We start from the raw sequence: 52,431 nt of genomic DNA on the forward strand, positions 1-52,431 counted from the left end.
AGTGTGATAAACGAAAACCGGAGGTCGAGGGATGATAAACGAAAACCGGAGGTCGAGGGATGACACTTCACCCGGCGGCAAAGCCACCCAACATCCCAGAGACCTGCCCGCCGGCGAGGCACCCCCACCCCCACATCAGCAACACAACGACGCGAACTACCAACACAGCGACGCAGCGTGTCAACACGCCCCCAAGGCGCCCCAGGGCGTCCCTACGGACCAGAACCGCCCCGATGCCACTCCCCATCCGGTAGCCCCGAGACGAACTCGGAACTGGGTGACCGGACAACCACGAACGCACCGTCAGCCGATGTCCGGGCCCCGATAACCCGGGGAATGCTCCCGCGGGAAAACGGCCAGGCAGAAACGGGCAGGGCAACAAACCCTGCAGCCCCGACGCCGGCCATCCACCCGGGAACGTCAACAAAGATGGCGGCAACGAACGGCGACGCGACCGCGAGCAACCCGCCGTAGAACAGCACGGCGGCGACAACCATCCACCGAGCCCGCATCCGCAAGCACCGCGAACACAGGGGCCATCCGGTGACCTCGGCGACCTTGACCTTCTTCGCGTAATCCCCGGCGTCCGAGGACATCGTCAGGACGTTGGCGGACCACCACCTGCTGCCCTCGAGCTTGACGGACGACTGGAGTTTGAAGTCGCGGTACCGCGCGGCCGGCTCGCCGTGCCGGGTGCAGTGCCTGGACACGTGTCCCGGCTGACCGACGAGTTCGGCCGGCAACGTGACAAGATCGGTCACCTGGATCACTCTCTACTCTGGCGTCCGTGAGGGGAACGGATCGGCGCCCGCAGGAGTCTACTCGGTGAGCGACCCGACAGCGGCGCCAGACGGAACGGAGGAGCATGAGCGGTTTCGATGCCGACGCCAAGGTCATCGGCGATTTCGGCGAGTCGTTGAATGCGCTGGCCGGCGACGCGGCCAAGGCGAGGGACTACGCCGAGGACCACGTGCAGGCGGGCCGGGGCGAATCCGGCATCTTCCAGACGATCGTCGGCGTCCTCGACGACGCCCGCGGGGCGCTGCGGAACAACTACGAACGGCTGCGCAAGCTGCAGGACTCGGCGGCCACCGAGGTCGACAAGGCCGCGATGCTCTACGACAGCGAGGACAAGGCCGAGGCCGAACGCATGGACAACACCTACCCCGAGGCAGGCGCGTGACATGAGCGACGCACCCTCAGCACAGCTGACCGAGCCGACCGCGTCGGACCCGATCCCGGATCTCGTCGAGAACGTCATCGGCGCGAGTCAGTACATCAGCGTGTCCTACTGGGTCGGCGAGGCGTTGGGCCTGATCACCGGGGTGAATCCGGGCGAATGGGCCGCCGAGAAGTTCGCCGGCGATTTCGAGACCGTGCAGAAGGCCGGCGTCGCCGTCGGGAACCTCGCCAAGTTCAACGAGGATTTCGCGGCCGAGATCCGCACCGGCCTCACCGCGGTGGGCGAGGGCTGGGCGGGCAACGCGCACGACGCGGCCGGGGAGTACTTCACCAAGGTCGCGGACACGATCGCCGGCCAGATCGACGTGTTGGACGGTTTGAGCAAGGACATCGAGACCGTCGCCGTCGGCATGTACGAGGCGGCCAAGGCCGTCAAGGGGTTCCTCGAACAGCTCCTGGACCTGGCGATCGCGATCGGTCTCGAGCTTGCGGCGGCCGCGGCGAGCAGCTGGACCGTCATCGGGCCGATCCTCGCCGGTGCCGCGGCGGCGGCGACCATCACGAAGGCCATCGGCGTCTGGGGCCAGGCGCTCACCGCCCACACCACGGCGTGGAACTCGTGCCAGGCCTTCGTCGGGATCGTCGCCGGGTATCTGGGAGCGTTGGACGACGCAGAATTGCAGGCCCTGCCGGAAAGCAACTACAACCATCCGGGCGTCGACTGAGATGTCCGGTCACGGCACAAGCGGAGTCAGCTGATGAGCACGCCCGAACCGGAACCCACTCTTGACGTCGCGCGCGGGGACGCAGCGATGTCGAAGCACCTCAGGAACACGCTGGGTGTGTTGCGCAGCAAGGTGGACGATCCACAGTTCAAGAGCCTCGTCGACGATGTCCTGTCCGGCCGGCGGAGCTTGCGCGACACGATGCGGCTGCCCGAGTTCTCCCGCGCCCTGGATCCGCTCGCGGCCCAGCGCGGAGACGTACCGCAACCTTTCCGACGAGGAGAAGGAGGAGCTGAGCCGGCAGGGCGAGGAAGGCCTCGAACAGCTCCGCGAGGACGCCGCCGCGTCGTCGTCGGACGACGACGACGATCCCGACGACGAGGACTTCAGCGACCGCTCCTGGCTGCAGTAGCCCGCGCTCGGCGACGCCCCACCCCGCCCACGAGGTGCCAACACGGCGACGCCAACTGCTGACACGGCGACGCGGGGTGCTGACACGGCGTGGGGTCAGTGGGTTTGCTCCAAGGGGGTCAGGGCTACGACCGGGATGACGCGGTCGGTCCTGTTCTCGTACTCGGCGAAGCCCGGGTAGAGCTCGGCCTGCTCGCGGTACTTCTCGGTGCGCTCCGGTTCGGGCAGGTCGACCGCTTCGACGTCCAGTTCGAGGTCGCCGACCTCGATCCTCGCGTGCGGTTGGGCGCGCAGGTTCCAGTACCACGCGGGGTTGGTGTCGGCGCCCGCCTTCGACGCGAACACCAGGTAGCGGTCGCCGTCGGCCAGGTACATCATCGGGTTCAGCCGCGGTTCGCCGCTGCGCGCGCCCACGGTGTGCAGCAACAACAGCGGCGCGCCCGCGAACTGCCCACCGACCTCGCCGTGGTTCGCGCGGAACTCCTCGATGATGCGCTGGTTGAACTCCGAGACGCTCGTCATGCTCACTGATCCTTCCGCTCGCGGGAGTGCGTTCCCCCACTCTCACGCAGCCCCGCCGATTCCGCGAACGCAGACCGCACAGCCCCGAGCACACCCTTATTGGTAATGGTTTTCAGTATCGTTTAGGGTGTGGGGTTGTGACCGACCCGCATCGAACTCCCGTCATCGTCGTCAGCGGCGTCAGCCCCGACGCCGACCGCGACGTCGCGCTGCGCCTGGCCGGCGGCGATCCGGCCACCGCGCTCGTCGCCCACAACCTGCGCCAGGTGTCGTCCGGCGTGGTGTTGCGCAGCGTCCTGCGCGGCACCGACGAGTCCACGGCGACCCTCGAACTCGCCCACGGCTGCGTCGCCTGCACCGTGCGGGAGGACCTCCTGCCACTGTTGCGCCGCCTCGCGGCCGACCCGGGCGCGAGCGGATCGTCCTGCAGCTCGACGAGGCCATGGACCCCGAGCACGTGTGCCTGGCCGTCCGGCACGTGGTGCTGGGCGAGACCACCGTGAGCGAGGACGTCGACATCGCGGCCGTCGTGGCGGCCGTGGACGCCCGCAGCTTTCTGCACGACGTCACCTGCGACGACACCATGTACGAGCGCGGTCTGCACGGTTCGCCGGACGACGAACGCACGATCGCCCACGTCGCGCTGGCACAGGCGGAGTTCGCCGACGTCGTGGTGTGCGCGGGCCGCCCGGACGACGCGTGGTCGGCGGCCAGGACGACGGCCGTCCTCGAGCGCACCGCCCCGTCCGCCCCGATCCTCGAACTGCCGGTGACCGACCTCGACGCACTGCTGGCCGCCGTGCCGGCCGACGCACGCCGCGGCGCCGGTGACGATCCGCACGGCGCGCTGCTGCGCGGCCAGCCGCCGCTGCACGCCGACTGCGGCATGACGATCACCGTGTTCACCGAACGCAGGCCGTTCCACCCGGAGCGCCTCCATGACGCCATCGACGTCCTCCTCGACGGAGTGTTGCGCGCCCGCGGGCGCGTGTGGATCGCGAGCCAGCCCGACGTCGCGTTGTGGCTCGAATCCGCGGGCGGCGGGCTGGGAGTCGGGCACCTCGGCCCGTGGCTCGACTCCCCCGACGCGCCCGACTGGAACGACGTGACACCCGAGCGCCGCACGCTCGCGTCGCTGCGCTGGGACCCGCTGTTCGGGGACCGCGATCAGGAGATCGTCGTGCTCTCGCACGACGCGGATCCGGACACCATCGAGGCCGCGCTGCGCGCCGCCCTACTCACCGACGCCGAGCTCGCGGCAGGGCGTGACGAGTGGGCGCGCTACCCGGATCCGTTCGGGGCGTGGCACGAGGAACCCTGCGACGACACCGAGCTCGAACTGTCCGACGTCGATTCCGTCCACAACGGACCCGGCGGACGCCCCCGATCCGACGACGGCTGACCCGCCGCCCCTACCCGTACGACAGTCGACCCGCGAATCCCGAAAGGACACCCGCCGCCATGGCCGTACCCAAGCGCAAGAAGTCGCGCGCCAACACGCGCGCCCGCCGCTCCCAGTGGAAGGCGAAGGCGCCGGACCTGGTGCCGATCGTCGTGCGCGGTGAGCGCAAGCTCGTTCCGCGCCGGCTCGTCGCCTACTACCACCGCCGCTACGGCGACGACTGAACGACCCACAAACGACATCCGACACAACGCGGGGGTGCGGTCACGGCGACCGCACCCCCGTCGTCGTCCCGGCGGTCAGCCCTGCCGCGCCTTGTAGCGCGGGTTCTTCTTGTTGATCACGAGTGTCTTGCCGTGCCTGCGCACGACCTGCGCGCCCGGCTTCTGCTTCAACGCACGCAGCGACCTGCGGACCTTCATCACCTGCTCCTTCGACGTCGGGTCCACTCAGTCTAATCGATAATGGTTTTCATTTGCAGCGGACCCGGGCCGTCGGCCCCATCGGCTAGGGTCGGCCCGTGCAGGACCCCGACGCGCGGACAGGACGCGGCAGCGCACGCTGCCATCACGGTGAGCTGCTGCAAGGCGTCTTCCGTGACGCCGAGGGCCGCCCGCGCCGCGCACTGGTGACGCTGCCCCTGCACCGCCACGTGCACGCGGAGTTCCGCGCCGACCCGGCCGGCCGCTGGACGGTCACGCCCGCCGACCGCAGCAAGGCCCTGCGCGCCGCCCGACTCACGGCCGGCGACGACCTACCCGGCGGACATCTGGTCCTGCGCGGCGACATTCCGGTCGGTGCCGGCATGGGCTCGTCCACGAGCGACACCGTCGCGGCCATCCGCGCCGTCGCCGCCTACCGCGGCACGACGCTCACCCCCGAGGTCGTCGCCGAACTGGCCGTTCGCGCCGAGGACGCGTGCGACCCGGTGATGTTCGGCCCGCGGCCACGGCTGTTCGCCCACCGCGACGCCGTGACACTCGAGGCGTTCGCGCCCCTGCCGCCGATGCGCGTCCTGGGCTGCGTCACCGGCGGCGGCGCGCCGGTCGACACGCTCGCGCTGCCCGAACCGGCGGCCGCCGACATCCCGGCGTTCGAGGAGTTGCGCGGCCGGCTGCGCCGCGCCCTGGTCGCAGCCGACGTCGCCGACGTGGGGCGGGTGTGCACGACCGGCGCCCGCCTCAACCAGTCGATCCTGCCGAAACCCGAACTGCCGACGCTGGAAGGAATCGCCGACGACACCGGCGCCGCGGGCGTGCAGGTCGCGCACAGCGGCAACGTCGCCGGCCTGATCTTCGGCGCCCGGCTCCCCGACGTCGCCGACCGGCTCCGCGCCGCGACCCGTCTCCTCGAGCGGCACGGCATTCCCGTCACGGCCGAGTTCCGGCCCGCACACGACGATCCCCGGCCGGGAGCGGAAACGCCCGACCGGGGATCGTGTCTGCTCGGCGCCCGGCGCCGATAACCGTGTTGCTTACTCGGTGACCTCGAAGGTCAGCGTGTCGGTGAACTCGCGGCCGTACGAGTCGGTCGCGGTCACCTCGGCGGTGTGCTCACCGACCTCGAGGTCGGCCGGCAGCTCGAAACGCCACAGGTGCATCGCCGAGTCGGCCGTGCTGCCACCGTGCACGAGCTGCTGCGAGACGGCGTACGGGTCGGAGTACTCCAGCCCGATCTTGCGCTCCTCGCCCTTCATCTCCTGCGTGCGCGTGGCCTTCTTCGCCGGCGCGCCGTCGATGCTGACGTCCACCTTGGACCCCGTGGCACCCATCCAGAAGTTGGTGGTCAACCACGTCGTGCCGGCCAGATCCTCGGAGCTGACGACGAGCGGCTCGTCCAACTCGGGGGCCTCACCCTGCGGGTTGTCGTTCCACTCCTCGCGCTCCTCGGCCCAGTCCCGGTAGGTGGGGCTGTTGATGCCGAGCTGCGTCTGCACCGAGTCGTCCTCACCGGTGACGGTGTAGCGCTCCTGGAAGTTGTTGCCGTTCACGTCGAGCGTGAGCAGACCCGGACGACCACCGTCGCGGCCGATCGCCGTCGGGTAGCCGTTCTCGGTGACCTCACCCGAGTACCAGTCACCCGAGATCGCACCGGCGGTGATGTGCGGGAACGGCAGCTTGTCGACACCCGCGACGTCCTGCCAGCCCTCGCTCGCGTCGCCTGCCTTCATGTTCTCGACCGTGTGGCTGTGGCCGGACACGGCGACGGCCTTGCGGCCCTTGAGCAGCTCGTACACCTGCTCGGCCTGGTCGACCTGGTGGATCGGGCTGGTCTGGTCGACCCAGTTGGTCAGGCCGATGTGGCTGGCCACGACGATGAGCTTGTTGCGGTCGACCTGCTCGAGGTCGCGCTCCAGCCACGCGAGCTGCTGGTCGTCGATGGCACCGTTGTACTGCGGGTTGCCGGCCGGGTCGTCGCAGCGCTCACCGAGGCCGGGCATGTTGTCCTCGCTCGGGCTGCACGGGTACTCGACCGTGTTCAGCGCGACGAAGTGCACGTTGCCGATGTCGTAGGAGTAGTACGTCGGCGCGAGCTCGGCACGGTAGGTGTCGAGCGAGTGGCCCGGCGTCTCGGCGTCGAAGTCGAGGTCGTGGTTGCCCGGGAGGAAACGCGCCGGACCGTTGGTCATCTGCGCGAGGTCCTTGACGTCGTCGAACAGCGACAGGTCGTCGCCGACGATGTCACCCACGAACAGCGAACCGCAGCTCGCGTAGTCGTCGCGCGCGGCCATGTCGGCGATCGCGCCCTTGCGCGCGTACTCGACCTCGGTGCGGTCGTAGGTCTGCAGGTCGCCCGCGATGATGCAGCTCTGCTCCGGGTTCGCGGTGTCGTCGCTCTCGATGAGCGGGAAGTTGACCGCGGACGGCAGCGGACCCGTCGGGGCGATGCCGCCGTACTTCAGATCGGGCGAACCCTCGGGCAGGTGGTTGTAGTGGAACTGCGGGACGTTGTACTCGTCGACCGGAACCTCGTAGCCCTCGGGCTGCGTGATGAACACGGTCATGTTGTCGAACGCGGGCAGCCGGTAGCGGCCCTCGCTGTCGGTGCGGACGATGTCGCGGCCGTTCGACACGACGACACCCTGCACGCCGGCTTCGCCGTCACTGGCCGAATCCTGGCTCTCGTCCAGGAACACCTTGCCGGTGAGGACGTTCGAGTCGGCCCGCTCGTCCGGCGTGCGGACGACCTCGACCTCGCCGCGGTAGACGTCCTCGTCAGTCTGCGCCTGCTGACCCTGCTGCTGGGCTGCCTGCTGCTGGGTCGCCTGCCGAACCTGCTGCTGCGCCTGCTCCTCGGCTCCGGCGGCAGGGGCGACGACCGCCGCGGACGTTGCGGCGAACGCCACGGCCGAACACGCCGCGACCACCGCCTTCACGGTTCTGCGCTCTCCCATGGGTTTGCTCTCCGATGACTCGGGGACCACGTGGCCGACCGGATGGCCGGCGACCTGTCACCCTTCCGGACAGACCTGAACGGACCCCGCATAAACGGCGAACAGGAAAGAAAGTGAAGACCGTTCGCTAGTAGGTTCGGGCCACGGAGCGCGCACCGAAGGCCCAACGTTCACCCAGCCGTCACCTCACGGTCGGACCGGGCAGCGCAGCGGTTTGCCCGACAGTGCGCGGTCGGCCTCCTCCGCCGCCAACCGCTGGAGTGCGGCGAGGGAACTGTCCGAGAAGAACGCCGCGTGCGGTGTCAACAGGACCTCGGAAAGCACGCGCAGCCGGGAGTCCGGCGCGAGCGGTTCCGGGTCGAACACGTCGAGCGCGGCACCGGCGACCTGTCCCGATTCGACGGCGTCGGCGAGGGCCTCCTGGTCGACGAGGCCTCCGCGGGAGGTGTTGACCAGGTAGGCACCCCTCCGCATCCGCTCGAAGGCAGCGGCGTCGAGCAGCTTGTCGGTCTCGGCCGTCAGCGGTGCATGCAACGAGACCGCATCGGCCGATCCGAGCAGTTCGTCCAACTCGGACAGTCGCACACCGTGCGCGGCGGCCGTCTCGGTGTCGGAGTAGGGGTCGTGCGCCAGCACGGTGAAGCCGAAGGGGGCCAGCCGCTTGGCGACTGCCAAGCCGATCTGCCCGAGCCCGACGAGGCCGATCGTGGTGCTCGCGAACCCGGGCAGCGACCCGAGGTCCCGGGGCGCGCACCAGCCGTCCCGGTGCACGATCCGGTCGAACCTCGACAACCTGCGTAGGAGCGTCAGCAGGCACGCCAGGGTGTGGTCGGCGACCGTGTCGACGCCGTAGTCGGGCACGTTCGCCACCGTGACCCCGAGTTCGGTCGCGGCTACGACGTCGACGTTGTCGTAGCCGATGCCGTACCGGATCACCGCCGCACCGTCGGCCATCGCGGACAGAACCGCGCGGGTCGTCGGTGCGAAGTTGACGAACGCGACGTCCGCACCGCGCACCGCGTCGACGGCTTCCTCCTCGGTCCGACACTGATGTACCGCGAACTCGGCGCCGTGTCGTTCGGCGACCGCCGCCTCATCGGCGACATCTCCGAAGGCATGATCGGTGACGACGACGCGTGTCATGCCGGAACCTCCTGTCCCCGCACACCGGACAGCAGGCCGCGTGCGGCGAGGTTGCCATACAGCGCGCGGATCCCGAAGGTCCAGTCCGGCGCGGCCTCGGCAGTGTTGACCTCGTTGACCAATGCCCCGAGCTTCGGGGACGAGATGCGCACGATGTCACCGACCTTGTGCGTGAAGCCCTGCCCCGGGACGCCACGGTCCTCGGTCGGCGCGAACATCGTTCCGGTCAACAGCACGAACCCGTCCGGGTAGCGGTGATGCGGGCCGTGCGCATGCTCGAGCAGGGCGCGGATGTCCCTGCTCATCTCCCTGACCGGGTTGACACCTCTGAGCGAGAACCCGTCGGGGCCCGTGATCTCGAGTTCGACGTCGATGCCCCGCGCGTCGTCGAGACCGAACTCGGCATCGAACAGGCGCAGGAACGGGCCGAGCGCGCACGATGCGTTGTTGTCCTTCGCCTCGGCGAGCAACAGTGCGCTGCGCCCCTCGAAGTCCCGAAGGTTGACGTCGTTGCCCAACGTGGCGGCGACCGGGGCGCCACGCGAATCGGCCACGACGGCCAGTTCGGGTTCGGGGTTGTTCCAGGTCGAGCGCTCCAGAACGCCGATCTGCGCACCGGTGCCGACGGCCGAGAGGACCGGTGCCTTGGTGAAGATCTCGGGGTCCGGACCGATTCCGACCTCGAGGTACTGCGACCACAGGCCTTCGGCGACCAACAGTTCCTTCGCCCGCGCGGCCTCCTCCGAGCCCGGGGCGACCTGCGAGATGTGGCCCGCGACCAACTCGCCGAGTTTGCCGCGGATCTCCTCGGCGCGATGCAGGTCGCCGGCCGCTCGTTCCTCGATGACCCGCTCGATCATGCTGCGGGCGAAGGTCACGCCCGCGGCCTTGAGCACCTGGAGGTCCACAGGTGCCAACAGGCGGGCACGGGTGTGGTCGCTGTCGAACGTCGCCTCCACTACGTCGGCGAGCGACCAGCTGCGCGATCCCCGCGCGGTGCGCACCACGTCGACGGCGTCCGGCCGGTCCAACAGGTCGGAGACCGTCGGTGCAACCTCGGTGAGGTCGACGAGCACATCCCCGCGCAGCGCCGCAACGCACGGCCCTCCGCTGCCGGGGTCGTGCACGCGTGCCACGAGGGTTGCCCTGTCGGCGTCGTGCGGGAGAACAGTACTGGCGTAGTCGGTGAGCTTCACGGGTGTGCCTTCCCTGCCGTGTCGATCCAGCAAATGTCAGTTTGTCATACAATTACTAGGTCGCACCAGGCGTGAATCTCCACTCCGAACCCGGCCGATGGCCCACGTATATCAGCCTTTCGTGCGGCAACCAGGGCACACACATCGTCATACAGTCGACGACGACCCATACAATCGTGCTATGAACCGTGCTATGAACCTCGATCACGGCGTCCGACGGCGGCTTCCGGAGACCCTCGCCGACACGCTTCAGGACGAGATCCTGCGGCTGCCCGTCGGCGAGCGACTGCCCACCGAGGCCGAACTCGCCGACCGGTTCGACGTGAGTCGCACGGTGGTCCGCGAGACCGCCCGCCTGCTGGTCCAGCGAGGACTCGTCACGGTGAAGCCGGGGCGCGGCATGGTCGTGTCGGAGTTCGACGGCCGCCTGATCGCGGACCAGTACTCCCTGCTGCTACGGCTCAGCGAGGGCAGCTTCGAGCAGCTGCTCGAGCTGCGGCTCGTGCTGGAGGTCGAGATGGCGGTCCTCGCGGCCGCCCGCCGGAAGGACGCCGACCTCGAAGCCATGCACGCGGAGAACGACCGACTCGCCGCGAACGCGGAGGTACGCGAGAAGTTCCTCGACGCGGACCTGGCGTTCCACGAGATCCTGGCCAGGGCCAGCGGAAACCCGTTCTTCTCGCTGATGATCAAGCCGATCAACGGTTTCCTGCGCGAGACATACTCGTCCGGACCCGCGTACCCGTCCGAGGCAACCGACACCGTGCGGGAGCACGCCGAGATCGCCGACGCGATCGCCGCAGGTGACCCGTCCCGGGCGCGGTTCGCCACGGAGAACCACCTGCGGCGGATCATGCGGCACGCCGACCGCCTGGCGCCCGACCGCAAGGTCGACGACCCCGCCTGAACCACCGGCCCTCAATGGGTTGCGGCCGATGCGCGCCCACGGCTAAAGTCCGATCATCATACAAATCGACGGATCCGGAGCGCCCCGGACGGCGTCAGCCGAAACCGCACGCACACCCGGATCCGCCGTCCATGAGAGCGGACACAGCACCATGCAGCATCACACCGACGTGATCACGTGCCGGAACTTCGTCGGCGGGGACTGGCGGGACACCGGCGGCGGCATGATCGATCGGCGGAATCCCGCCACCGGCGGTCCGGCCGCCACCGCACCCCGGTCCACGGCCCGTGACGTCGACGCGGCGGTGCGGTCCGCGGCCGAGGCGTTCGACAGCTGGCGCAAGGCCCTGCCCGCCGAACGCGCCCGTCACCTGCATCGACTGGCCGAGGTGTGTGCGACCCGCGTCGACGAGTTCGCTGCCTCGATCACCCGCGAGCAGGGCAAGCCACTGAACGAGGCCCGCGGCGAGGTCACCAAGTTCGTCGCCGCGCTGCACTACTACGCGGAGGAGGCCGAACGCGTCTTCGGCCGCACGATCCCCAACGACACGGCCGGTTTCCTCAGCATCGTGCAGAAGGAGCCGATCGGGCCGGTCGCCGGCATAGTGCCGTGGAACTACCCGATCGAGCTCGCCGGTTGGAAGCTCGCCGGTGCGACCGCCGCAGGCTGCACGATCGTGCTGAAGCCGTCCGAGTACACCCCGGGCTCGGCGCAGCTGCTGTCCGAGTGCGTCGCCGAGGCGATGCCCGCGGGCGTCGTCAACATCGTGTACGGCGACGGCGAGACCGGACAGGCACTGGCCGAACATCCGGACGTCGCGAAGATCGCGTTCACCGGCTCGATGCGCACCGGACAGGCCATCTACCGGTCCGTCAGCGGGATCACCGGACTGTCGCTCGAACTCGGCGGCAGCTGCCCGATGGTCGTCACAGACCGGGCCGACGTCGACGCCGCGATCGCGGGCGCCACCCGGCGATCCTTCCGCAACGCCGGGCAGATCTGCATCGCGATCAACCGGATCTACGTCCAGGACGGGGTGTACGACGAGTTCGTCGCGGGGCTAGCCAAGCGGCCGACGCGCTCACTGTTGCCGACGGGCTCGCCCAGCCGGACGCCGACGTCGCGCGATGACGATGCCCGAGACGTATCGGCGCACCCTCGACCACATCGCCGACGCCCGCGCGCAGGGGGCGCGAGTCGTCGCGGGTGGCGAACCGCCGCGGCCGGACTCGGCGGGATTGTTCCTCCGCCCGACCGTCGTCGCCGACGCGCCGGACGAGGCACTGGTCATGCACGAGGAGACGTTCGGCCCGCTGGTCGGGGTCGCCCGGTTCGCCGACCTCGGCGACGCCATCACGCGGGCCAACACCGCACCCGGCGGCCTGGCCGCCTACGCCTACACCACCGACACGACGGAGACGTTCACGCTCGCCGGCGACCTCGACTTCGGCAACGTCGCGGTGAACAACGTCGACGCCGGAATCATCAACGCGCCCTACGGGGGCCGCCGCGAAAGCGGCTTCGGCTCCGAACACGGTCCCGAAGGACTCGAGAACTACCTGCAGCTCAAGCACATCCGGCTTCGCCACAACGCGCAATGAGGCGCGAAAGGACGGTCGAACCATGCTGATAGGCATCGATCTGGGCACATCGTCGTGCAAGGTCATCGCCGTATCCGAATCGGGTGAGGTGGTCGCCAAGCACTCCCGGGACTACCCGGTGCACAACCTCCGTCCGGGATGGGCGGAACAGGATCCCGCCGACTGGTGGCGTGCCACCGACGAGGCGATCGCCGCGGTGACCGCCTCGCTGCCGCAACAAGGGCAGGAGGTCGCGGGCATAGGCCTTTGTGGACAAATGCACGGCCTGACCGCCCTGGACTCCGACGGCGAGCCGCTGCGGACGGCGATTCTGTGGAACGACCAGCGCGCCGCGGAGCAGTGCGATCGGATCACCGAGCGCGCCGGTGGGCTCGACGAGCTCATCCGCATGACCCGCAACCGGATGCTTCCCGGCTTCACCGCACCGAAGATCATCTGGTTCCGGGAGAACGAACCCGAACTCTTCGCGCGGATGGCGCATGTACTCAACCCGAAGGACTACCTGCGCCTGAAGATGACGGGAAACCACGTCACGGACGTCTCGGACGCTCCGGCACGGGACTGTTCGACGTGGCGCGGCGCGCCTGGTCGGACGAACTGCTCGCGCTGCTGGACATCGATCGCGCCCTGCTGCCGGACGCGGTGGAATCCATCGACGCGACCGGCGCCCTCCTCCCGGAACTGGCGCGGCGCTGGAACGTCCCCGAAGGCATCCAGGTCTACGGAGGTGGCGGTGACGCCGTCATCCAGACCACGGCGATGGGGCTCATCGACCCCGGACCGGTGGGCTTCACCATCGGGACCGCGGGCATCGTCGCGGGTGGAGCGGCCAGCTGCCCACACATCCCGAGCGGCAGGGTTCAGGTCTCCTGCGGCAACGGACCGGGCCGATGGCACGTCATGGGTGTATCGCTCAGCGCGGGTGGCGCGTTCCAGTGGCTGCGCGACGCACTGGCCCCGGTGGCGACCGCGGACCCCGTGTCGTTCGAGAAGCTCGTCGCCCTGGCCAAGGACATCCGGCCGGGTGCCGAGGGAGTGCTGTTCCTGCCGTACCTGCTCGGCGAACGATCCCCCAACCTGGCGCCCGAGGCGTCGGCGAGTTGGGTCGGCCTCACCCCGATGCATCACCTCGGGCATCTCGCCCGCAGCGTGCTGGAAGGGGTCCTGCTGAACATGCGCGAGATCCTCGAGGTCTGCCGGCAGGCGGGCCTGGAGTGCGACCGCGTCGTCGCCTCCGGCGGCGCCACGAGCGAGACACTGTGGTTGCAGATGCTCGCCGATGTCCTCGGCAGGGAGACCGTCACCGTCACCGGTGCGACCGAGGGCGGGGCATACGGTGCCGCGTTGGCAACCGGCGTCGCGTCGGCTATTGGAGCAGCCTGGACGAGGCCGTGTCAGGCGTCCGCGTGGAGCGCACGTTCGTCCCGAACGAGGAGGCCACCCGCACCTACGACACCGTCTTCGCCCGGCACCGCGCACTGTACGACGGACTCCGGCCGCTCTACGCCACCGCGGAGGCGTGATGGCGCGGTCGTACAAGGCGGCGGTCTTCGACCTCGACGGCACCCTGGTCGATAGTGCACCGGACATCGCCAGGTCGCTGAACGTCGCGTTGGCGCGGCAGTCGCTCCCGCCGGTGACGGCCGACCAGGTGCGCGGTCTGCTCGGTGGGGGCGCGCGGGAACTGGTCGCCGCCGTGCTCGCGCTCGTCGACGGCTCGGCATCGGTCCTGGACCGAGCAGGCGTCGAGGAGGCGGTCGTCGATCGGACGCTGGCCGAATACACCGCGGCCTACACCGTTGATCCGGCCGCCGAGACCACGGTGTTCCGCGACGCGCTCGACGCACTCGCGGCACTGCGCGCCGAGGGCGTCGCCATAGGCGTGTGCACCAACAAGCGGTCCGGGCTGGCGCATCGGGTATTGGAGGGCACCGGACTCGGCGCGCTCGTCGACACCGTCGTCGGTATCGACGAGGTGCCGGCCGGCAAACCCGACCCGGGACATCTGCAGGCCGCGCTCGACCGACTGTCGGTGTCGCCCGCGGATGCGCTGTACGTCGGCGACACGGCCATCGACGAAGAGGCCGCACGACGCACGGGCGTGGACTACGTACACGTCGCATGGGGCCAGCACGGTGTCGGCGACGCAGTCATCGAGCAGTTCGACGAACTGCTCCACCGAACCTGACACCCCGACGGAGACGGGAAACTCATGGAACCACGCACATCCCAGGACGTCGCCAAGGTGGTCTCGGGCACCGCCGCCATCGACGCCTACGTGGCCGACGGAATGACCCTCGGCCTCGGTTCCGGCACCACCTCGCACTGGTTCGTGCGCAAGTTGGGCGAGGCCGTCGCCGACGGTCTGAACGTCGTCGGCGTGCCGACATCCACCTCGACGAGGGATCTGGCGCTCGAGGTGGGTGTCCCACTCACGACGTTGGCCGAGGTCGAACGACTCGACCTGACCGTCGACGGAGCGGACGAGATCGACCACGACGGCGCGATGATCAAGGGCGGCGGTGCGTGCCTGTTGTGGGAGCGGATCGTCGCGGATGCCTCCGACCGGATGGTCGCCGTCGTCGACGAGTCCAAAGTGGTCGACACGCTGGGTGCGTTCCCGCTGCCCATCGAGGTCGTTCCGTTCTCATGGGAATCGACGCGAAGGTCGGTCGCCCGGCTGCTCGACAAGCTCGGCTACCAGAGTCCGGAGCTGCCGCTTCGCATGCGCGGCGACGAGCCGGTGGTGACCGACAGCGGCAACTACATCATCGACGCGCACCTGCAGAAGATCCTCGACCCCGTCGCGTTGGACGGGCAGCTCAACTGGATCCCGGGAGTGGTGGAGAACGGCCTGTTCACCGGGATCGCCGACGAGATGGTGATCGGCTTCTCGTCCGGCGAGCACGAGATTCGTGATGTCAGTACCGCACCGTCGGCGCGCCCGTCGACGACCAACAGGGAGGCGAAATGACGAACCCGTACACCCTCGAGGGCAGGACCGCGCTGGTCACCGGTGGCGCGCAAGGAATCGGCGCGGCGATCGCGAAGGGGCTCGGCGAAGCGGGCGCGCGCGTGTTCGTGTGTGACCGCAACGCCGAGGTCGGCGAGGCCACAGCGAAGGAACTGGGGGCGGAGTTCGTCGCCGCCGACGTGACCGACTCGGCGAGCATCGACGCCGCCGTCGAGCAGGTCGTGGCCACCGCCGGCTCGATCGACGTCGCGGTCAACAACGCGGGCATCGTGCACAACCATCCGAGCGAGGACCTGACCGACGAGGACTGGCGCCGGGTGATGTCGGTGAACCTCGACGGGGTGTTCTACTCGTGCCGCGCCGAGGCCAAGCGCATGTTGGCGCAGGGATCCGGCAGCATCATCAACACCGGCAGCATGAGCGGACACATCGCGAACCGCCCGCAGCCGCAGTCGGCGTACAACGCGGCGAAGGCGGCCGTCGTCCACCTGACCAAATCGCTTGCCGGGGAGTGGTCCGCACGCGGTGTCCGAGTCAATTCCGTATCGCCGGGCTATGTGGGCACCGAGTTGACCAAGCGGGGGATGAACAATGAGGAATGGCGTGCGGCGTGGATCGACGGCACGCCGATGGGCCGCGTGGCCGAACCACGTGAGATTGCCCCGGCCGTGACCTTCCTGGCCTCGGACGCCAGCAGTTTCTGCACCGGAACCGACCTCGTCGTCGACGGCGGCTACACCGTCTGGTGAACCGTCTTCCCCGAGCGTGCGCTTCGGCCGCCTGATCCCTTTTCAACGGAGCTTGTGTCACGCGCATCGGCAACCGGTGCGCGGCGGTTTCGCGCGCTCTTTTCCGACCTGAAGGAGCCTCGATGGGGAGTGTTCTCTTTTCCGAGACCATGGGCACGGCACTGCTCGTGCTGCTGGGGTGTGGTGTCGGCGCGAACGTCAGCCTTGCGACGACGAAGGGGTACGGCGGCGGCTGGCTGCTGATCAACTTCGGGTGGGGTCTGGCCGTGTTCGCCGGTGTGTACGCCGCGGCGCACTCCGGCGGCCACCTCAACCCCGCCGTGACCGCCGGCATCTGGATCGCCGGCAACGACTTCGCTCCGGGCATCGCGGCGACACCGTGGCACGCGGCGGTGTACGTCACCGGACAACTGCTGGGCGCAATGCTCGGGGCCGTGCTGGTGTATCTGGCGTACAAGAAGCACTTCGACGCCGAGACGGACCAGGCGACGACGTTGGGGGTGTTCGCCACCGGTCCCGCATTGCGCACACCGAACTGGAACGTGGTCACCGAAGCCATCGCGACGTTCGTCCTCGTGTACGTGGTGCTCGTGTTCGGCAACACCCCGACGGGCCTCGGTCCGCTGGCGGTGGCGTTGTTGGTCGTCGGGATCGGCGCGTCGCTGGGCGGCCCCACGGGTTACGCGATCAACCCGGCCCGTGATCTCGGCCCGCGCATCGTGTACGCACTGCTGCCGATGGGGCGTCGCCGGGGCGCGGACTGGTCGTACAGCTGGATTCCGATCGTCGGACCGCTGATCGGCGGAGCGATGGCCGGGCTCCTGTTCCACGTGACGCCCGCAGTGGCCTGACGTCGGAAATGCCGTCACCTCACAGTCGGAAGGTCTTGCGGTAGGCGCCGGGTGTGACGCCGACGGTTGCGCCGAACTGGGCGCGGAAGTTGCTCGTGGTGGGAAATCCCGCCTGGGCGGCGATCCGGTCGACGGTGTGGTCGGTGGTCTCCAGCAGCTCCTGTGCATGCCGGATGCGCACGCCGGCCAGCCACTGGACGGGGCTCTGGCCCACCTCGGCGGTGAACCGCCGCGTCAACGTGCGCACGCTCATGTCCGCCGCGCGCGCGATGTCGGTGAGCGTGAGGTTGCGGTGCGCGTTCTCCTCGATCCACGCGAGGACGTGCTCCAATGTGGCCGTCTGATACATCGGACGGTTGCGCAGGATGTAGCGCGCCTGCCCGCCGCTGCGGTGCAACGGGACGACGGCGAGCCGTGCCGCGTCGGCGGCCACCGCCGTCCCGTAGTCCTGCCGGACGATGTGCAGACACAGGTCCAAACCGGACGCCGCGCCGGCCGACGTGAGGATCGAACCGTTGTCGGTGAACAGGACGTCGGCGTCCACACGCACGGCCGGGTATCGGCGGGCGAGGTGGTCCGCGGCCAACCAGTGCGTCGTCGCGTCCTTGCCGTCCAGCAGGCCCGCCTCGGCGAGCGTGAACGCGCCGACACAGATCGACGCCACCCGGGTGCCACGCTGCACGGCACCGCGCAGGGCGTCCAGGACGGGCTCGGGCGTCGGCACCGACGGATCGTTCCGCCCGGGCACGACGACCACGTCCGCGCGGTCGAGCACGTCCAGACCGTCGTCGACGGCCAGTCGCAGCGGACCCGCCTCGACCTCACGGTCGTCGCCGGCGACCACGACGCGGTATCCGGGACGGTCGTCCGGGAGCCGCACGCGCGTGAACATCTCGATCGCGGTGGCCATATCGAAGGCGATCGCATCCGGCAGTGCCAGCACGGCGACGGTGTGCATCACCCGAGCATAGCCCGCCGAACAGGCCCGACCAGCCGGTGGCCGGATTCAGGCGGAAGCTGACTTGTGAGCCACTGGGACGTCGGCCGTACGGGCGGAAGCATGGGCCCCGGCAGCCATCCGGCTGCCGGAGAACACGGAAGGAACCCATGCCACAGCCACGCGCACAGTTCGTGCTCTACGACGGATTCGACCCGCTCGACGTCGTCGGCCCCTACGAGGTCCTCGCGGCCGGCCGCGCCGCCATGGGAGGTGGTCCGGACCTCGAACTGGTGACGGCGGAAGGCCCGCGCACGGTGCAGCCCGGCACGCCGGGTCTGGCGCTCACGGCCACCGGCACCCTCGACCCGAGCGCGGCCGGATACGTCGTCGTCCCCGGCGCCGCCGGCCCCGCCGAGCCCACACCGGACGGCGGCGACAGCATCCCAGAACTGTTGGCGAGATTCGCCAACGGCGACGCCGCCCCCCTGCTGAGGGAGGCCTTCGACAACCCCGACATCACCGTGGTCGGGGTGTGCGGCGGATCGCTCGCCATGGCCATGGTGGGCCTGCTGGCCGCCCGCAACGCCGCCACGCACGTGCTCGGGCGCGACGCCCTGGCCGCCACGGGCGCCAACACCGTGCGGGCACGCGTGGTCGACGACGGCGACCTGATCTCCTCCGGCGGCGTCACGTCCGGCCTGGACCTGGGGCTGTACCTGCTCGAACGCGACTTCGGACCCCGGGTGGCACTCGCCGTCGAAGAGCTCTTCGAGCACGAACGGCGCGGCGTCACCTGGCGCGCCACCGGTCGCGCGCCGCTGACCGCGGGCGGGCCCGCATGACCGGTTTCCTGCTGTCGGTGCACGTTCTCGCCGCGATCCTGACGATCGGCCCCGTGGCCATCGCGGCGAGCATGTTCCCCCGCGCCGTACGGGCCGCCGCGGATACCCGCGACAATGCCGGCGTCGCGCCCGTCCTGCACCGCATCACGCGGGTGTACGCCGTGGTTGGCGTGGCCGTTCCGGTCTTCGGTGTCGCCACCGGGGCCTCGCTCGGCGTGCTGACCGACGCATGGCTCATCGTGTCGATGACGCTCACCGCCGCGGCCGCGGCCGTCCTGCTGGCTCTGATCCTGCCGGGACAGCGCGCCGCGATCACGGCCGTCGAGCGGGCATCCCCAGTGGACCGGACCAGTCGGCGGCTGGCGATGCACACCGGGATGTTCAACCTGCTCTGGGCGGTGGTGGTCGTGCTGATGATCTACCGGCCGGGCTCGACCACGGGAGCCGGAGCGTGAACCGGCCGCTGCGCGTCGTCGCCGCCGTCGAGCTCGCGACGCTCGTGGTCCTGGTGGCGAACCTGATGACGGTGCACCACCCGGCCGTCTCCGGGATCGCCGGTCCGCTGCACGGCCTCGCCTACACGGCCACCGTCATCGCCGCACTGCTCGTGATGGACGGACGGCACCGCGTCTGGCTCCTCGCGCTCGTGCCGGGCGTCGGCGGCCTGCTCGCGGTGAAAGCGCTGGAACAGCAGGGAAAGGAGGCCGGCCTGGGGTGACGTCGTGGCCGTACGCCTCTGTTAACGTCTCCGCGATCCGCGTGTCACGTAGACCAATTTTTGCTGGCATATGGACAAACGCCGGTCAAGATCGTGACAATGAGACATTTCACACAACGACGGCGCAACAAACGGGACAAATCTGCCGCTGATCACGGTAGATTTCGCCCACCGAATCGGGAGGTGTGCGATGTCACAGGTCGGCAGTGAGCCGGCGACCGCGGTCAACGAGGCCGACGCGGGCGCGAATCGACGACGGTGGGTGGGACTGGGTCTCGGTCCCGTACTCGCGGCGCTGCTGTACGTCATGCTGCCGGACACGTTGTCGGCGGACGGCAAGGCGGCGGCCGCGATCGCGGTCGTGATGGCGACCTGGTGGGTCACCGAGGCGATTCCCCTGGCGGCGACAGCCCTGCTGCCGCTGGTGTTGTTCCCGCTGTTCGGCGTCGCGGAGATCAGTGACGTCACGGCGCCCTACGCCAGCGACATCATCTTCCTGTTCATGGGCGGGTTCATGCTGGGCCTGGCGATGCAGCGGTGGAATCTGCACAAGCGGTTCGCGCTACGCACGGTGCTGCTCGTGGGCACGAGTCCGGTCCGACTGATCGCGGGCTTCATGATCGCGACGGCGTTCCTGAGCATGTGGGTCAGCAACACGGCCACCGCGGTGATGATGCTGCCGGTCGGTGTCTCGGTGCTCGGCCTGGTGCTGCAACTGGGCAACGGCAAGGGCGATCCGAACTTCGCCACCGCGCTGATGCTCGGCATCGCCTATGCGGCGTCGATCGGTTCGCTGAGCACGATCATCGGCACGCCGCCGAACGCCGTCCTCGTCGGCTATCTGAGCGAGCAGGGCATCAACATCGGCTTCGGCCAGTGGATGCTGTTCGGTCTGCCGGTCGCGGTCGTGTTCCTGTTCATCACCTGGTTCTTGCTGTCCAAGGTGGTGTATCGCCCGAAGCTGACGGAACTTCCCGGCGGCAAGGAACTGATCCGCGAGCAGCTCGACGAGATGGGCCCGATGTCGCGCGGCGAGAAGAACGCGCTCGGCGTGTTCATCGGTGCGGCGCTGGCGTGGATCGTGCTGCCGCTGCTGGCGGACGAGCAGATCATGGGCGGCGCGGCGATCACGTGGCTCGAGTACGCCTCGGACAGCGTGGTGGCCATGACGGTCGCGGTCGTACTGTTCATCCTGCCGGTCCGGCGGGGTGTGCGGACGATGGACTGGGACACCGCCAAGCAGCTGCCGTGGGGCATCCTGCTGCTGTTCGGTGGCGGTCTGGCGTTGTCGAAGCAGTTCGAGGACACCGGGTTCGCGGCGTGGCTGGGTGACCAGGTGACGAACCTCGAGGTGCTGCCGACGTTGCTGTTCGTCGCCGCCGCGGTGGTGATCGTCCTGTTCATGACGGAGCTGACGAGCAACACGGCGATGGCCAGCATCTTCGTCCCGATCCTCGGCGCCGTGGCGCTGGGACTCGGGATGGATCCGATGCTGTTGATCGTGCCGGCGGCCATGGCCGCGACGTGCGCGTTCATGCTGCCGGTGGCCACTCCGCCGAACGCGATCGTCTTCGGCTCCGGCTACGTCACGATCGGCCAGATGATCAAGGGCGGTGTCTGGCTGAACGTCGTGGCCATCGTGCTGGTCACGCTGGCGACCTACACGCTGGGCGGCTGGATCCTCGGCATCAGCCTGTAACCCTGCGACGGGAGCCCACGGGTGCGCTCCGGTTTCCACACCGGAGCGGCACCCGTTCTTTCCGAGTTTCGCTGAGCCGCGGGCCATCCCCTTGCGACGACCGACACCGCCTCGCGGACGCGCTGCAGCTTTATCCCAACTTTTTGGTTTCCCGGACCTCTTCAATGCGCAGCGCCACCCCGAGAGCGAAGAAGCTGGGCGCCCACTCTCCAACAAAAATTCCCCACCGGTCCGCGCGAGCGGTTGACTCTTCCGCATTCAGAGACGCAGCCCAGCTGGCGACACTCAACCCGATAGAAACGACCCCGGCTGTGAACATGTGCTCCGACTTGATCCTTTTCTGGCGCAGCATGGTCAGCATTACGTCCTCCTCAGTCACATGGAACCGTTCAATTCGACACACCCGCCGGGCTTTCCGTAGCCTACGGACACACACCCGGAAATCGGGCATACAACGCGATTCTGGTCACCCACCGCGCGCATCACTTCTGCCTGCACCGGCGCGGACAGCGGCCCCAGAGCGCCACAACAGGACGCCAAGTGCGACCATCCCGACACCCAGCAGGAAATGCAGCCAGTTATCGGCAGTATTCAGCGGAACAAAGTTTGCGGCGCTTTCCATGTCGACAACGAGGCCGTAGGCCCACAGGGCCAAATAGATGACTCCCCCGCCCACGAGGAAGACCCTGGAGCTGCGATCGGACCGCGCAAGCACGAACCCGACGACCCCGAACAGCAGATGCACTATGTTGTGCAGAACTGAGACATGAAATATCCCCAGCAGCATTGCCGTGGATTCATGTCCCGCAAACGTCATCCCGCCGTACTCGGTGGTAATACCAGGGACGAATCCAAGGATTCCAACCAGCAGGAACACACCCGCGACCACCGTCGCTGCCAAGCGGACCGGATGTCCAGAAAGTCCAGACATGGCTCCTGTCCTTTCCATAATCGACCCTTCGACGAAACTCTTCTTGAACCTCGAACCCGCCGGTCATGAGCTTTCCGATTCTGATGAATCTCTGACTTCATCCGGTGGCCCCGGCCGCCGTAGAGCGCTTGGCTACCCATACGCGCCCGTCATCACACGCCTCCGCACCGCCGACTGACCATCCGCTCGAGACACCGACCTGCCGGGGCTCGCATGGCAAGATCCTCCTGCTCGGCGACCTCGGAGTTCGGCGTTGCCGGCAGTGGTCGCAACGCTGACAGACTTCCGAGCGTGAACGACCACCCATGCGCGACAGGACAACACGACCACGCAGAACACTCGCTGCGACGCGATTTGCGGACGGCGCGGTGCGGCGTGCAGGTCTCGCGGCGGAGGCGAAGGCCCTGACCGGATTTCGGGGCCGGGGTCGGGACTTTCCCGGATGTGTGCGTCCCGGCGGGGGCCGCATGGTGTGCGCATGTTGATGCCAACGTTGTCGGTGACGGCGATCGGCGTGCTGGTGGCCGTTGCCGCGTTGCTGTTCGGGCGCTCGGCGCCCGGCCGCGCATTCGTGCTGGGCGTGGCGGGCGCTGGGTCGGTTTCGGGCTCGGCGCCGTTGCGGGTGTGGTCGTGGATGTCGTTGCCGGTACCGGTTGGTGGCTGGCGCTGCTCGGTCACGCCGCGGCGGCCGCCGTCGCGGCGGGAGCAACGTTCGCCCGCCGCTGGCAGCCCCTGACGCGCACCGAAACCAACCGGGGATCGGCGCGCGGCACCTGACGCAGGCACCAGCGCGCAACCACCAACACGGCGACGTGGATTGCCAACACGGCGACGCAGAACGCTGACACGGCGACGCGGGGTGCTGACACGGCGGTGCGGGCTGGTTCGTGCCCGAGGGGATGGGCCGGCAGGGCGAGGAGCAAGCACCCTGGGGGCCTGGGGGCTGGGCCCCCAGACTCGATCGGCGAAACGCAAAAGGCCCGTGCCCTCCGCGGGCACGGGCCTCCGATGCGTGGAGGTTAGGGGACCTTACTCGAACATAAAAGACCAGGTCAGAGCACTAGAAGAGCTCCGCGAGAAGCTTCCCAGCCTCGATACACCCGAGCCAACCTTGATCAAGCGCGACCGCCCTCGCCGCGCCCGGCAACTCCGTGCCGATCAGGTCGAGCAGTTGATCGCTGACTACCGGTCCGGCGCGACGGTGTACGAGCTCGGTGACCGGTTCGGCATCGAACGGCGAACGGTCAGCAATATCCTCCACCGGCACGGCGTACCGATGCGCCGCCGCGGCCTCTCGCCCGAGCAGGTCGACGACGCCATCCACCTCTACAAGCTCGGTTGGTCGCTGGCGCGAGTCGGCGACCACTTCGGGGTCAACCACACCACGGTGCTGAACAAGCTGCGTGAACGCGGCATCCCTACGCGAGACAGTCACGGACGTCCGCGCGTCGAAGCAGGTGATCTTCGATGACCCGGCCCGCAGCTATGTCAGTTCGATCAGGTTCGGACGCGACCACCGTCGTTAAAGCTGTCACCGTGATCATGGGCGTCGTCGTCGGCCTCACCTTCCTATTCGGCTTCGGCAACGTCCTCAACCTCGCGCTCCGTCTTGACGTGTCCATCTGGGTGGCTCCACTCGTCGCACCTGCTGTCGATCTCTCGATCCTCGGGCTTCTACTCGGCAGTCGGCACTTGGCCCTGGCGGGCGCGACGCGAGCGCAACTGCGGCCAGCCCGCCGACTGCTGATCTTCGCCAGCGTGGTGACCCTGGCATTGAACGTGGCTGATCCGCTCGTAGCCGGCGAGTATGGCAAGGCTGCGTTCGACGCCGTAGGCCCGTTGCTGCTGATCGGCTGGGCGGAGGTCGGCCCGGATCTGCTGAGGGCGCTGACCACTGCAAGCCAGCCGGCCGAAGAAGCACCCGACGATGTGAAACTGGTGCAGGCGCCGGTCGCCGACGAGCCGACTGCTACCAGCCAGGCGGCTCCGGAATCGGCCAGGGACGAGACGAAGCCCGCCGATGCTTCGGCGGGCAAACAGAACAGTCGGCCAGCGTCCAGGATGGTTGATGACGATCTGCTTGAGCGGGCGAGGGAGGAGGACGCGCGCCACTGGGATGCGCATCGGCGACCGATCTCCGCGGACACGCTTCGGAAGAAGCTCCGTATCGGCGCCGCCCGCTCCAGGTTGCTCGTGGAGATCATCCGAGCCGATTCGCAAGGACGGTCAGCTCAAGATGAGGTGCTCGCCAAGGCGGAAGTGTGACGGCGGATGGCGGGCCGCCTCGCAGCACTCTGGTTGCATCTCTTCGTGATTGCTGGGGACTCGTGTCGAGCACGCAATCATTCGGCGTCGTCAGTAGTGGAGGAGTTGAGGGGCTCGACGGCCGCTGGGCCAGGGTGGGCGACAGTGCTGATCGTGGGATTTTCGTATGTGAAATCCAACTGATCGTATTCGCGGCGATAGTCGCTAGGAAGCTCGTTGTCGCCGATGATTACCTGAAGTCGATCTTGCGCTGCATCAACTTGAGTCACTATGCGGCGGTAGAGAGCTGCTGCTAGGTCGTCGCTGTTGTTGAGCGACGTGCGAGGACTGTCGATCAGGAGAAATGCCGGGTAGGCAGTGTCTCGGCGACGTAGTGCGACCGACATCAATGTCAGCCAGTACGCCAACTGCGTCGCAGTGCGGACGCCGCCAGCGGGGCTGAACTTCGTGTAGATCTCATCGTTGAGCATCGGCAGGTAGCTCGTGCGATTAATTGTTGCGCGCTCAACGCTAGGAACCCCAATGGCAGCCATCGTTTCTGCGAATTCAGCGTCCAGCTCGTCAAGTATCTCAGTCTTGCGTTCTGCCAACTGTCGCTCAGCCAGTTCCAGGGCTGTACGTAGCCGTTGCACTTCGTTCCTGAGCTGGTCGGCGGCAAGTTTCAGGTCGTCGGCACGGTCCCATTGGAAGAGCACACGATCAAGAGCCTCTTGCTGGCTACGGGCTTCGGCTAGTTTTTGGGACGCGTCACTGTAAGCCTGGAGCTGGGGCGTGATCCGGTCACGAGTTCGCTCATCTAGCTTTGCACTGAGCTGGTCCACGAGCGCATGGCGGTGCTCCGCCGCTCGCTGCGCCTCGACGAGCTGCTCCGCACTGCCCGTAAGTTGCTCTTCCAGTTCGGCGAGTTGATCGTTTAGTTGGCGCTGCTCATAGCTTTCCTCAGCAGCCGAAGTCCGGTCTGCCGGAACTGGGTCGGGTTGCAGGCAAAGCCGACAGTGGTCAGTCGGTACATCCCGATGGTGAACGTCTTGCATACAGCGAGGACAGACCATGAACTCGAAGTCGGCAAGACGTTCACCGGCGTCATGCAGTCGTCGTAGTCGGTCAAGGTCTTGCATGACCCGGCGGCGCTCTGTGCCGTAGTCGACTTGCTGCTGTGCAAGAACGATTGCGGTCTGGCGGGCTGTCGCCAGGCTGCGCTCGGCCTCGCCGAGTAGGTCGCGAAGAGTCTGGGTTTCGCGGTCGACAACTGGGTCAACGGCTTGCCGAAGAGTGTCAAGCTCAGCTGCAGCCGCGGCCTCCGCCTCGGCGGCCTGCGCGTGTGCGGCGACCGCTTCATCCCGGCTTGCCGTGTTGCTGTCATGCAAGAACTGGAGCACAACCTCATGGTCATGGACTGCTGTGTCCAGCTCACCGTTGCGCACGGCAAGATCAGAACGAGTCTGGAGAATGTCAGAGTCTGTCAGCCCGAACAGCAGCTCGAAGACAGTTTTCCTCTTCGGCTCCCGGTAAGGGGACTGACTAGATGCGATGTCCCGATTTATCTCGGCTTGGCGGACATACATGAACATGAAAATGTCCGCGAACGTGATGCGATTTCCAGCTTTGGTAGTGTTTGCAGTTCGTGCGGCAGCCCGCATTTCGGTGGGCAGGCCAAGTGCGCCGAGCAGCAACGTGTTCAGCGATGGTTCGCGATCCTTGACGAAATGATCCGGCAATCGCTCTCGGGTGATGCGGTCGACCACGCGAATAGTGTTCTTCTTCGTGGGATCGAGGCTGCGTGTGAGCGTCAAGCGCTCATCGCCCAGCGTGAGCTGGACCGTGACATCCCGAACGTTGTTGACAGCGACAGGAGCTAGCTCGCCGTTACCGCCAATCCCGTACTTGATCAGTTCGAAGAGCGTGCTCTTGCCGACGCCGACCGGTCCAGCGAGCACTGTAAGAGCCAAGGGGAACTGATAGGTCACCGTTCCCTCGGTGGTGTCCAGGGAAACGGCGTCGAGCCGGAATCGTGTTGTCATCGAATGACCTGCCGTTGGGGACGGTCCATCACTTCTGGCAGGTGACGGTAGATGAGGTCTTTCAATGCGGCGCCGGTGAGACCACCGGTTGCCTGCGCGACGGCATGGCAACGGTCATTGATCTCTTGCCATGGCTCTGTTTGAGCCATGCTTTCGGCGAGCTTGCGACCGGTGGGCGTTGGCGTGAGGGCGACGCTGCCTTGTCTGCCTGTGACATAGCGAAGTAGGCCACGTCCGACCAGAGCGCCGATAACTGGGTAGTAGCGGTCGTCCCAGGGGCCGTACTTGTACCGAGTCATCGGTGCCTCGACATCGGTTGCGTCGACGTCCTGCGGGATGTGCAACCGCTCGTCCTCGGCATTCAGGTTGTCCAGGACTCGCGGTGCGAGCGCTGGGTAGCGTACGAGGAAATCCAGCTTCGCGAGCTTGGTGAGGCCATCGAGTTTGCGGGCGTGTCCTTGGCTTCCAGCGACGGCTGTCACCAGAAGGAGGACTCGCATCTGGTGGTATGCGAGATCGTCTCGCAGTGCTTCAAGGACTCCGGCGTGGCTTGGCGATGTCATGGTTTCGCCGTCCGTTCGGCGCGTAGACGCGCGATCTCACCTTTTACGTCAAACCGAGGGCTGAACCAGACTTCACATCTGGCGGCTAGATCGCAGATGCCTCCGAGGGCGAGTTCATTATCCAAGCCGTCGAGCGAGCCTGTTTCACGCAGGCGGTCAAGGTGGCTGGCCAGCGCGATCCAGAAAGGCGAACCCCAAGTCCCGGTGGCCGTTCTGACTTCCGAGGTAGCTTCGTCGGCGACTCGCAGGAACGTGCGCTCCATCGCGTAACGGTCCGCGGCGCTGCCCGGCACGCCATCACCTCGCTCTCGCCAGTAGCGCTTGAAATCCGATCGCAGTCGTTCAGCCCGCGAGATGCTTGTATCGGCGCACCCGCCCCTGGCCATCTTGATGCTGAGCTTGCTCAGCTGAGCGGGCACGGCGAGCGGCATGTACCCCAACGGGTTGGCCAGCGCGGTTCGTATGGCGATGGCGACGTCGTGCACATCGATCGTGCGTGGGAGTAGAGCGCGTCGCACTTCGAACGCAGACGTCGCGCCACCCGAAGATGAGGACGTCACAAGTACGAGCGGAAGCGCACCGTCCGGAACTGGCCCCTGAGCGCGCATACGCACTCGGAAGAGTTGCAAGACCGCTTCCCAGACCGCCGAGGCCGGCACATCCCGCCGATCCAGTTTGTCCAGAATGGGCTGCATATACATGCTCGGCGCCGCATGTTCGGTCACCTCGCGGTGCGGCCGGCGGTCATCTATGAACAGCACGGCAAGGAACGAGCAGACTTTCTGGCCATGGGCATCGCTGACCACGCACGTCTTCGCGGTGGCCTCGGCAGGAGCCTGCCATTCCTTGGGCAAACCATCGCGATAGAGAAGCAGCTCCTTTGCAAAGCCCATCGCGACTTCGTTCACCAACGTCACCGTCGGCGCATCCAGTTCACACCCAGTGGCCTGATCGCGCAGCAACGCGGTTACCTTGGCGAGCTTGCGCGGATCTCCCGGTGCAAGCGCTGCGCAGGTCACCAGCCGGACGTTCGGCTTCTCGTCAAGCGCGAGCCAGCGGCCGAACAGATGGGCCAGGCCACCTTTGTCAACAAGCTGCTTGATTGTCGTCCACGCCCCAGACGATGGCTCGCGGTGCTTCGCCGACACCAACTCTGCATCAGGAGCGTTGAGAACCGTCCAGTCCTCGTGGTGCTCGCAGATGATGCGACCATCCGCATCTGCCGGCAGGTGGCCATCACCGTCGAGAGCGTCGGCGAACAACCGCAAGCCGTCAGCAGTAGCCATGGCCGCCTGCCAGTCGTACAGATCAGCTGTTCGCGCCCCAGCGTCATCACCTGCGGGTACGGCCACAACAACCTCTGCAGCCGTATCCATCTTCCTCCCCGCTACGACGAGTGACCACCGCAAGCCAACAGTCATATCGTCGTCGCCGCAAGATCTGTAACAGCCTCGCGCCGAGTTCGAGTAACGATCTAGGCAAGGAGCGCTACCCGGCGTTCGTTTCACATCTCCGCAGCGCCTCTAGCGGTCGGTCGTTGACCGGAAGATCGAGCGCGCCTCGACGATCATGAGGCGTTGGCGCGTTCGGTTCAGCCATACGAAGTTGCCAACCGGCAAATCGGCCTCCGGCGATCACCCAACGCCGTCCGCGTGGACGGCGAGACGTCCGATGCCAGGAAAGAAACGGCCTACCCGTGAGGCGTAGCCGCGGTAGACCTGGCCGTGGGTCCGCAGCAGGTAGGGCTCCTCTACCGCCCGGACCTGGATCTCGATCGCCGCCAGGAGCGCGACCAGTCCGGCCAGCGCGATTGGATTCGGTGCCAGCAGGGTGAGTCCCATCCCGGCGGTGATCATTGTGGAGAATATCGGGTTTCGAACGAGGGCGAACGCGTCCGCGGTGACCAGTTCGGTTGTTTCCCGCTGGTCGACGCCGATTCGCCAGGAGCTGCCCATCGTTTGCTGCGCCATCAGCGTGCCGACAATGCCAGCCAACGCAACGATCAGCCCGGCGACGTGTACCGCGGTCGTGTCGAGGACAGTCAGCGCGTCGATGACGCTTCCCAGTTGCAGCACGGGCGCGGCGAGGCCGAGCACGAGCGCCACGACGAACAGAACGCCACCCCACCATTCCACCGATCCTGGCCGGCCGCTCACGCCGTGGAAACCGGTGGATCCGGTGCGTCGGTACTGGAGCACGCTCCGCAGACCGAACGCGGTGAGGAGGAAGGTCAGGTAGAGCGCGAGGGCGACCGTGGCCATGCCATGCTCCTGTCAGGATGGAGAGAACTGTTCAGCTCTTGCTGTTATATCAGCTTCAGCTGTACTGTTCCGGGCATGCTGACGTGTGAGACGCGGGAGTCGGCCCTGGCGCGCCTCGGGCGTGCATTGGCCGACCCGACCCGTTGCCGGATCCTGGTGGCGCTATTGGACGGGGTGAGCTACCCCGGCCAGCTCGCGACCCACCTCGGGCTGACCCGCTCCAACGTGTCCAACCATCTGTCCTGTCTGCGCGGCTGCGGACTCGTCGTGGCCACCTACGAGGGACGTCAGGTCCATTACGCTCTGGCCGACGCGCACCTGGCTCGTGCCCTGAGCGAGCTGGTCAAGGTCGTGCTCGCTGTGGATACCGACCAGCCGTGCGTCGACGACGACAAGGACGAGCCGGCCACTGCCGGTCCTGGTACCCCTGCCGCGGCGGAGACAACCACGGTGGCGGTGAACAGTCGATGAGCGAGGACACCAACCGCCGGCTCGACCTGCCCTTAACCACGACAGCCCCAGAGCAAGACGGCTGCAGCAACGGATGTTGCGCCCCTGCCCTCACTCCGACGCCGGTCGATGCGGACCGCCGCACGGTGCTGTCGCGGCGAGTGCGGTTGCTAGTCGCCGCGACGATCACCTATAACGTCATCGAGGCCATCGTCGCCATCACGGCCGGCACGATCGCCTCATCGACCGCGTTGATCGGGTTTGGCCTCGATTCGGTCATCGAAGTCGCCTCAGCCGCCGCCGTGGCGTGGCAGTTCTCCAGCAAGGACCCTGAAGCCCGCGAGCGCGCCGCGCTGAAGGTGATCGCGGTGTCCTTCTTCGCCCTGGCCGCCTACGTCACCGTCGAGTCCATTCGCTCCCTGCTCGGCGCGGAGGATGCCGAGCACTCCACCGTCGGCATCGTGCTGGCCGCTGTGTCACTGCTGGTCATGCCGTTCCTCTCGTACGCGCAGCGCCGCACTGGCCGCGAGTTGGGCTCGGCCAGCGCAGTCGCGGACTCCAAGCAGACCCTGCTGTGCACCTACCTATCCGGTGTCCTGCTGGTCGGACTGCTGCTCAACTCGCTGTTCGGCTGGTCCTGGGCCGACCCGATCGTCGCCCTGGTCATCGCCGCCGTCGCGGTCAAGGAAGGCCGCGAAGCCTGGCGAGGCGAGCACTGCTGCTGACTTCCGTAGGTGGGTCGCCGTTCCGATGGCCCTCCCGCCGAGGTGATCGGCGTCGAATCCGTAGCTCTCGTCAGCTGTCCCCGCCTGCGGGGATGCATGGCGAGTCAATGCGCCCCTCTCCGCGCCGCCCCGAGCAGGACATCAATTCCCGGCAGGTCCGGCTGTCAGACCATGCTGAGTTCAAGCCGCGTCGGTGGACTCTAATTTGTCTCCTGTGCACTGCTGGTGCGGAGCAGACGTGGGACGACGCGGACGTAGATGACCATCCCGACGATCTCGACGAGGGTTTGGGTGACGATGACCACGGCGGCGACGGTGAGCGTGTCGGGCAAGGCCAGGGCAAGAGGGAGCACGACGAGTGAGTTGCGGGTGGCTCCGGTGAACACGATCGCGCGTCCGTCGGAGTGGTCGAGCCGGAACAGGCGGGCGACGGCGGCACCGAGGGCGGCCATGATGATTAGGAACGCGATGTAGAACGGGACGACACCGGCTACCGCGGGCAGGTCGTCGCCAAGTTTCGGTATCTGGGAGGCGACGACGATGAGCAGGGTCGCGACCATGAGCGGCACCATCAGCGCGTTCGCGGCGGTGGAGAAGGTCCTGCCGGCTTGTTGTCGGGCGGCCCAGGCTTGGGTGAGCCAGGCGAGAGTGAGCGGGATGACGATCAGGACGATGAATGCCTCGATGAACGGTCCGAATTCGACGATGTCGGCGAGGTCGGCGCCCATGAAGAGATACAGGAACACGGGCAGCAGCAGCATTTGCGCGAGCAGCAGCAGCGGGGTCGCTGCGAGGAGCCGGTCGCTGCTGCCGCCGGCCAGACCGCTGAACACGATGACGTAATCCACGCACGGGGTGAGCAGGACCAGCAGCACGCCGATCCGCACCGCCTGGTCGGCGGGCAACAGCCAGAACATGGCCGCGACCACCAAGGGCACGACCACGAAGTTCACCACGAGCACGGCGCCGAGGAACCGCCCGGCCCGCAGCGAGCGCGCCAGCTCTCGCGCGGGGACCTGCAGGAATGTCACATAGAGCAGAGCGCCGAGCACCGGGTTGATGGCGGCCTCGAACCACGGTCCGGCTGTCGGTGCGGCCAGCCCCACCACGACACCGGCGAGGATCGCGCCGATGTAGATCGAGACCTGGTGTTGCTCCATCCGTCCGGCCAGGTCACTTACGCCCTGCGCCACCCTCACATCCTCCTCATGCAACGATCCGTGTGTCGCGTGTTACTGGTCGGCCATCCTGCTGACGCGGTGACAATGCTCGTCACCGCGGTGGTGCCGACGAGCAGGAGCAGCCGCCGCCCTCGGAGCAGCCATGCTCCGCAGTAGCCCGTCGACGGCGGAGGCGGTGGTGGGCGCCCCAGAGCAGGCCCGCGACGGTGAACAGTGCTCCGGATACGACGAGCAGGCCGGTCGTCGCGGCGGCGACTCCGGCGGTGGTGAGCAGCCCGAGTGGGATCAGCAGCGGCAGGGCGCAGCACCCGGCGCACGCGATGACGGCCAGTAACGCCACGATCTTGCTCTTTCGCGGTGGACCCGACGTGGCCCCAGCCGCTTCCGGGACGGGCTGGACACCAGGTTCGATGGTGGGCGGGTGGCTCATGACGGGCGCTCCTTGATCGCGGCCAGCTCGATGAACGGAGGGGCAGTCGGGACAGGTGCAGTGGGTCAGGCTGTCGCAGCGGGCGTCGATGACCTGGACCAGCCCTTCGCGGATGCGGGCCAGGTCTTCCATCCGTTGGTCCACCTCGACCAGCTTGGCCCGCGCCCGGTCCTGCAAATCCGGCGTCGGATGCCGGCGGCGGCCGGTGTCGAGGAGCTCGGCGACCTCCTCAAGGGTGAACCCGAGCCGCTGCGCCGCCTTGACCACCCGCAGCAGTGCCACCGCGTCCTCGTCGTAGTCCCGGTACCCGCCCAACGAGCGACGCGGCTCGGGCAACAAACCGCGCCGCTCGTAGTACCGCAGTGTCTGCACGTTCACCCCGGCCGCCGCAGCGAGCTCACCCGACCTCATCGCACAACCCTCCGTGGAATCCCGGTCCCTCCGGCGGTCGACCTGGGACAGCTGACCAACTCATACCCGCGCGCTCCGCGCCGCCTGGGCCTGGGCCGCCAAGCCGTCGAGCACCACAACCTTGTCGGCCGGGACTCGCACGTCCACGACCACATCGCTGCCGTCGCGGTCCACGGTGAAGTCGAAGAACGAGCAGCACTCGGCCTCCCGTACCGTCAGGTCGCGGGCCTGCTCGGCGACCCGCTCGGCATCGTCGCCGCCCTGAAGACGCAGCCGCAGCCAGCCCGGCTCCTCACGCCGAAGGTCTGTCAACGACGACCGGAACAGAGTGTCGAACTCCGCGAGCCGCATCGGCTGGTCCGCGGTCGGCAGCGTGCACGCGTCCGGCACCCACCCCGCGCCTCCCACCGGAGAGGGCACCGGGGACGCCGCTGCGGTGCTCACAGGCATTGATGCGCACCCCGAGCCGCACCCGCATCCCGAACCGGCCGGCGAACCAGCGGAGTCCTGAGAGGACGAGGCGGTCTCGAACAGCGCCCGCAGGACCGGAGCAGGTTGCGCGCCTACGATCGAGGTGACCTGCTGGCCACCGTCGAGCACGAACAGCGTCGGGGTCGAGGACACCCCGAATCGCGACACCAGGCCCGGTTCCTCGTCGGCGTTGACCTTGACGAACCGCACCCCCGGCGCGAACTCCTCGGCCAGTGCGTCCAGTACGGGTGCGATCCGCCGGCAGTTCCCGCACCAGGTCGCATAGAACTCCAACACCACCGGCATCGGCGACCCCTCGACCTCCGTCGTGAATGTCGCCTCGGTGACCTCCACCGACATGCTGTCCACCTCTTCCGCGCCCGTCATCCGACCGAACAACTCCACGCTAAGGCTGTACCTAGGTACAGCGTTCAATGGGACGTACGTCACATCCACTGTGCCGGGTGCGGGTGGGGGCTCCGTCAGGTGGTCAGTCGGCGCGGGTTTGGTCGAGTGCTTGGGCGAGGTCGGCGATGAGGTCGTCGGCGTCTTCGAGGCCGACAGAGAGGCGGATCATGCTGTCGGCGATGCCGCGGCGGGCTCGGTCGGCGGGGTCGAGGCCGTGGTGGGTGGTGGTGATGGGTTGCGTGACAAGGCTTTCCGCGCCACCGAGGCTGGCGGCGATGCTGAACACTCGGAGCCGGTCGACCACGGCCGCGGTGGCGTTGGCGTCGCCGTCGACGAGGAAGCTGAGCATGCCGCCGTGGCCGCGCATCTGGGTTTTGACGATGGCGGCTTGATCGCCGGTGGCCAGGCCGGGGTAGTTGACCTTGGTCACGCGGGGATGCTCGGCCAGGTATTCGGCGACGGCGGTGGCGGCGGTGTTCTGGGCACGGACCCGGACGACGAGGGTGCGGATGCTGCGGGCGAGCAGGGATGCGATCTCGGGGGCGATGACGTGGCCGAGGTTCTTGCGCCATGCGGCGATCGGGGCGAGCAGTTCGGCGGGGCCGGCGACGGCTCCGGCGGTGAGGTCGCTGTGGCCGCCGAGGTATTTGGTGGCGGAGTGGATGACCAGGTCGGCGCCGTGGTGCAGCGGGTTCTGGTTGACCGGGGTGGCGAAGGTGTTGTCCACCACGACCAGGGCTCCGGCTTTGTGGGCGTGGGCGGTGATTGCGGCGATGTCGAAGATGTCGAGGCCAAGGTTGGACGGGGTTTCGAAGAACACGATCCGGGTGCGGTCGGTGAGGACGGCGGGTAGCCGGTCGGCTTCGCCGGCGGTGAGGAAGGTGGTCTTGATTCCGAGCCGGGGCAGGTTCTCGCCGAGTAGTTCGAAGGTGCCGCCGTAGACGTCGCCCAGGCACACGATGTGCTCGCCGGTCTTGATGTGGGACAGGAAGGTCGCGGCTTCGGCGGCCATGCCGGAGCCGAACGCGAGCGCGGTCTCGGCGTCTTCGAGGTCGGCGAGTTTGCGTTCCAGGGAGCGGATGGTGGGGTTGAGGCCGTAGCGGGTGTAGAGGTTGCCCTCCCGTCGGCCTTCGACGACGTCGAGCAGGTCGGCGGTGGAGTCGAAGGCGAAGGTGGAGTGCCCGTAGAGCGGCGGATGGATGGCGCCTTGCGGGTCGCGGACGTCTCCGGCGTGGACGCACCGGGTGGACAAGCCGGGTCGCTGTTCGGGCGTGGTGTTCACCTTCGGGTCGCTCATCAATCCCTGCTTCCTGTCGTGGTTGTGATCAGCTCGGTGGCGCGGTCGATGTCGGCGGGGGTGCTCCAGCGACCGAGAGACAGCCGCAACGCGGACAGGCTCCGTTCGGCGTCGAGGCCCATCGCGGTCAGTACAGGTGAGGGCTGGTGGTCACCGGCGTGGCACGCGGAGCCGGTCGACGCGGCGATCCCCGGTGTCGCGGCGAGCAGGCTGTGCCCGGTCACCCCGAGGATGCTGATGTTGAGCGTGTTCGGCAGCCGCGCCGCCGCGGGCCCGTTGAGTTCCACCCGGCCGGGCAGTCGCGCGGCGAGCTGGTCGTGGAGCCGGTCGCGCAGGGTCTGGATGCGCTCGTGGCCTCCTGCTGCAAGGTCGGCGGCGGCGAGGTCGGCGGCGGTGCCCAGTGCGACGGCGAGGGCGACGTTTTCGGTGCCGGCGCGCAGGCCGTGTTCCTGTCCGCCGCCGTACACCAGGGGTTCCAGTGCCAGGCCGGGTCGGATGTAGAGGGCGGCGATGCCTTTGGGGGCATACATTTTGTGCCCGACCACGGTGAGCAGGTCCACGTCGAGGGTGGTCACGTCGAGCGGGATCTTGCCGACGGTTTGGGCGGCGTCGCAGTGGAACACCGCGCCGTGGTCGTGGGTGAGGCGGGCCAGTTCCTCGATCGGTTGCAGGGCACCGGTTTCGTTGTTGGCGGCCATGATGGACACCAGCACGGTGCGGTCGGTGAACGCGGCGGCCAGCGCGGACGGGTCGACGAGCCCGTCGGCGTCAACGGGCAGGTAGGTGACCTCGGCGTCATGCCAGCGTTGCAGCGCTTGGCATGCCTGCAGGACGGCGGGGTGTTCGGTGGTCTGGGTGATCACGTGCGGCCGGTCGGTTCCGGAGGCCAGGACCACACCGCGGATGGCGAGGTTGTCGGCCTCGGAGCCGGAGCCGGTGAACACTATTCGTCCGTCTGGCGCGCTGAGCAGGGCGGCGACCTGGTCGCGTGCGTGCTCTAGTGCCGCGTGGGGCGTGGTGCCGTAGCGGTGGTCGCTGGAGGGGTTGCCGAATTCGCCGGTCAAATACGGCAGCGTCGCCTCGACGACTGTGGGATCAACGGGCGTGGTGGCGTTGTAGTCGAGGTAGATCGGGCCCTCGGCTAGTCCACTAGGGATGGTCACGGCGTGTCTTTCTCCTGTAGTGGAACGGGTTCGGCACGCTGGCCGCGCGGGTGTGTCTCGTACATGCGCGCCGCGACGATCAGGCCGGAGGCAGCGGTGATCGCGGCGACCACCCACACCGCCGCGCGGATGCCCCAGAGATCGGCGACGATCCCGGAGAGCAGGGCACCGACGGCGAACCCGCCGTCGCGCCAGAGCCGGTAGACCCCGACCGCGCGGGCCCGCCAGGCCGGATGGGCGACATCGCCGATGGTGGCCAGCAGCGTCGGATAGACCATCGCGGTACCCGCGCCCAGCAGCACCGCGGCCACCGCCCAGAGCGTGAACGTGTCGGCCAGCGCGATAAGGCTAATGCCGCGGCTTGGACGAGCATTCCGGTGGTGATGAGGTGTTTGCGGCCCCACCGGTCCGACAGCGGACCGGTGATCAGTTGTCCCAGGCCCCACACGGCCGGGTAGAGCGCGGCGAGGATTCCGATCCGGGCGACCGACAGCCCGGCCGCGGTGAACAGGATCGGGAACAGTCCCCACGCGAGGCCGTCGTTGAGGTTGTTGACCATCCCGGCCTGGCTGGCCGCGGACAGGGCGGGTTCGCGCACGCTGGTGTGGGCGAAGACCTGCCTGTTGGTCAGTTCGGAGTGCAGGTGGTCGTGGCGGCCGTCGGCGCGGGTGGTGTGCTGGGCGGCTTCCACGCGGGCGTGCTCGCGGGTCTCGCGGACCACTAGCACGGACAGCCCGAGGCCGAGCGCGACGTAGGACAGGCCGAGCAGGAACGGCGCTGGCCGCAGCCCGTAGCGGGCGGCGAGGTATCCGGTCGCCACGGCGGTGACCGCGACCGCGAGGTATCCGGCGGCCTCGTTCAGGCCCATCGCCAAGCCGCGGCGGGAGGGGCCCGCGAGGTCGATCTTCATGATCACGGTGGTGGACCAGGTAAGTCCCTGGTTGATCCCGAGCAGGACGTTGGCGGCCACGACCCAGCCCCACGAGGGCGCCCAGATCAGCATCAGCGGCACCGGAATCGCGATCAGCCATCCGGCGACGAGCACCGGTTTACGGCCGAACCGGTCCGACCACGTGCCCGCGAAGTAGTTGGTGGCGGCCTTGGTGGCGCCGAAGGCCAGCACGTAGGTCAGCAGGAACGTGTAACCGGTCAGGTGAAAGGTCTGCTCGGCCAACGGGGACAGCACGGTGCGTTCCTGCCCGAGCACACCACCGACCAGCGCGTTGACCGCGACCAGCAGGCTGAACTGGGCGAGGTTGGCGCGGATCCCCAGCCGCGGGCTTCCGATGGCGCGGCTCATGTGCCGGTCTCCAGCCGGTGGCCGGTGACGGTGGCCCAGTCGTCGGGGCCGCCGGTGAGCACGGCGAGGTCGCGGTGGCCAGCGCGTTCGAGCAGGCTGGCCGCACCCATCGCCCGCTCCCCGTGTCCGCACATCACCACCAGCGGCTCGCCGGGCACGTCCTGGGCGCGGCCGGCGAGCTCACCCAGCTCGACGTGCAGGGCGCCGGGCAGATGCCCGGCGGCGAACTCCGGTTCCTGACGGATGTCGAGGACCGGCGCGTCGACCTCGTCGGGACGCACGAGCCGAGTGCTGGTGGTGGGGTATTCGGCGGCGGTCCAGGCGTCCAGGCCGCCGGTGAGTTCTCCGGCGAGGTTGCCATAGCCGATCTTGGCGGCCTGCCACGCGATCTCCGCCGGGTCCTGATCAGGGCGGCGCACGATGATCAACGGCTGGTCGTGCGGGGCCAGCCACCCCAGCCAGGACGCGAACACCGGCCGCAGCGGGATGGACACCGCACCCGGTATGTGGGCGGCGGCGAAGTCGGCGACCGGCCGCACGTCGACCGCCGCCGCGCCCTGCGCCAGCAGCGCCCGCACCTCGGCGACGCTGAGCGGCGCGAGCGCCGGAGGCTGGTCGAGCACGGCGGGGCCGCGGCGGTTGATCTCGCCCAAGCGCAGGAAGTACGGCGGGAAGCTGCCCAGCGAGCCGAGCAGCGCGGCGACGAAGGCGTCCTCGTCGGCGGCGCGCAACAGCGGGTTGGTGGCCTTCTCCCGGCCGATAGTGCTGGTGCGTTCGGCGCCGGGCGGGGCGGAGCAGAACGAGCCGGCACCGTGGGTGGGCCACACCACCACGTCGTCCGGAAGTTCAGCAAGCCGCCGCAACGAGGCGTACTGGGCGCGGGCCAGCGCCTCGGTCTGCTCAGGCGAGACGAGGTCGGTGCGGGCCGCCGCGCCCACCAGCAGCGAGCCACCGGTGAACACCCCGACCGGCTTGTCACCATCGAGCAGCAGGAACGACAGGTGCTCGTGGGTGTGGCCCGGTGTGCCCAGTGCCCGCAGCCGCAGCCCGCCGAGGTCGACCTCGTCACCGTCGCGCAGCCCGCTGTGGGTGAACTCGCGGTGTCCGGCGGCCGAGGCGAGTACCTGCGTGCCCTCGGTCGCGGACAGCTGGCGGGCGCCGGAGAGGAAGTCCGCGTGCAGATGGGTGTCGGCGGCGAACGCCACCGTCAACCCGCGGCGCCGGGCGAGGCGCGAGGACTCCCGCAGGTCGAGGCTGACGTCGACCACCATCGCCCGGCCATCACCGAGGTCGAGCAGGTAGGCGGAATTGCCCAGTCCCTCGTCAACGAGCGGGACGATGTCGATCGTGCTCACCTGGCACCTCCGTCGCTTCGCGGGCGGGTTGGTTCCCGCATGAGACTGTTCTACACTATTCCAAGGATGATTGGAGAATCATGGGTGATCGGGACGCGAAGACGGCGTTGTTCGAGCAGTTCGCCCGCGTGGGGAAGGCCCTGGGCAGTGGCAAACGGCTGGAATTGCTGGACCTGCTGGCACAGGGTGAGCGCACGGTCGAGTCGCTGGCACGGGCCGCCGAACTCGGGCTGACCACGGCCTCGGCGCACCTGCAAACCCTCAAGCAGGCCAACTTGGTGACGACCCGCCGTGACGGCACCAAGATCTACTACCGGCTCGCCGGAGATGACGTCGCCGCGCTGTACGCGCTCGTCCAGGCCGTGGCCGTCGAGCACCTCGTCGACGTGGAGGCCGCACGCGCCGTCTATCTCGGGCCAGAGACCGAGGAGGTCACACGCGAGGAGCTGCTGCGACGGGTCCATTCCGGCGGCGCCACCGTGATCGACGTGCGTCCGCGCGAGGAGTACACCGCCGGGCACATCCCCGGCGCGGTGTCGATTCCACTGGAGGATCTCGCCGAGCGCTTGGCTGAACTTCCCCTCGATCAGGAGATCGTCGCCTACTGCCGCGGCGCCTACTGCGTGTTCGCCCACGACGCGGTCCGCCTGCTCACCGCAGCCGGTCGCCCGGCTCGCCGGTTGGCCGACGGCATGCTCGAATGGCGCTTGGCCGACCTACCGGTGGCAACCTGACCAAGATTTTCAGGCGCGGTGTCGAATCGGGCGCGTTGTCAGTCGTCTCCTGAGCAAGGAGACGTTGAGCTGGCTGTATCGCGCCATCGCTCTACACACCACGTGGCCGGCTCCGAGGCCGCACTGACTGATCTGTCCACATTGGATGATGCACTGGACCATTGCCACCGCTATCACGCCACCCGCGCAGAGCCGCTGCGCGAGCTCGGCCACTCCGGGCAGGCCCAGGCCGCCGAGCGCCGCGCGCTGGAGCTGACCGCCCACCCGATCGATCAATCCCTGTTGCGGCAACGCATCTCGACAGCTAGCTACCCTCCGTCGCTGGTTTGACGGCCGCGACCCGCTCCACCATGCCGGCCTTGAGCCGCTCCTGTCGTTGGATGATCAACCCGGCCTCCTCGACCAGCGGCAGTGGACGACGGGTTTGGTAGTCGCCCAGCATCCGCACGGTCAACTTCTCCAGCAACCATTGCCCAGCCCGGATCAGGCGGTGGTGGCTGCCGACGTGGTCGAGCAGCAAGAGCGTCCCGTCGGGACGCAGGACCCGGTGCATCTCGGTGATCGCTGCCCGCTCGTCGGGGAATCCGCACAGCCCGAGGGTGCACACCACGGTGTCGAACGAGGCGTCCGGGAACGGCAACGCCTGCGCGTCGCCCTCGCGCAGGTCGATCTCGTGGCCCAGCTCGGCCGCGCGAGTGCGGGCGATCTCCAGCATGGCGGGGCTGAAGTCGATCCCGGTCAACCGCACCGCGTCCGGATAGAACGCCAGGTTCAGACCGGTGCCCACCGCCACGTCCAGCACATCGCCGTGGGCCTGCGAGCACACCCATTCCCGACCGCCGCCGAACTGCACCCGCTCGACGAACCCGATATCGCGGTCATACCGCGGCGCGTACTTGTCCCACTTCTCCCGTAACCGGTCAACGCTCAGTGCCTTACTCATCGCCTTGTCCCTTCGTCGATACCAGTCCGTGGGTGAGCAGCCCGGCGAGCGTGGCGGCCACGACCTCCGGCGGCGGCAGCTCGCGATCATCTGGATCAACACGGGCGGGATCCCAGTGCAAGTGCACCGCCCACAACACGCAGGTCTCCAAGATCGTGCGCGCCACCACGGGCGCCGGCCCCGGCAGACGCACTGCCCTGCTGGCCGCGCGACGCGTCAGATACTCGGTCAGCACGGCGACCTGTCCTGCCCGGCCGACCCCGAACCACACCTCGCCGAGATCCGGCAGCTCCGGCGCGCACCGGTCGACCAGCTTGATACTCACCCGATGCCGCGCCAGCCGCCGGTACAGATCGATGATGATCTCGGTCAGCTCCTCGGCGATCGGCACCCGCCGACGCCCAGCCACCGCCTGCACCAGCCGCAGTTCGGCCACCTCGCCGCGGAGCCGATCGGCCACCAGCGCCGCCACCTCGCCCGCCACGGGGGTCGGCACCGGCAACTCGGCCAACTCGGGCAGCGGGTCCACACCGTCGGCGTAGCGCACCGCGGCGGCCAGCAACGCGGCCTTGCTCTCCACGTATCCGTACACGGTGCCCTTTGCCACCCCCAACCGGTCGGCGACATCCTGCATCTGCGTGCGTTGGAAACCTTGCGCGATGAACGTCTCAGCCGCTGCCGAAACCAGGCGCGGGAAGAACTCCGCCGACCGAACCCTGGGCATCTCGCAACAATAACTGACCGACCCGGTCAGTCAAGGCTGGAGCAGTTACCACTGCACCGGGAGTGCGGTCAGTCCACCGGTCAGCACGTCGCGCCGCATGGTCAACTCCTCCACATCGACGGCCAGCCGCAAGGTCGGGAACCGTGCGGCGAGTTGGGAGAACACCACCTGGAGCTCGATGCGGGCCAGTGGCGCGCCGATGCAGTACCGCGCGCCGTGCCCGAAGGTGAGGTGCGCGGCGGCCGAGCGCGTGATGTCCATCCGGTCCGGATCAGCAAAGACGGCCGGGTCGTGGTTGGCCGCGCCGTTGTCCAGCAGCACCAACTCGCCTGCCCGGATGATAACTCCGTCGATCTCCAGGTCGGTCCGGGCGTAGCGGGGAATCCCGCCGCCCCCCTTGCCGGCGCCCGCAACATCTCCTCGACCGCGTTCGGCACCAGGGCCGGGTCGTTCACCAAGCTCTGCCACTGCTCAGGGTTGGTCAGCAACGCCAGTGCGCCCAGGCCGATCTGGACCACCGTGGTCTCGTGTCCGGCGAACAGCAACGCCATAGACATCCCCGCGGCCTCGACGTCGGAGACGCCCTCGGTCGCGCACAGTCGGGAGATGACGTCGTCAGCGGGCTCGGTCCGCTTGCGGGCGACCAGCTTCTGGCCGTACGCGAACAGCTCACCCAACCCCTGTTCCGACCGGGCGCGATCGCGGACGTTGGCGGCGTCGGCGGTCCAGGCGCGGAACTGGTCACGGTCCTCGTAGGGCACGCCGAGCAGCTCGCAGATCACCAGGATCGGCAGCGGCACCGCCACCGCGGCCTGCAGATCCGCGGGATGCCCGTGCTCGGCCAACTCGTCCAGCAGTAGCGCGGTCAGGGCCTCGACCCTGGGGCGCAGGGCACGCAGGTGCTTGGGCGAGAAGTGCGGCTGCAGCAGCGACCGCATCCGGGCGTGGTCGCTCTTCTCGGTGGCGAAGTTGCCCAGCGGCCCGCCGAACAACGCCGACTCCCCGGTCCGCGCCGCGGTCTCCGGTGCCGGATGGGCGCGGCCCAGCCGGTCGTCGTCCAGCAGCCGCCGCACCTGCGCATGACCGGTGACCAGCCACGCCTCGTCCCCCACCGCGGTGCGAACCCGGTGGACCGGACCCTGGGACTGCAACTCCCGCAGCCGGGGCGCGACCCGCAACGGATCTACCTGCTCGAACGGCAACTGAACCGTGGCGCTCATCGCGACCTCCATCATTACACAGCACTTGTACAAGACGACTTCAACAACGTACTTGTATAGTCTGCCTTTAACAAGAGGAGGTTGATGCGATGGCAGCCGCCCGACAATCCACGCAGCCCGCGTCGGAAAGTCAGCCGGAACGTGTCCGGCGTATGCCCCGCGCAGAGCGGCGCGAGCAGATACTCGACGCGGCCACCCGCGCGTTCGCCCGCACCGGGTTCACCGCCACCGGCCTCGACGACATCGCAGCGGAGGCCGGCGTCACGCATGTAATCCTCTACCGACACTTCGCGTCGAAGAACGACCTGTACCGAGCGGTGCTGGACCGCGCCTGCACCCGACTCGGCGACGCCGTCGGGACCGAGACCTACGACGAGGGCAGCATTCCCGCGCTGCTGCGCGCCGCCGCGGCCGACCCTGAAGGATTCCGGCTGCTGTTCCGCCATGCGGTCAGGGAGTCAGAGTTCCGCGATGTGATCGACCGGATCCGGTTGGCCTCGACCGAAATCGCCCACCGCCACCTCGCCGACACGATCCCGGACGGCCCCTGGCAGAACTGGGCGGCCCGACTGATCCCCACCCTCACCCTCGAAGCCGTCATCGCCTGGCTCGACACCGGCCAACCCGACCCCGACCACGCCGCCAACCGCATCGGGCAGGCCATCCAGGGCGTGATCCAAGCTGCTCAGACCGGCTGAACACACAGTGGACCGTCCAGCAACTGCCTCACCGCGCGTTCGCGCTCGACCGCGGCACGTTGCCAGACTGCCTACTGGTCCGGCTCGACATCACCTATCCCTCGGCATCGGGTGATCGGTCCGAGTCCGGGTGCTCTGAGAGCTGATCGACAACCAGCGTGATCAGCTCTTCCAGGCTCTGAGGGCCGGTCGCGGCGATACTGGCCCCGGCGGTGACCGGTTCGTCCGGGCGCTCGGTGGGCGCGAACAGGGACGGCAGCGGCGGCCACCTCAACGTGGCCAGCAGCATGACGATGTCGGGGTCGCTGGTTGATCCAGGCTCGATGGTTTCGCACCGGCGCAAAACCGCGTTCAACTCCGTGACGATGGGCGTCAGGGCCATTCGGTCATGGCCTGCGAGCACCTCACCCGTGTCAGAGTCGATCGCGCGGAACGGGGCCGGCTGTTGCGTGAACTCCTCCTCGGCCAGGTCTGCCCACGACTGCGGGATGCGCTGGTCGCGGACAAGGTCGTCGATGCGTTCGTCGAAGTGATCGGCGGAATCCCGGACCTTCCTGTCCCGGAGGGCTGAGGTGTCGCTGATCATAAGCTCTGTTCGCAGTCGATCGGCGCGGAAGCGACGCCAACGGGACTTGAGATCGGCTCCCTCGGCTCTGACGGGCCACAACAGCTTGCTGATGATGGCGGTCGCGGTGAGGAACGACTGGACCGCCGGCCACGCCTCGACACGCCGCTGCGGATCCCGGCTGAGACTGAGAGCCTGTTGCACCGCGGCCAGGGCATAACTCGCCTGCCGCACGATCTCGGCGACGTAGAACCGCCGGGCTCCCGATGCCCAGCGCAGCTCCCAGTCATCGCTCACTCGATCATTGTGTCCCGTCGACGACGTAGGCGTTGGCCATCCAGGCCAGGCGTGAGCGGCCCGTCATGTTGCCCGTCGCTCCCTCGGCGTAGGTCTCGATAGCGGGTGACGGCGTGTGCGCCCGGAGTCCGTACCCACAGTGGAGCGCCGATGAGGATGCGGTCGACGTCTGGGCTGATGCCGCCGTCGCGGTCAAAGGTCCACCGGTCTTTGTCGAGTACGACGTCGCTGTAGATCTGTGCGAACCACTCGGATTCGGTCGCGTGGCCGAGCGTGAAGCCTCGTGTCCAGGGCTTGTCCTCGTGTTCGTTCCAGGTTCCGGTTACGCCCTGCTCGGTCGCGATCTTCAGGGCCTCGACCGCGAGGGACTCCGGGTCGTCCCACTGTGAATTGTTGATCGTTCCTCGGCTCTGGATGTAGAGAGCAATCGTCCGAGCCGCGGAGGACGACCATCCTTCCGGTGGTTGGTCGGAGCCGCCGACGTAGTCGGCGGTGTTCTGCAGGCTGCCGAACATGCACACGTCGACGCGGGCACCGGTGCTGCTGCGAGTGCTGGTGTGCATCACGACGCCCTGTCGCTTCTCGACACCGCCCGTGAACTGGGCGAAGTCGACACGGCCGACGCCCTTGGCGAACGCTGCCGGCGGCGGGGTGACGAAGTCCTCGACTGCGTGGTCGCCGATCGCCGTTTCGATTCGGCGCGCTACTTCAGCACGGTCTAGCGTGCGCGCCTCCTGCGCAAATTCGAGCCCACCGATCAAGGGAATCGACGCCGTCTTGGCCTTCCAACTCACGCGCCGTTCGAGGGCGATGCCGTTTGCAGACGCGATGTCCCGGATACGGCGATCCGACCAGTACGCGTAACTCCGGATCACACCTAGCTCGCCCATGAGCAGGCCCCTCCAAGCGCCAATTCGTCGAAGCGGTCCCGTCGGGGCCAGCACGCTCGAAGCCTAGCGGTGTCGCGCGTAACGCCAGGTCGAGCAGGTACGACGCCTGTTGGTAGCTGAACGGCGGAGGTGATGGCGTGGGTGGCGAGGCCGACGAGCTCGCGGTTTTGTTGGCAGCGTGGCGTGAGGACATCAACAGCGTTCCGGCGCCGGTCATGCTTGTGTTGGAAGCCGCGCTCACGCTCCACGCCGACTTGCTTGTTCTGTCCGCGGTTCCTTCCAAGCGCTCCCACCGGTTCCGGGCGAAGCGCTCGCGTCGCCTGTGCTCTGCTGGCCGCCGCTGCCCTTGGCCTTCTCGTCCTCCACGGCGACGCTGACTGCCAACCCCCGCTGGGGCCACCAGCTTCACGGGTTTGGGCAACGGAGAGTCAGGCGGAGTAACGCTCGGCGAGCCGGTCGAAGAACGCTGCAAGCCGTTGCCCAGTGGCTGGAGTATCGGTGAGCTCGGCGCCGCCGAAGCGGTAGACCTCATAGCCGTGCAGTCGTAGTTCACGGTCCTCGGCCACCATCTCGGCGTACCGACGGGGGTCCGCGTGCCCGTTCTCGTCGGCGTAGTGCTGCTTACCGTCGCACTCGATGACGATGCGGATCCGCTGTGGCAGCAGCAGGAGGAAGTCCATGCGCTGGCGGGCCAGAGGTGGTGTGCCAGGGGCGTGGTGCGCTCGGGTGTATGGGTCGTAATGCAGGTACACCTGCGGGATCAGCGCCGGGATGCTGTCGCCGAGCCGGACGTATCGGTCAGCGTATGTGCGCAGTATTCGTCGCTCCGCGTGGTTGTCACCAAGCGAGCGGTCCAGCCGTCGGTACAGGCTGAGCGAGACCTCACGGGCCGGTGCGTCGGTTAGCCCCTCGCGGTCGGCCCACCAGCTGGTCAGTTCGGCCCAGGTGAGGCCCTGCGCGCCCAGCGGCCGGTCGTAAACGAGACAGAACTGCTCGTTCTTGACGACGAGGACGTCGTTGTTGAGGGCGTCGCTGAACACGATCTCCGGCTTGGGTCCGTCGGCCGCGAAGATCAGGTTCTTCAGTTCGCCGGCTACGCCGTACGTACCGGATGCATCGAGCAACGGCTGTAGGTGCTCGGCGTCGTACTCGGCCGCGACGCGGTGGGCAAGCTTGGTCAAGTCCGTCAGTGACAGGCCCTGTAGCCGGCCCTCGACGTAGCTGCGCTTGCTGTTGAACGGCTCGGGGCTGCCTTCGCGGGCAGGTTTCATGCCGAGCGCGTCACAGGCCGCTTCCAGGTGGTGGGCCTTGACGCACTCCCAGAGCGTTTCGGCGATGGCCGAGCGCAGCCTCATCGGGGTGGCGATCATGCCGCTCCACCGCGTGCGTCAAACCTGGCCGCGCCCACCTGAGCACGTCGGGTTCGCTGGTTGACCATCACATCACGGTAGCGCGGTGGGCCGACAGTAGATCTCTGAGCAGCGCAGTGTCCGAAGCGCACGCCCGGATCTACTCGATCACCGCAGTACTCGCAAGCTCGTCGTCGACCGCCTTGCGTTCTGCCAGCTGGGAACTTCACTCGCGCTTTCGCAACACGTTGAAGGGCACGAATTGGTCGACCAGGTGCAGCTTGTCGCGACGGCCGTCGGCGTAGCCGATCTCGTAGTTGACGATCCCGTACCAGTCGCCCTCGATACTGGGGAAACGGCCGTGAAGCCGTCCGGGGACCACGCCCGTCAAGTCCAGGCCGGTCTCGATGACGTGCCGCGGTGCGTCGGCTGGCCGGGGGAAGAGGATGTCCAGGTTGACCCATACCGAGGTGAGCACTGGTCTGCGTCCGTGGAGGTCGTCGCCTTCCCACTGAGTGAACGGGCTGTTGATCACGGCATCATCGGCCTACCTCGTGCCGGCCACCGTTCGCACGCGGCGCAGAATCAGATCGCCATACGGCTCGTCGTCCAGCTCGGCGCGGTCCGGGCTGGGGCCGCTGCTGGACAGGCGCCAGGTCGCGTCGGCTCCGGGTGTCGCCGCACAAACAGGGCAGTCGATGCGGACTTCGTCCTCGACCGCTATCGCCCTGCTGACGCCTGGGATGACGAGGTGCCGGCCACCTTTGCAGGTGGCTGGAAGGACGGCGATCGTCGTGCCGGTGTAGTCGACCCGGTAGCGCAGCGCGCCGTCCAGTGAGGCGGGTGGAGGCGACGAACTCATGTCGAGCAAACTACCACCGCGCTCGCACATATGTTCGACTGTGGTGGGATCCGGCGAGTCACGTATCGGCTGGTGATGGGATGCCACTCGGCCGGGTGAACCGTGCCGCCGCTGATGTCGTGCTCACGCGTGGTGCCGCCTCACGGACGCCTCACCAGCGCCTCCTTGCCGCTCTGGTGCAGATCTTGATATCGCCGGTCTAATCGCCCACACGAATCGACCCGGCCGGTGCGGCTGGTGCGGATGAACCGCAGGTCACGGCTATCGGGTCGACCAGGCGCATGGCGCGAGTCGGCTCGTGGTGACGAGGCGGGGTGGGGAGAACGTCACGGTGATGGCGACGCATGAGAGCGCGTCCGGTCTTGAGCAACAGGTAGACCCCGACGCGCCGTCGCTGTCCCGGATCTACGACTACCTGCTCAGCGGTGGGCACAACTTCGCGGCCGACCGCGCCGTGGCCGACAAGATCACCACGCTGGTGCCTGGGTATGACGTATTCGTCCGCGAGAGCCGCACCTTCGTCCGCCGCGCAGTCCTTCACATGCTCACGACCGGAATCGAGCAGTTCCTCGACCTGGGTGCGGGCATGTTCAGCGCCCACCCCGTGCACCATCTCGCCCAGGCTGAACGTCCTGACGTCCGCGTCGTCTACGTCGATCGCGACCCCATAGCCATCGCCGGTCTCGGTCTGATCGTCCATGCGGACGATCCGAGCACCGGGGTGATCGAGGCCGACCTGCGGCACGTTGACGAGGTGCTCGACCATGCCGTGACCACTCGGCTGCTCGATCTGACTCGCCCGGTGGGCGTGGTGGCCGGGTCGGTGTTGCATTGCCTGCCCGACGCCGAGGATCCGGCCGCCGCATTGGCCAGGTACCACGAGCGGCTGGCACCCGGCTCGCTGTTGGCCGCCTCACACGCCGACGGCATCGTCCTCGGGCTGAAGTCGGCCGCTGCGGTCGAGGACTGTCTCGCCAGGGCCGGGATCACGCTCGTCCACCGAAGCCGGCGGCAGTTCGCCGACCTGCTGGGACCGTGGCAACCACACCCGGACGGCGTGGCGCCGATCGGGTTGTGGCGACCGGACGGGCTCACCCTGCCCGTACGCGAGTGCCTGTGGGGCAACGCCGTGCTCGCCGACCGCCGTTCCGAGCCCGCGGAGCGAGCATGAACGAGGCCGAGCACATCAACACCGTGTCCGGATCGGTCCACGGCCAGGTGCTGCAAGCCCGCACGGTAACCGCCGAAACCATCGTCCTGCACGCTCCCGAGCACCGAGTGCCGGTGCCCCGGCAGCTTCCGCCGCCCGCGCACACCTGGGTCGACCGCGCAGATGAATTGGAGTGGCTGGACCGTCTGCTCACCACGGCGGGCCCGACCCGCGTGGTGGTGACCGGCCTGGGTGGGGTCGGCAAGACCGGCTTGGCGGTGCGCTGGCTCGACGGACACCACGAGCGCCACCCCGACGGCGTGCTGCACGTCGACCTCAACGGCTGGAGCGGCCACCCGCCACCGGCCACCGCGCAGGTCCTCGCCGGATGGCTCCGCACGCTCGGCGTCGCCGCCGACGACCTGCCGGGCGAGGTGGCCGAGCTGGTCGCGCTGTACCGGACGGTCACCTCGGACAAGGCGGTGGCCATGCTGGTCGACAACACCCGCTCCGCCGAGCAGGTGCAGGCCCTGGTACCTGCCACGGCGCGCGGCACGATCCTGGTCACCAGCCGCAATCGGCTCGCCGAGCTGGCCATCGCGGGCTTCCGCCACCTCGACCTCGACTGCTTCCCGGCCGCCACCGGCGCCGCGCTCCTGACCGGCCTACTCGACGAGGACCGACAGCCCATCGGCGAGGAGCTGCTGCATGCGCTGGCCACCCGCTGTCACGGGCACCCGTTGGTCTTAACCATCGCCGGGGCCCATCTCGCCGCCTACCCCCGGCGCGACCCGGCGCGCCTGATCACCCGCCTGACCCACCTCGCCGAGGCGTCCACTGGCGCTTTGGACCCGCACGAGCTGTCCGTTGAAGGAGTGCTGCAGATGAGCTACGAGGACCTCGACGCCACCACCGCCCGGCTCTACCGCGGCCTGGCCGAGCATCCCGGCGTCGAGTTCACCGCCGAGCCGCTCGCGGCCGGGCTCGACGTGCCGGTCGCCGAGGTCGGCCGCGGGCTCGGGCGGCTGGTGGAGGCGAACCTCGTCACCGAGACTGGAGACGAGCGCTACCGGCTGCACGACGTCCTGCGAGAGCACGTGCAAACCCTGGCAGGCCAGGATGACCAGGCCAAGCGGCTTGCGGTGCGCCGCCGGATGATCGAGTGGTACCTGCGGCGCGCGGCGGCGGCCGACAAGATCATCAATCCTTTCCCTCGCCGGTTCAGCCCCGTCTACACCGGTCTGGACACCGGCGTGTTCGCAGCGAAGGCCGCCCTGGAATGGGCCGAGACCGAACGCGCCAACCTTCTCGCCGCTCAACAGGTCGCCGCCGACCAGGGCTGGACGGAGCTGGTGTATCAGTTCGGCGAGGTCCTGTGGAACCCGCTGCGCCCCAACTACACCGCCGGTGAGTTGGTGAGCTCGCAGTTCCTCGGGGCCAATGCCGCGGCCGACGCCGGGCACATCCTGGAGGTCGTCTGCCGCACCCGCCAGGCTTCGGCGAGACCAACCTCGGCCACCACGAGGCCGCCGTCGCCATCTGCACGATTGCCGTAGAGCGCGCCGCCGAAGTCGGCGACCCGTGGCTGCACTCCGGCGCGCTGTCCACCCGCGCCCGCGCCCACCTCAAGGCCGACGACCCGCACGCCGCCCTCCCTGACCTCGAACATGCCCTCGAAATCGCCGAGGGGATGAGCGACGCCCGCAGCATCGCGCTGCGGCACCGCCGCCTCGGCGAAACTGCCCTGCACCCCAAGGTCGCCGACGCCCCGCTCGCACTCCACCACCTGCGGCTGGCGGCGAGCATGTTCACCGGCATCGGCGATGACATCGGCCACGCCCGCACCGTCCTGCACCTGGCACGGGCCCTGACCCTGAACGGGCAAGCCGCCGAGGCAGTGTCGGAGCTCGCCGCGATCGAGCAGGCCGTGCGCGACTACGGCTCGGTCGGCTACTTGGCCGACCTATGCACCGTGCTCGGCGAGGTCCACGCCGCGCTCGGCGACACCGCCGAGGCCCACCGCCGCTACGGCCAGGCCATCGACTACTACACCGCCGCCGGCCCCGGCGCCGACAAGAGCAAGGCCACCGTCATCGCCCGGCGCGACGCCCTCGACTCCGACCAACCGACCGCCTGAACGCGAAGAGGAGCGAACGGCATGGCAGCACACACCACGGCCAAGGGACGCCGGATCACCGGCGAGGCCCGCACCAAGATGGCCGCTGACCTGAAGAAGAAGTACGAAAAGGGCGCCAGCATCCGTGCGCTGGCCGAGGCCACCGACCGCTCGTACGGCTTCGTGCACCGAATCCTGTCGGAGTTCGGTGTGGTGCTGCGTGGACGCGGCGGCGCTACCCGGACCAAGCCCAAAGCCTCATAGCCCAGCGACAGCGGGCACGAGAACGGCTCGCGACACCAGCCCATCCGATACGCGAGCGGAGATCATGATGCCCAGACGGGTCTTGCGGGGCTACCGCCTGGGAACGCACACTGGCGAACCGGATTGCGATGCGCGGCCGGCGCCGCGGATTCAAGTCCGCTTCGCGTGCCGAAGAGGACACGAGTTCACCGTGCCATTCTCGACAGACGCCGAGATACCCGCCGTCTGGAGATGCCCACGACACGGCGTCGAACATTGCCTCCGCATCAATGAAGACTCCGCCTGGCAACCGCCCAAGGGAAAGCCTCCACGCACGCACTACGTCATGCTCTTGGAACGACGCAGCATCGCCGATCTTGAAGTCCTCGTCGACCAGGCGCTGGCGGGCATCCTCCTGCAGCGCCGATCACCTTACGGTCGCGTGCCCATCGGCGACCGAACCTACGGTTTCCGGTTCGAGCCATGACCGCCGGCCCGAGAAGGCGTAACAGGCAGGCTGGCTCTGATGTTTTCGAGCCGACTACCTCGGAGCATGCGAGGTATCGAGCCCGAGGGCGCCTCGCCTCATCATCGACGTGCAGGTCGCGGTCTACGGCTTGGGCTGGCCGGTGCCGGAGTTACGAGCCGGTGAGCCGCGCAGTTCCGTGACGCGCTCGCGGAATGGTGCGCCGACCGGCCCGCGCAAATGCCGACCCACGGGCACCTCTTTGTGTTCACAGTTTCCTTCGCTATGCCCCCAGGTGTTCATACACATGTTTGCTCGATACGGGCCGCGCCAGTACCGGTGGCGATAGTGAGGCGAGCGGCGGCTGTTGTCCGACGTGTCGTGGTCGGCGTTGTCCTCTCCGTCGTCGGGAGGCAGGTCTTCGGTCCTGAACCGCGGGTGTACCCGGACGATGTTCACGTCGATCGTCGCGATGATGCCGGCTCGGACGTCGCCTCGGGTCACTGATCGCGGAGCTGCGATCACATCGGTCTGGGTCAGCGGTTTCTTGACTTTGTGGTCGAGCAATTGCCATAGGCCGTAGACGGTCTGGACCCACCCGGCGCAGTGGTTCGCGTCGGGTTCGGGGAGCAGTTCACCGAACTGGAGGGTCGCGGTGAAGGTAGCGAGTACCGGCATCGGGCTCATCCGGGCCGAGACAGTGCGGACATGGTCGGCGAAGTAGCCCGCGCTGTAGCAGGTCTTTGTCGCTGCCCACTGGGCGACGAACGTGTCCGGGGGCAGGCCGTCCCATTGGGGCGGCCGATTTGGGGTGTAGAACGACAGTTGGACCCGGTCCTCGTGCGGCGGTGGCAGGCGTGACCAGCTGATGGCGACGATTGGGGCCTCGACGTAACCGGAGACGTCGTAGAGCCAGGGGGCTGGTGTCCATCCTGAGCCTGGCAGGTCTTGCGCACGCGCGGCGTCATAGAGGGCGCCGCCGATGCAGCTCTCGAACAGCATGAAGCCGGTCATGCTGGGCATTCGGTCCGGGCTGGCGGGTTCGGTGGACGGGGTGGACGAGTAGGTCACGGCCATCTCGATCGCCTCGTGGTCGACCCACGTCAGGCTCGCGTTCTTGAGGCGGCCGGCTTCATCGCGGGCGTATCGGCGTACTTCCCGATCCTCGCTCTCCACCGCGGCGGCTCGCGCGACCTGGCCTGTTCGTCCTTGCTGGGCGCCCTCGGCCGCGATGGTGGTGTAGTGCTCGTGAAGCCGCCGGCGGAGGAAGGGAAGCTGCTCGGAAGACGGAGCGACCCACGGCGCGGGTTGGAAGATCGAAGCGTCCGGGATCGGGTCGGGAATCGTGAGGCCATCGGTTGCCGGGTGCATGAAACGGACTCCAGCCAAGGTCGCGGCGGCGCTGGTCACAGGCGGCGCAGTGCGTGCAGCACGCGGTCGAGAAGCGCCAGGTGCTCGTCGTCGGGCCGCGGTCCCTCCAGCGCGGCCCGACGCGCGGCGGCCCGTTCCTCGTCGAGGTCCAGCGGAAGCGCGGACGGCCCCGTGGCGGGCAGTTGTCCAAGGCTGGGGAGGTACTCGGTGAGTGGTGAGCAATTGTCAAGACCTGTGGATGAGGATCTTTTAGGCGGCTGCGGATTGGGTGTGGTCGTCCGGTCGTTCGACGAGTTTTCCGTTCTCGAACTGCGC

60 protein-coding genes and 4 pseudogenes are annotated in these 52,431 nt (G+C 68.0%); 35 read left to right on the forward strand and 29 right to left on the reverse strand.

The window, feature by feature from the left end:
- Positions 1–212: 212 nt before the first annotated feature.
- Positions 213–761: a hypothetical protein gene (locus BJF85_RS14400; RefSeq protein ID WP_139320631.1), complete on the reverse strand. Its 549-nt coding sequence runs from the start codon at positions 759–761 to the stop codon at positions 213–215.
- A 104-nt stretch (positions 762–865) separates the two neighbouring features.
- On the opposite strand from BJF85_RS14400, the gene BJF85_RS14405 reads away from it, so the two are divergent.
- From BJF85_RS14405 to BJF85_RS30160, 3 genes are all read left to right on the forward strand, one after another.
- A complete protein-coding gene (locus tag BJF85_RS14405) occupies positions 866–1,183 on the forward strand; it encodes a hypothetical protein (protein WP_083666392.1) in 318 nt (105 codons plus the stop codon).
- A 1-nt stretch (position 1,184) separates the two neighbouring features.
- Entirely contained in the window at positions 1,185–1,907 is a 723-nt protein-coding gene (locus BJF85_RS14410; RefSeq protein ID WP_075848139.1) for a WXG100 family type VII secretion target, read from the forward strand.
- Positions 1,908–2,073: 166 nt separating this feature from the next.
- The gene (locus tag BJF85_RS30160) at positions 2,074–2,319 is read left to right on the forward strand and encodes a hypothetical protein (protein WP_255375638.1); all 246 of its coding nucleotides are present in this window, start codon (positions 2,074–2,076) and stop codon (positions 2,317–2,319) included.
- Between the two features lie 95 nt (positions 2,320–2,414).
- Here the strand turns inward: BJF85_RS30160 and BJF85_RS14420 are convergent, their stop codons facing one another.
- Positions 2,415–2,840 carry a nitroreductase family deazaflavin-dependent oxidoreductase gene (locus BJF85_RS14420; protein ID WP_075848141.1) on the reverse strand — a complete coding sequence of 142 codons (426 nt, stop codon included), beginning with the start codon at positions 2,838–2,840 and terminating at the stop codon, positions 2,415–2,417.
- A 137-nt stretch (positions 2,841–2,977) separates the two neighbouring features.
- On the opposite strand from BJF85_RS14420, the pseudogene mrf reads away from it, so the two are divergent.
- A pseudogene (gene mrf, locus BJF85_RS14425) lies at positions 2,978–4,242 on the forward strand (ribosome hibernation factor-recruiting GTPase MRF).
- A 59-nt stretch (positions 4,243–4,301) separates the two neighbouring features.
- Positions 4,302–4,466, forward strand: coding sequence for a 50S ribosomal protein L32 (rpmF, locus tag BJF85_RS14430; RefSeq protein WP_075848143.1), 165 nt, complete (start codon positions 4,302–4,304; stop codon positions 4,464–4,466).
- 75 nt (positions 4,467–4,541) lie between these two features.
- Here the strand turns inward: rpmF and BJF85_RS14435 are convergent, their stop codons facing one another.
- Positions 4,542–4,664 carry a ribosomal protein bL36 gene (locus BJF85_RS14435; RefSeq protein WP_075848227.1) on the reverse strand — a complete coding sequence of 41 codons (123 nt, stop codon included), beginning with the start codon at positions 4,662–4,664 and terminating at the stop codon, positions 4,542–4,544.
- Between the two features lie 98 nt (positions 4,665–4,762).
- Between BJF85_RS14435 and BJF85_RS14445 the strand changes: the two genes are divergently transcribed.
- On the forward strand, positions 4,763–5,707 hold the full coding sequence (locus tag BJF85_RS14445) for a hypothetical protein (RefSeq protein ID WP_083666394.1): 945 nt from the start codon (positions 4,763–4,765) through the stop codon (positions 5,705–5,707).
- A gap of 9 nt (positions 5,708–5,716) precedes the next feature.
- On the opposite strand, the gene BJF85_RS14450 is transcribed toward BJF85_RS14445, so the two are convergent.
- From BJF85_RS14450 to BJF85_RS14460, 3 genes are all read right to left on the reverse strand, one after another.
- Positions 5,717–7,636 carry a calcineurin-like phosphoesterase family protein gene (locus tag BJF85_RS14450; RefSeq protein WP_075848149.1) on the reverse strand — a complete coding sequence of 640 codons (1,920 nt, stop codon included), beginning with the start codon at positions 7,634–7,636 and terminating at the stop codon, positions 5,717–5,719.
- Positions 7,637–7,822: 186 nt separating this feature from the next.
- Entirely contained in the window at positions 7,823–8,779 is a 957-nt protein-coding gene (locus BJF85_RS14455) for a C-terminal binding protein (RefSeq protein ID WP_075848151.1), read from the reverse strand.
- Complete coding sequence (locus tag BJF85_RS14460) at positions 8,776–9,975, reverse strand: fumarylacetoacetate hydrolase family protein (protein ID WP_187346918.1); 1,200 nt, start codon at positions 9,973–9,975, stop codon at positions 8,776–8,778. The genes BJF85_RS14455 and BJF85_RS14460 overlap by 4 nt, the downstream gene beginning before the upstream one ends.
- Positions 9,976–10,168: 193 nt before the next feature.
- Between BJF85_RS14460 and BJF85_RS14465 the strand changes: the two genes are divergently transcribed.
- From BJF85_RS14465 to BJF85_RS14495, 9 genes and pseudogenes are all read left to right on the forward strand, one after another.
- Positions 10,169–10,882, forward strand: a complete 714-nt coding sequence (locus tag BJF85_RS14465) for a FadR/GntR family transcriptional regulator (protein ID WP_075848153.1) — start codon at positions 10,169–10,171, stop codon at positions 10,880–10,882.
- A 223-nt stretch (positions 10,883–11,105) separates the two neighbouring features.
- Positions 11,106–11,927, forward strand: a pseudogene (locus BJF85_RS31460) (aldehyde dehydrogenase); the annotation flags it as partial.
- Between the two features lie 82 nt (positions 11,928–12,009).
- Positions 12,010–12,483, forward strand: a complete 474-nt coding sequence (locus BJF85_RS30175) for an aldehyde dehydrogenase family protein (protein WP_255375641.1) — start codon at positions 12,010–12,012, stop codon at positions 12,481–12,483.
- A gap of 22 nt (positions 12,484–12,505) precedes the next feature.
- Positions 12,506–13,170: pseudogene (locus BJF85_RS30180) on the forward strand (FGGY family carbohydrate kinase); the annotation flags it as partial.
- Between the two features lie 213 nt (positions 13,171–13,383).
- Positions 13,384–14,061, forward strand: a complete 678-nt coding sequence (locus tag BJF85_RS30185; RefSeq protein WP_255375644.1) for an FGGY-family carbohydrate kinase — start codon at positions 13,384–13,386, stop codon at positions 14,059–14,061.
- Positions 14,006–14,671, forward strand: a complete 666-nt coding sequence (locus tag BJF85_RS14480) for an HAD family hydrolase (protein WP_075848231.1) — start codon at positions 14,006–14,008, stop codon at positions 14,669–14,671. Before BJF85_RS30185 ends, BJF85_RS14480 begins: the two co-directional genes overlap by 56 nt.
- A gap of 24 nt (positions 14,672–14,695) precedes the next feature.
- Positions 14,696–15,457: a ribose-5-phosphate isomerase RpiA gene (rpiA, locus tag BJF85_RS14485; protein WP_075848155.1), complete on the forward strand. Its 762-nt coding sequence runs from the start codon at positions 14,696–14,698 to the stop codon at positions 15,455–15,457.
- Entirely contained in the window at positions 15,454–16,206 is a 753-nt protein-coding gene (locus tag BJF85_RS14490; protein ID WP_075848157.1) for an SDR family NAD(P)-dependent oxidoreductase, read from the forward strand. The genes rpiA and BJF85_RS14490 overlap by 4 nt, the downstream gene beginning before the upstream one ends.
- A 122-nt stretch (positions 16,207–16,328) precedes the next feature.
- Positions 16,329–17,057, forward strand: a complete 729-nt coding sequence (locus tag BJF85_RS14495) for an MIP/aquaporin family protein (protein WP_075848159.1) — start codon at positions 16,329–16,331, stop codon at positions 17,055–17,057.
- Between the two features lie 19 nt (positions 17,058–17,076).
- Here BJF85_RS14495 and BJF85_RS14500 read toward each other — a convergent pair whose 3' ends face one another.
- Complete coding sequence (locus tag BJF85_RS14500; protein ID WP_075848233.1) at positions 17,077–18,015, reverse strand: GlxA family transcriptional regulator; 939 nt, start codon at positions 18,013–18,015, stop codon at positions 17,077–17,079.
- Between the two features lie 149 nt (positions 18,016–18,164).
- Here BJF85_RS14500 and BJF85_RS14505 point away from each other — a divergent pair, with 149 nt between their 5' ends.
- The 4 genes from BJF85_RS14505 to BJF85_RS14520 all read left to right on the forward strand — a co-directional run bounded on the left by BJF85_RS14505 (position 18,165) and on the right by BJF85_RS14520 (position 21,256).
- Positions 18,165–18,839 carry a DJ-1/PfpI family protein gene (locus tag BJF85_RS14505; protein WP_075848161.1) on the forward strand — a complete coding sequence of 225 codons (675 nt, stop codon included), beginning with the start codon at positions 18,165–18,167 and terminating at the stop codon, positions 18,837–18,839.
- Positions 18,836–19,294, forward strand: a complete 459-nt coding sequence (locus BJF85_RS14510) for a hypothetical protein (RefSeq protein WP_075848163.1) — start codon at positions 18,836–18,838, stop codon at positions 19,292–19,294. Before BJF85_RS14505 ends, BJF85_RS14510 begins: the two co-directional genes overlap by 4 nt.
- Entirely contained in the window at positions 19,291–19,557 is a 267-nt protein-coding gene (locus tag BJF85_RS14515) for a hypothetical protein (protein WP_075848165.1), read from the forward strand. The genes BJF85_RS14510 and BJF85_RS14515 overlap by 4 nt, the downstream gene beginning before the upstream one ends.
- Before the next feature lie 190 nt (positions 19,558–19,747).
- Positions 19,748–21,256, forward strand: coding sequence for a DASS family sodium-coupled anion symporter (locus BJF85_RS14520; RefSeq protein WP_075848167.1), 1,509 nt, complete (start codon positions 19,748–19,750; stop codon positions 21,254–21,256).
- A 130-nt stretch (positions 21,257–21,386) separates the two neighbouring features.
- Here the strand turns inward: BJF85_RS14520 and BJF85_RS14525 are convergent, their stop codons facing one another.
- Together BJF85_RS14525 and BJF85_RS14530 are read right to left on the reverse strand one after the other, a co-directional pair.
- Positions 21,387–21,617 (reverse strand): hypothetical protein, encoded by a 231-nt coding sequence (locus tag BJF85_RS14525; protein WP_075848235.1) that lies wholly within the window; start codon positions 21,615–21,617, stop codon positions 21,387–21,389.
- Positions 21,618–21,722: 105 nt separating this feature from the next.
- A complete protein-coding gene (locus BJF85_RS14530) occupies positions 21,723–22,187 on the reverse strand; it encodes a DUF4383 domain-containing protein (RefSeq protein ID WP_139320632.1) in 465 nt (154 codons plus the stop codon).
- A gap of 478 nt (positions 22,188–22,665) precedes the next feature.
- Here BJF85_RS14530 and BJF85_RS27365 point away from each other — a divergent pair, with 478 nt between their 5' ends.
- From BJF85_RS27365 to BJF85_RS14540, 3 genes are all read left to right on the forward strand, one after another.
- Entirely contained in the window at positions 22,666–22,923 is a 258-nt protein-coding gene (locus tag BJF85_RS27365) for a hypothetical protein (protein WP_139320633.1), read from the forward strand.
- Positions 22,924–23,199: 276 nt separating this feature from the next.
- The gene (locus BJF85_RS14535) at positions 23,200–23,658 is read left to right on the forward strand and encodes a hypothetical protein (RefSeq protein ID WP_187346919.1); all 459 of its coding nucleotides are present in this window, start codon (positions 23,200–23,202) and stop codon (positions 23,656–23,658) included.
- A 14-nt stretch (positions 23,659–23,672) separates the two neighbouring features.
- On the forward strand, positions 23,673–24,452 hold the full coding sequence (locus BJF85_RS14540) for a hypothetical protein (RefSeq protein WP_369822181.1): 780 nt from the start codon (positions 23,673–23,675) through the stop codon (positions 24,450–24,452).
- A 77-nt stretch (positions 24,453–24,529) separates the two neighbouring features.
- Here the strand turns inward: BJF85_RS14540 and BJF85_RS14545 are convergent, their stop codons facing one another.
- The 4 genes from BJF85_RS14545 to BJF85_RS14560 all read right to left on the reverse strand — a co-directional run bounded on the left by BJF85_RS14545 (position 24,530) and on the right by BJF85_RS14560 (position 29,297).
- Complete coding sequence (locus BJF85_RS14545) at positions 24,530–26,473, reverse strand: hypothetical protein (protein WP_075848175.1); 1,944 nt, start codon at positions 26,471–26,473, stop codon at positions 24,530–24,532.
- A complete protein-coding gene (locus tag BJF85_RS28985) occupies positions 26,470–26,955 on the reverse strand; it encodes a hypothetical protein (protein WP_210971085.1) in 486 nt (161 codons plus the stop codon). The genes BJF85_RS14545 and BJF85_RS28985 overlap by 4 nt, the downstream gene beginning before the upstream one ends.
- Before the next feature lie 77 nt (positions 26,956–27,032).
- Positions 27,033–28,412 (reverse strand): hypothetical protein, encoded by a 1,380-nt coding sequence (locus BJF85_RS14555; RefSeq protein WP_139320634.1) that lies wholly within the window; start codon positions 28,410–28,412, stop codon positions 27,033–27,035.
- A gap of 258 nt (positions 28,413–28,670) precedes the next feature.
- Complete coding sequence (locus tag BJF85_RS14560; protein WP_075848179.1) at positions 28,671–29,297, reverse strand: isoprenylcysteine carboxylmethyltransferase family protein; 627 nt, start codon at positions 29,295–29,297, stop codon at positions 28,671–28,673.
- A 75-nt stretch (positions 29,298–29,372) separates the two neighbouring features.
- Here BJF85_RS14560 and BJF85_RS14565 point away from each other — a divergent pair, with 75 nt between their 5' ends.
- Both BJF85_RS14565 and BJF85_RS14570 read left to right on the forward strand, forming a co-directional pair.
- Positions 29,373–29,768: a helix-turn-helix transcriptional regulator gene (locus BJF85_RS14565; protein WP_075848181.1), complete on the forward strand. Its 396-nt coding sequence runs from the start codon at positions 29,373–29,375 to the stop codon at positions 29,766–29,768.
- Complete coding sequence (locus BJF85_RS14570; RefSeq protein WP_187346920.1) at positions 29,765–30,472, forward strand: cation transporter; 708 nt, start codon at positions 29,765–29,767, stop codon at positions 30,470–30,472. Before BJF85_RS14565 ends, BJF85_RS14570 begins: the two co-directional genes overlap by 4 nt.
- A gap of 200 nt (positions 30,473–30,672) precedes the next feature.
- On the opposite strand, the gene BJF85_RS14575 is transcribed toward BJF85_RS14570, so the two are convergent.
- The 7 genes and pseudogenes from BJF85_RS14575 to BJF85_RS14610 all read right to left on the reverse strand — a co-directional run bounded on the left by BJF85_RS14575 (position 30,673) and on the right by BJF85_RS14610 (position 38,488).
- The gene (locus tag BJF85_RS14575) at positions 30,673–31,632 is read right to left on the reverse strand and encodes an arsenic resistance protein (RefSeq protein ID WP_139320642.1); all 960 of its coding nucleotides are present in this window, start codon (positions 31,630–31,632) and stop codon (positions 30,673–30,675) included.
- Positions 31,633–31,744: 112 nt separating this feature from the next.
- Complete coding sequence (locus BJF85_RS14580) at positions 31,745–32,494, reverse strand: MerR family transcriptional regulator (RefSeq protein WP_075848185.1); 750 nt, start codon at positions 32,492–32,494, stop codon at positions 31,745–31,747.
- 60 nt (positions 32,495–32,554) lie between these two features.
- Positions 32,555–33,325 (reverse strand): co-chaperone YbbN, encoded by a 771-nt coding sequence (locus BJF85_RS28990; RefSeq protein ID WP_222844561.1) that lies wholly within the window; start codon positions 33,323–33,325, stop codon positions 32,555–32,557.
- A 130-nt stretch (positions 33,326–33,455) separates the two neighbouring features.
- A complete protein-coding gene (locus tag BJF85_RS14595; RefSeq protein ID WP_075848187.1) occupies positions 33,456–34,670 on the reverse strand; it encodes a PLP-dependent aspartate aminotransferase family protein in 1,215 nt (404 codons plus the stop codon).
- Positions 34,670–35,833 (reverse strand): cysteine desulfurase family protein, encoded by a 1,164-nt coding sequence (locus BJF85_RS14600; RefSeq protein WP_075848189.1) that lies wholly within the window; start codon positions 35,831–35,833, stop codon positions 34,670–34,672. Before BJF85_RS14600 ends, BJF85_RS14595 begins: the two co-directional genes overlap by 1 nt.
- Positions 35,830–37,133: pseudogene (locus BJF85_RS14605) on the reverse strand (MFS transporter). Before BJF85_RS14605 ends, BJF85_RS14600 begins: the two are co-directional and overlap by 4 nt.
- The gene (locus tag BJF85_RS14610; protein WP_075848191.1) at positions 37,130–38,488 is read right to left on the reverse strand and encodes a rhodanese-like domain-containing protein; all 1,359 of its coding nucleotides are present in this window, start codon (positions 38,486–38,488) and stop codon (positions 37,130–37,132) included. Before BJF85_RS14610 ends, BJF85_RS14605 begins: the two are co-directional and overlap by 4 nt.
- Positions 38,489–38,568: 80 nt before the next feature.
- Between BJF85_RS14610 and BJF85_RS14615 the strand changes: the two genes are divergently transcribed.
- Positions 38,569–39,222, forward strand: a complete 654-nt coding sequence (locus tag BJF85_RS14615) for a metalloregulator ArsR/SmtB family transcription factor (protein ID WP_075848193.1) — start codon at positions 38,569–38,571, stop codon at positions 39,220–39,222.
- Between the two features lie 102 nt (positions 39,223–39,324).
- Positions 39,325–39,552, forward strand: a complete 228-nt coding sequence (locus BJF85_RS27370) for a hypothetical protein (RefSeq protein WP_139320635.1) — start codon at positions 39,325–39,327, stop codon at positions 39,550–39,552.
- On the opposite strand, the gene BJF85_RS14625 is transcribed toward BJF85_RS27370, so the two are convergent.
- The 3 genes from BJF85_RS14625 to BJF85_RS31465 are packed head-to-tail and all read right to left on the reverse strand — an operon-like array spanning position 39,527 to position 41,357.
- On the reverse strand, positions 39,527–40,165 hold the full coding sequence (locus BJF85_RS14625) for a class I SAM-dependent methyltransferase (RefSeq protein WP_075848197.1): 639 nt from the start codon (positions 40,163–40,165) through the stop codon (positions 39,527–39,529). The genes BJF85_RS27370 and BJF85_RS14625 overlap by 26 nt on opposite strands.
- Positions 40,158–40,889, reverse strand: a complete 732-nt coding sequence (locus BJF85_RS14630) for a TetR/AcrR family transcriptional regulator (RefSeq protein WP_075848199.1) — start codon at positions 40,887–40,889, stop codon at positions 40,158–40,160. The genes BJF85_RS14625 and BJF85_RS14630 overlap by 8 nt, the downstream gene beginning before the upstream one ends.
- Positions 40,890–40,934: 45 nt before the next feature.
- Positions 40,935–41,357: a cytochrome P450 gene (locus BJF85_RS31465; RefSeq protein ID WP_369822177.1), complete on the reverse strand. Its 423-nt coding sequence runs from the start codon at positions 41,355–41,357 to the stop codon at positions 40,935–40,937.
- Between the two features lie 59 nt (positions 41,358–41,416).
- Between BJF85_RS31465 and BJF85_RS31470 the strand changes: the two genes are divergently transcribed.
- The 3 genes from BJF85_RS31470 (at position 41,417) to BJF85_RS14640 (ending at position 42,807) form a co-directional block, all read left to right on the forward strand.
- The gene (locus BJF85_RS31470; RefSeq protein WP_369822178.1) at positions 41,417–41,749 is read left to right on the forward strand and encodes a hypothetical protein; all 333 of its coding nucleotides are present in this window, start codon (positions 41,417–41,419) and stop codon (positions 41,747–41,749) included.
- 171 nt (positions 41,750–41,920) lie between these two features.
- Entirely contained in the window at positions 41,921–42,169 is a 249-nt protein-coding gene (locus BJF85_RS31475) for a hypothetical protein (protein WP_369822179.1), read from the forward strand.
- 92 nt (positions 42,170–42,261) lie between these two features.
- Positions 42,262–42,807, forward strand: coding sequence for a TetR/AcrR family transcriptional regulator (locus BJF85_RS14640; RefSeq protein WP_255375643.1), 546 nt, complete (start codon positions 42,262–42,264; stop codon positions 42,805–42,807).
- A gap of 94 nt (positions 42,808–42,901) precedes the next feature.
- On the opposite strand, the gene BJF85_RS14645 is transcribed toward BJF85_RS14640, so the two are convergent.
- The 5 genes from BJF85_RS14645 to BJF85_RS14665 all read right to left on the reverse strand — a co-directional run bounded on the left by BJF85_RS14645 (position 42,902) and on the right by BJF85_RS14665 (position 46,770).
- Positions 42,902–43,606 carry a hypothetical protein gene (locus BJF85_RS14645; RefSeq protein WP_139320636.1) on the reverse strand — a complete coding sequence of 235 codons (705 nt, stop codon included), beginning with the start codon at positions 43,604–43,606 and terminating at the stop codon, positions 42,902–42,904.
- A 59-nt stretch (positions 43,607–43,665) separates the two neighbouring features.
- Positions 43,666–44,613 (reverse strand): hypothetical protein, encoded by a 948-nt coding sequence (locus BJF85_RS14650; RefSeq protein ID WP_139320637.1) that lies wholly within the window; start codon positions 44,611–44,613, stop codon positions 43,666–43,668.
- Between the two features lie 374 nt (positions 44,614–44,987).
- Positions 44,988–45,929 carry a hypothetical protein gene (locus BJF85_RS14655; protein ID WP_075848207.1) on the reverse strand — a complete coding sequence of 314 codons (942 nt, stop codon included), beginning with the start codon at positions 45,927–45,929 and terminating at the stop codon, positions 44,988–44,990.
- 205 nt (positions 45,930–46,134) lie between these two features.
- The gene (locus tag BJF85_RS14660) at positions 46,135–46,443 is read right to left on the reverse strand and encodes a hypothetical protein (protein ID WP_075848209.1); all 309 of its coding nucleotides are present in this window, start codon (positions 46,441–46,443) and stop codon (positions 46,135–46,137) included.
- Between the two features lie 12 nt (positions 46,444–46,455).
- Positions 46,456–46,770: a hypothetical protein gene (locus BJF85_RS14665; protein ID WP_139320638.1), complete on the reverse strand. Its 315-nt coding sequence runs from the start codon at positions 46,768–46,770 to the stop codon at positions 46,456–46,458.
- Between the two features lie 334 nt (positions 46,771–47,104).
- Between BJF85_RS14665 and BJF85_RS14670 the strand changes: the two genes are divergently transcribed.
- The 5 genes from BJF85_RS14670 to BJF85_RS14690 all read left to right on the forward strand — a co-directional run bounded on the left by BJF85_RS14670 (position 47,105) and on the right by BJF85_RS14690 (position 50,766).
- Positions 47,105–47,941, forward strand: coding sequence for an SAM-dependent methyltransferase (locus tag BJF85_RS14670; protein ID WP_075848213.1), 837 nt, complete (start codon positions 47,105–47,107; stop codon positions 47,939–47,941).
- On the forward strand, positions 47,938–49,476 hold the full coding sequence (locus BJF85_RS14675; protein ID WP_075848215.1) for a hypothetical protein: 1,539 nt from the start codon (positions 47,938–47,940) through the stop codon (positions 49,474–49,476). The genes BJF85_RS14670 and BJF85_RS14675 overlap by 4 nt, the downstream gene beginning before the upstream one ends.
- Positions 49,477–49,610: 134 nt before the next feature.
- Positions 49,611–50,057: a hypothetical protein gene (locus BJF85_RS14680; RefSeq protein WP_075848217.1), complete on the forward strand. Its 447-nt coding sequence runs from the start codon at positions 49,611–49,613 to the stop codon at positions 50,055–50,057.
- Positions 50,058–50,078: 21 nt separating this feature from the next.
- Complete coding sequence (locus BJF85_RS14685; RefSeq protein ID WP_075848219.1) at positions 50,079–50,300, forward strand: helix-turn-helix domain-containing protein; 222 nt, start codon at positions 50,079–50,081, stop codon at positions 50,298–50,300.
- A gap of 67 nt (positions 50,301–50,367) precedes the next feature.
- Positions 50,368–50,766, forward strand: a complete 399-nt coding sequence (locus BJF85_RS14690) for an RNA polymerase-binding protein RbpA (RefSeq protein ID WP_075848243.1) — start codon at positions 50,368–50,370, stop codon at positions 50,764–50,766.
- A gap of 123 nt (positions 50,767–50,889) precedes the next feature.
- On the opposite strand, the gene BJF85_RS14695 is transcribed toward BJF85_RS14690, so the two are convergent.
- On the reverse strand, positions 50,890–52,155 hold the full coding sequence (locus BJF85_RS14695) for a hypothetical protein (protein WP_139320639.1): 1,266 nt from the start codon (positions 52,153–52,155) through the stop codon (positions 50,890–50,892).
- Between the two features lie 14 nt (positions 52,156–52,169).
- On the opposite strand from BJF85_RS14695, the gene BJF85_RS28030 reads away from it, so the two are divergent.
- A complete protein-coding gene (locus tag BJF85_RS28030; RefSeq protein ID WP_158056953.1) occupies positions 52,170–52,334 on the forward strand; it encodes a hypothetical protein in 165 nt (54 codons plus the stop codon).
- Positions 52,335–52,431: the final 97 nt, after the last annotated feature.

This window comes from Saccharomonospora sp. CUA-673, assembly GCF_001942305.1.
GTDB lineage: Bacteria > Actinomycetota > Actinomycetes > Mycobacteriales > Pseudonocardiaceae > Prauserella.

Excerpts from the sequence above, each read along its gene's own strand:
- BJF85_RS14405 (WP_083666392.1), top strand. The coding sequence starts at position 866 with ATGAGCGGTTTCGATGCCGACGCCAAGGTCATCGGCGATTTCGGCGAG.
- BJF85_RS14410 (WP_075848139.1), top strand. The coding sequence starts at position 1,185 with ATGAGCGACGCACCCTCAGCACAGCTGACCGAGCCGACCGCGTCGGAC.
- BJF85_RS30160 (WP_255375638.1), top strand. The coding sequence starts at position 2,074 with ATGTCCTGTCCGGCCGGCGGAGCTTGCGCGACACGATGCGGCTGCCCG.
- BJF85_RS14420 (WP_075848141.1), bottom strand. The coding sequence starts at position 2,840 with ATGACGAGCGTCTCGGAGTTCAACCAGCGCATCATCGAGGAGTTCCGC.
- rpmF (WP_075848143.1), top strand. The coding sequence starts at position 4,302 with ATGGCCGTACCCAAGCGCAAGAAGTCGCGCGCCAACACGCGCGCCCGC.
- BJF85_RS14435 (WP_075848227.1), bottom strand. The coding sequence starts at position 4,664 with ATGAAGGTCCGCAGGTCGCTGCGTGCGTTGAAGCAGAAGCCGGGCGCG.
- BJF85_RS14450 (WP_075848149.1), bottom strand. The coding sequence starts at position 7,636 with ATGGGAGAGCGCAGAACCGTGAAGGCGGTGGTCGCGGCGTGTTCGGCC.
- BJF85_RS14455 (WP_075848151.1), bottom strand. The coding sequence starts at position 8,779 with ATGACACGCGTCGTCGTCACCGATCATGCCTTCGGAGATGTCGCCGAT.
- BJF85_RS14465 (WP_075848153.1), top strand. The coding sequence starts at position 10,169 with ATGAACCTCGATCACGGCGTCCGACGGCGGCTTCCGGAGACCCTCGCC.
- BJF85_RS30175 (WP_255375641.1), top strand. The coding sequence starts at position 12,010 with ATGACGATGCCCGAGACGTATCGGCGCACCCTCGACCACATCGCCGAC.
- BJF85_RS30185 (WP_255375644.1), top strand. The coding sequence starts at position 13,384 with ATGGGTGTATCGCTCAGCGCGGGTGGCGCGTTCCAGTGGCTGCGCGAC.
- BJF85_RS14480 (WP_075848231.1), top strand. The coding sequence starts at position 14,006 with ATGGCGCGGTCGTACAAGGCGGCGGTCTTCGACCTCGACGGCACCCTG.
- rpiA (WP_075848155.1), top strand. The coding sequence starts at position 14,696 with ATGGAACCACGCACATCCCAGGACGTCGCCAAGGTGGTCTCGGGCACC.
- BJF85_RS14490 (WP_075848157.1), top strand. The coding sequence starts at position 15,454 with ATGACGAACCCGTACACCCTCGAGGGCAGGACCGCGCTGGTCACCGGT.
- BJF85_RS14495 (WP_075848159.1), top strand. The coding sequence starts at position 16,329 with ATGGGGAGTGTTCTCTTTTCCGAGACCATGGGCACGGCACTGCTCGTG.
- BJF85_RS14500 (WP_075848233.1), bottom strand. The coding sequence starts at position 18,015 with ATGCACACCGTCGCCGTGCTGGCACTGCCGGATGCGATCGCCTTCGAT.
- BJF85_RS14505 (WP_075848161.1), top strand. The coding sequence starts at position 18,165 with ATGCCACAGCCACGCGCACAGTTCGTGCTCTACGACGGATTCGACCCG.
- BJF85_RS14510 (WP_075848163.1), top strand. The coding sequence starts at position 18,836 with ATGACCGGTTTCCTGCTGTCGGTGCACGTTCTCGCCGCGATCCTGACG.
- BJF85_RS14520 (WP_075848167.1), top strand. The coding sequence starts at position 19,748 with ATGTCACAGGTCGGCAGTGAGCCGGCGACCGCGGTCAACGAGGCCGAC.
- BJF85_RS14525 (WP_075848235.1), bottom strand. The coding sequence starts at position 21,617 with ATGCTGACCATGCTGCGCCAGAAAAGGATCAAGTCGGAGCACATGTTC.
- BJF85_RS14530 (WP_139320632.1), bottom strand. The coding sequence starts at position 22,187 with ATGTCTGGACTTTCTGGACATCCGGTCCGCTTGGCAGCGACGGTGGTC.
- BJF85_RS27365 (WP_139320633.1), top strand. The coding sequence starts at position 22,666 with ATGTTGATGCCAACGTTGTCGGTGACGGCGATCGGCGTGCTGGTGGCC.
- BJF85_RS14540 (WP_369822181.1), top strand. The coding sequence starts at position 23,673 with ATGTCAGTTCGATCAGGTTCGGACGCGACCACCGTCGTTAAAGCTGTC.
- BJF85_RS14545 (WP_075848175.1), bottom strand. The coding sequence starts at position 26,473 with ATGACAACACGATTCCGGCTCGACGCCGTTTCCCTGGACACCACCGAG.
- BJF85_RS14555 (WP_139320634.1), bottom strand. The coding sequence starts at position 28,412 with ATGGATACGGCTGCAGAGGTTGTTGTGGCCGTACCCGCAGGTGATGAC.
- BJF85_RS14560 (WP_075848179.1), bottom strand. The coding sequence starts at position 29,297 with ATGGCCACGGTCGCCCTCGCGCTCTACCTGACCTTCCTCCTCACCGCG.
- BJF85_RS14565 (WP_075848181.1), top strand. The coding sequence starts at position 29,373 with ATGCTGACGTGTGAGACGCGGGAGTCGGCCCTGGCGCGCCTCGGGCGT.
- BJF85_RS14570 (WP_187346920.1), top strand. The coding sequence starts at position 29,765 with ATGAGCGAGGACACCAACCGCCGGCTCGACCTGCCCTTAACCACGACA.
- BJF85_RS14575 (WP_139320642.1), bottom strand. The coding sequence starts at position 31,632 with ATGGAGCAACACCAGGTCTCGATCTACATCGGCGCGATCCTCGCCGGT.
- BJF85_RS14580 (WP_075848185.1), bottom strand. The coding sequence starts at position 32,494 with ATGAGGTCGGGTGAGCTCGCTGCGGCGGCCGGGGTGAACGTGCAGACA.
- BJF85_RS28990 (WP_222844561.1), bottom strand. The coding sequence starts at position 33,325 with ATGTCGGTGGAGGTCACCGAGGCGACATTCACGACGGAGGTCGAGGGG.
- BJF85_RS14595 (WP_075848187.1), bottom strand. The coding sequence starts at position 34,670 with ATGAGCGACCCGAAGGTGAACACCACGCCCGAACAGCGACCCGGCTTG.
- BJF85_RS14615 (WP_075848193.1), top strand. The coding sequence starts at position 38,569 with ATGGGTGATCGGGACGCGAAGACGGCGTTGTTCGAGCAGTTCGCCCGC.
- BJF85_RS14625 (WP_075848197.1), bottom strand. The coding sequence starts at position 40,165 with ATGAGTAAGGCACTGAGCGTTGACCGGTTACGGGAGAAGTGGGACAAG.
- BJF85_RS14630 (WP_075848199.1), bottom strand. The coding sequence starts at position 40,889 with ATGCCCAGGGTTCGGTCGGCGGAGTTCTTCCCGCGCCTGGTTTCGGCA.
- BJF85_RS31475 (WP_369822179.1), top strand. The coding sequence starts at position 41,921 with ATGGGCGCGGCCCAGCCGGTCGTCGTCCAGCAGCCGCCGCACCTGCGC.
- BJF85_RS14640 (WP_255375643.1), top strand. The coding sequence starts at position 42,262 with ATGCCCCGCGCAGAGCGGCGCGAGCAGATACTCGACGCGGCCACCCGC.
- BJF85_RS14655 (WP_075848207.1), bottom strand. The coding sequence starts at position 45,929 with ATGATCGCCACCCCGATGAGGCTGCGCTCGGCCATCGCCGAAACGCTC.
- BJF85_RS14665 (WP_139320638.1), bottom strand. The coding sequence starts at position 46,770 with ATGAGTTCGTCGCCTCCACCCGCCTCACTGGACGGCGCGCTGCGCTAC.
- BJF85_RS14670 (WP_075848213.1), top strand. The coding sequence starts at position 47,105 with ATGGCGACGCATGAGAGCGCGTCCGGTCTTGAGCAACAGGTAGACCCC.
- BJF85_RS14675 (WP_075848215.1), top strand. The coding sequence starts at position 47,938 with ATGAACGAGGCCGAGCACATCAACACCGTGTCCGGATCGGTCCACGGC.
- BJF85_RS14680 (WP_075848217.1), top strand. The coding sequence starts at position 49,611 with ATGAGCGACGCCCGCAGCATCGCGCTGCGGCACCGCCGCCTCGGCGAA.
- BJF85_RS14685 (WP_075848219.1), top strand. The coding sequence starts at position 50,079 with ATGGCAGCACACACCACGGCCAAGGGACGCCGGATCACCGGCGAGGCC.
- BJF85_RS14690 (WP_075848243.1), top strand. The coding sequence starts at position 50,368 with ATGCCCAGACGGGTCTTGCGGGGCTACCGCCTGGGAACGCACACTGGC.